The sequence below is a fragment of the Microbulbifer maximicatervae (SeqCode) genome (assembly GCF_052468295.1).
This window is the reverse complement of record NZ_CP174340.1, coordinates 3,478,871-3,536,541: the sequence shown is the minus strand read 5'-3', so window position 1 is coordinate 3,536,541 and position 57,671 is coordinate 3,478,871. Positions and strand designations below refer to the sequence as shown.

The 57,671-nt window shown below is 49.7% G+C and carries 49 protein-coding genes (1 of these 49 cut by a window edge); 34 read left to right on the top strand and 15 right to left on the bottom strand.

Going from position 1 to position 57,671, the window contains the following annotated elements; genetic code table 11:
• Window positions 1-943, bottom strand: partial view of a MocR-like pyridoxine biosynthesis transcription factor PdxR gene (pdxR, locus tag ACJJIQ_RS15780; RefSeq protein WP_445362395.1) — the 5' portion only. It extends 512 nt beyond the left edge of the window; the window shows 943 of its 1,455 coding nt (coding positions 1-943); its start codon is at window positions 941-943; its stop codon lies beyond the left edge, outside the window.
• Between the two features lie 103 nt (window positions 944-1,046).
• Here pdxR and ACJJIQ_RS15775 point away from each other — a divergent pair, with 103 nt between their 5' ends.
• Complete coding sequence (locus ACJJIQ_RS15775) at window positions 1,047-1,646, top strand: pyridoxamine 5'-phosphate oxidase family protein (protein ID WP_444907402.1); 600 nt, start codon at window positions 1,047-1,049, stop codon at window positions 1,644-1,646.
• Between the two features lie 28 nt (window positions 1,647-1,674).
• Here the strand turns inward: ACJJIQ_RS15775 and ACJJIQ_RS15770 are convergent, their stop codons facing one another.
• The gene (locus ACJJIQ_RS15770; RefSeq protein WP_445362394.1) at window positions 1,675-2,649 is read right to left on the bottom strand and encodes a S41 family peptidase; all 975 of its coding nucleotides are present in this window, start codon (window positions 2,647-2,649) and stop codon (window positions 1,675-1,677) included.
• Between the two features lie 2 nt (window positions 2,650-2,651).
• On the bottom strand, window positions 2,652-3,122 hold the full coding sequence (locus tag ACJJIQ_RS15765) for a MarR family winged helix-turn-helix transcriptional regulator (protein WP_445362393.1): 471 nt from the start codon (window positions 3,120-3,122) through the stop codon (window positions 2,652-2,654).
• A 264-nt stretch (window positions 3,123-3,386) separates the two neighbouring features.
• Between ACJJIQ_RS15765 and ACJJIQ_RS15760 the strand changes: the two genes are divergently transcribed.
• The 3 genes from ACJJIQ_RS15760 to ACJJIQ_RS15750 all read left to right on the top strand — a co-directional run bounded on the left by ACJJIQ_RS15760 (window position 3,387) and on the right by ACJJIQ_RS15750 (window position 7,457).
• Window positions 3,387-6,239 carry an ExeM/NucH family extracellular endonuclease gene (locus ACJJIQ_RS15760; protein ID WP_445362392.1) on the top strand — a complete coding sequence of 951 codons (2,853 nt, stop codon included), beginning with the start codon at window positions 3,387-3,389 and terminating at the stop codon, window positions 6,237-6,239.
• A gap of 456 nt (window positions 6,240-6,695) precedes the next feature.
• A complete protein-coding gene (locus ACJJIQ_RS15755) occupies window positions 6,696-7,064 on the top strand; it encodes a hypothetical protein (protein ID WP_413663153.1) in 369 nt (122 codons plus the stop codon).
• Window positions 7,065-7,094: 30 nt separating this feature from the next.
• Window positions 7,095-7,457, top strand: a complete 363-nt coding sequence (locus tag ACJJIQ_RS15750; RefSeq protein WP_445362391.1) for a VOC family protein — start codon at window positions 7,095-7,097, stop codon at window positions 7,455-7,457.
• Window positions 7,458-7,523: 66 nt separating this feature from the next.
• On the opposite strand, the gene ACJJIQ_RS15745 is transcribed toward ACJJIQ_RS15750, so the two are convergent.
• On the bottom strand, window positions 7,524-8,786 hold the full coding sequence (locus ACJJIQ_RS15745) for a 6-phosphofructokinase (protein WP_282931458.1): 1,263 nt from the start codon (window positions 8,784-8,786) through the stop codon (window positions 7,524-7,526).
• Between the two features lie 287 nt (window positions 8,787-9,073).
• Here ACJJIQ_RS15745 and mpl point away from each other — a divergent pair, with 287 nt between their 5' ends.
• From mpl to ACJJIQ_RS15725, 4 genes are all read left to right on the top strand, one after another.
• Window positions 9,074-10,456: a UDP-N-acetylmuramate:L-alanyl-gamma-D-glutamyl-meso-diaminopimelate ligase gene (mpl, locus tag ACJJIQ_RS15740; protein WP_445362390.1), complete on the top strand. Its 1,383-nt coding sequence runs from the start codon at window positions 9,074-9,076 to the stop codon at window positions 10,454-10,456.
• A gap of 31 nt (window positions 10,457-10,487) precedes the next feature.
• Window positions 10,488-11,150 carry a flavin prenyltransferase UbiX gene (locus tag ACJJIQ_RS15735; protein ID WP_445362389.1) on the top strand — a complete coding sequence of 221 codons (663 nt, stop codon included), beginning with the start codon at window positions 10,488-10,490 and terminating at the stop codon, window positions 11,148-11,150.
• Window positions 11,140-11,427, top strand: a complete 288-nt coding sequence (locus ACJJIQ_RS15730) for an Rdx family protein (RefSeq protein ID WP_282931461.1) — start codon at window positions 11,140-11,142, stop codon at window positions 11,425-11,427. The genes ACJJIQ_RS15735 and ACJJIQ_RS15730 overlap by 11 nt, the downstream gene beginning before the upstream one ends.
• A 118-nt stretch (window positions 11,428-11,545) precedes the next feature.
• Complete coding sequence (locus ACJJIQ_RS15725) at window positions 11,546-14,128, top strand: efflux RND transporter permease subunit (RefSeq protein ID WP_445362388.1); 2,583 nt, start codon at window positions 11,546-11,548, stop codon at window positions 14,126-14,128.
• 73 nt (window positions 14,129-14,201) lie between these two features.
• Here ACJJIQ_RS15725 and ACJJIQ_RS15720 read toward each other — a convergent pair whose 3' ends face one another.
• Complete coding sequence (locus ACJJIQ_RS15720; protein WP_282931463.1) at window positions 14,202-14,483, bottom strand: peptidylprolyl isomerase; 282 nt, start codon at window positions 14,481-14,483, stop codon at window positions 14,202-14,204.
• A gap of 194 nt (window positions 14,484-14,677) precedes the next feature.
• Between ACJJIQ_RS15720 and ACJJIQ_RS15715 the strand changes: the two genes are divergently transcribed.
• From ACJJIQ_RS15715 to ACJJIQ_RS15650, 14 genes are all read left to right on the top strand, one after another.
• Window positions 14,678-15,253 carry an LON peptidase substrate-binding domain-containing protein gene (locus ACJJIQ_RS15715; protein WP_445362387.1) on the top strand — a complete coding sequence of 192 codons (576 nt, stop codon included), beginning with the start codon at window positions 14,678-14,680 and terminating at the stop codon, window positions 15,251-15,253.
• A 150-nt stretch (window positions 15,254-15,403) separates the two neighbouring features.
• Window positions 15,404-16,633: a glutamate-5-semialdehyde dehydrogenase gene (locus tag ACJJIQ_RS15710; RefSeq protein ID WP_445364822.1), complete on the top strand. Its 1,230-nt coding sequence runs from the start codon at window positions 15,404-15,406 to the stop codon at window positions 16,631-16,633.
• A 48-nt stretch (window positions 16,634-16,681) separates the two neighbouring features.
• A complete protein-coding gene (gene nadD, locus ACJJIQ_RS15705; protein ID WP_445362386.1) occupies window positions 16,682-17,365 on the top strand; it encodes a nicotinate-nucleotide adenylyltransferase in 684 nt (227 codons plus the stop codon).
• Window positions 17,362-17,739, top strand: a complete 378-nt coding sequence (rsfS, locus tag ACJJIQ_RS15700; protein WP_413663146.1) for a ribosome silencing factor — start codon at window positions 17,362-17,364, stop codon at window positions 17,737-17,739. Before nadD ends, rsfS begins: the two co-directional genes overlap by 4 nt.
• Window positions 17,740-17,744: 5 nt before the next feature.
• Window positions 17,745-18,221, top strand: a complete 477-nt coding sequence (gene rlmH, locus ACJJIQ_RS15695; protein WP_444896240.1) for a 23S rRNA (pseudouridine(1915)-N(3))-methyltransferase RlmH — start codon at window positions 17,745-17,747, stop codon at window positions 18,219-18,221.
• Window positions 18,222-18,341: 120 nt separating this feature from the next.
• The gene (gene mrdA / locus ACJJIQ_RS15690) at window positions 18,342-20,237 is read left to right on the top strand and encodes a penicillin-binding protein 2 (protein ID WP_444918080.1); all 1,896 of its coding nucleotides are present in this window, start codon (window positions 18,342-18,344) and stop codon (window positions 20,235-20,237) included.
• Window positions 20,230-21,375 carry a rod shape-determining protein RodA gene (rodA, locus tag ACJJIQ_RS15685; RefSeq protein WP_444918079.1) on the top strand — a complete coding sequence of 382 codons (1,146 nt, stop codon included), beginning with the start codon at window positions 20,230-20,232 and terminating at the stop codon, window positions 21,373-21,375. Before mrdA ends, rodA begins: the two co-directional genes overlap by 8 nt.
• Window positions 21,376-21,417: 42 nt before the next feature.
• The gene (mltB, locus tag ACJJIQ_RS15680) at window positions 21,418-22,428 is read left to right on the top strand and encodes a lytic murein transglycosylase B (protein ID WP_413663142.1); all 1,011 of its coding nucleotides are present in this window, start codon (window positions 21,418-21,420) and stop codon (window positions 22,426-22,428) included.
• Between the two features lie 147 nt (window positions 22,429-22,575).
• Window positions 22,576-23,451, top strand: a complete 876-nt coding sequence (locus ACJJIQ_RS15675; protein ID WP_282931471.1) for a septal ring lytic transglycosylase RlpA family protein — start codon at window positions 22,576-22,578, stop codon at window positions 23,449-23,451.
• A 249-nt stretch (window positions 23,452-23,700) separates the two neighbouring features.
• Window positions 23,701-24,846, top strand: a complete 1,146-nt coding sequence (locus ACJJIQ_RS15670) for a D-alanyl-D-alanine carboxypeptidase family protein (protein ID WP_282931472.1) — start codon at window positions 23,701-23,703, stop codon at window positions 24,844-24,846.
• Between the two features lie 167 nt (window positions 24,847-25,013).
• Window positions 25,014-25,295, top strand: a complete 282-nt coding sequence (locus tag ACJJIQ_RS15665) for an HP0495 family protein (RefSeq protein WP_282931473.1) — start codon at window positions 25,014-25,016, stop codon at window positions 25,293-25,295.
• Entirely contained in the window at window positions 25,295-25,996 is a 702-nt protein-coding gene (gene lipB, locus ACJJIQ_RS15660; RefSeq protein ID WP_282931474.1) for a lipoyl(octanoyl) transferase LipB, read from the top strand. Before ACJJIQ_RS15665 ends, lipB begins: the two co-directional genes overlap by 1 nt.
• Window positions 25,989-26,972: a lipoyl synthase gene (gene lipA, locus ACJJIQ_RS15655; protein WP_282931475.1), complete on the top strand. Its 984-nt coding sequence runs from the start codon at window positions 25,989-25,991 to the stop codon at window positions 26,970-26,972. Before lipB ends, lipA begins: the two co-directional genes overlap by 8 nt.
• 889 nt (window positions 26,973-27,861) lie before the next feature.
• On the top strand, window positions 27,862-29,577 hold the full coding sequence (locus ACJJIQ_RS15650; RefSeq protein ID WP_445362385.1) for an AMP-binding protein: 1,716 nt from the start codon (window positions 27,862-27,864) through the stop codon (window positions 29,575-29,577).
• A 71-nt stretch (window positions 29,578-29,648) separates the two neighbouring features.
• Here the strand turns inward: ACJJIQ_RS15650 and ACJJIQ_RS15645 are convergent, their stop codons facing one another.
• From ACJJIQ_RS15645 to ACJJIQ_RS15635, 3 genes are all read right to left on the bottom strand, one after another.
• Window positions 29,649-29,939, bottom strand: a complete 291-nt coding sequence (locus ACJJIQ_RS15645; RefSeq protein ID WP_444896253.1) for a DUF1540 domain-containing protein — start codon at window positions 29,937-29,939, stop codon at window positions 29,649-29,651.
• A gap of 142 nt (window positions 29,940-30,081) precedes the next feature.
• A complete protein-coding gene (locus ACJJIQ_RS15640; RefSeq protein ID WP_444896254.1) occupies window positions 30,082-30,621 on the bottom strand; it encodes a GNAT family N-acetyltransferase in 540 nt (179 codons plus the stop codon).
• Window positions 30,622-30,730: 109 nt separating this feature from the next.
• On the bottom strand, window positions 30,731-33,109 hold the full coding sequence (locus ACJJIQ_RS15635) for an autotransporter domain-containing protein (protein ID WP_445362384.1): 2,379 nt from the start codon (window positions 33,107-33,109) through the stop codon (window positions 30,731-30,733).
• Window positions 33,110-33,583: 474 nt separating this feature from the next.
• Between ACJJIQ_RS15635 and arfB the strand changes: the two genes are divergently transcribed.
• On the top strand, window positions 33,584-33,955 hold the full coding sequence (gene arfB, locus ACJJIQ_RS15630) for an alternative ribosome rescue aminoacyl-tRNA hydrolase ArfB (RefSeq protein WP_445358890.1): 372 nt from the start codon (window positions 33,584-33,586) through the stop codon (window positions 33,953-33,955).
• A 280-nt stretch (window positions 33,956-34,235) separates the two neighbouring features.
• Here arfB and ACJJIQ_RS15625 read toward each other — a convergent pair whose 3' ends face one another.
• Window positions 34,236-34,796 (bottom strand): DUF2799 domain-containing protein, encoded by a 561-nt coding sequence (locus tag ACJJIQ_RS15625; protein WP_445362383.1) that lies wholly within the window; start codon window positions 34,794-34,796, stop codon window positions 34,236-34,238.
• Between the two features lie 246 nt (window positions 34,797-35,042).
• Between ACJJIQ_RS15625 and ACJJIQ_RS15620 the strand changes: the two genes are divergently transcribed.
• The 3 genes from ACJJIQ_RS15620 to ACJJIQ_RS15610 all read left to right on the top strand — a co-directional run bounded on the left by ACJJIQ_RS15620 (window position 35,043) and on the right by ACJJIQ_RS15610 (window position 41,487).
• Entirely contained in the window at window positions 35,043-36,464 is a 1,422-nt protein-coding gene (locus ACJJIQ_RS15620; RefSeq protein ID WP_445362382.1) for an amidase, read from the top strand.
• A 472-nt stretch (window positions 36,465-36,936) separates the two neighbouring features.
• Window positions 36,937-38,502, top strand: a complete 1,566-nt coding sequence (locus ACJJIQ_RS15615) for a M28 family peptidase (RefSeq protein ID WP_444915663.1) — start codon at window positions 36,937-36,939, stop codon at window positions 38,500-38,502.
• 357 nt (window positions 38,503-38,859) lie between these two features.
• A complete protein-coding gene (locus ACJJIQ_RS15610; protein WP_445362381.1) occupies window positions 38,860-41,487 on the top strand; it encodes a TonB-dependent receptor plug domain-containing protein in 2,628 nt (875 codons plus the stop codon).
• A 126-nt stretch (window positions 41,488-41,613) separates the two neighbouring features.
• Here the strand turns inward: ACJJIQ_RS15610 and ACJJIQ_RS15605 are convergent, their stop codons facing one another.
• From ACJJIQ_RS15605 to can, 4 genes are all read right to left on the bottom strand, one after another.
• Complete coding sequence (locus tag ACJJIQ_RS15605; RefSeq protein ID WP_445362380.1) at window positions 41,614-42,345, bottom strand: glycerophosphodiester phosphodiesterase; 732 nt, start codon at window positions 42,343-42,345, stop codon at window positions 41,614-41,616.
• A gap of 159 nt (window positions 42,346-42,504) precedes the next feature.
• Window positions 42,505-43,017, bottom strand: a complete 513-nt coding sequence (locus ACJJIQ_RS15600) for a flavin reductase family protein (RefSeq protein ID WP_413663130.1) — start codon at window positions 43,015-43,017, stop codon at window positions 42,505-42,507.
• A 103-nt stretch (window positions 43,018-43,120) separates the two neighbouring features.
• On the bottom strand, window positions 43,121-44,737 hold the full coding sequence (locus ACJJIQ_RS15595; protein ID WP_445362379.1) for an FAD-dependent oxidoreductase: 1,617 nt from the start codon (window positions 44,735-44,737) through the stop codon (window positions 43,121-43,123).
• 93 nt (window positions 44,738-44,830) lie between these two features.
• Window positions 44,831-45,487 (bottom strand): carbonate dehydratase, encoded by a 657-nt coding sequence (gene can, locus ACJJIQ_RS15590; RefSeq protein ID WP_444898283.1) that lies wholly within the window; start codon window positions 45,485-45,487, stop codon window positions 44,831-44,833.
• 137 nt (window positions 45,488-45,624) lie between these two features.
• On the opposite strand from can, the gene ACJJIQ_RS15585 reads away from it, so the two are divergent.
• Together ACJJIQ_RS15585 and ACJJIQ_RS15580 are read left to right on the top strand one after the other, a co-directional pair.
• Window positions 45,625-45,828: a hypothetical protein gene (locus ACJJIQ_RS15585; protein WP_444896263.1), complete on the top strand. Its 204-nt coding sequence runs from the start codon at window positions 45,625-45,627 to the stop codon at window positions 45,826-45,828.
• Window positions 45,829-45,953: 125 nt separating this feature from the next.
• Entirely contained in the window at window positions 45,954-46,463 is a 510-nt protein-coding gene (locus ACJJIQ_RS15580; RefSeq protein ID WP_444896264.1) for a GNAT family N-acetyltransferase, read from the top strand.
• An 84-nt stretch (window positions 46,464-46,547) separates the two neighbouring features.
• Here the strand turns inward: ACJJIQ_RS15580 and ACJJIQ_RS15575 are convergent, their stop codons facing one another.
• Window positions 46,548-47,744 carry an MFS transporter gene (locus tag ACJJIQ_RS15575; protein ID WP_445362378.1) on the bottom strand — a complete coding sequence of 399 codons (1,197 nt, stop codon included), beginning with the start codon at window positions 47,742-47,744 and terminating at the stop codon, window positions 46,548-46,550.
• A gap of 167 nt (window positions 47,745-47,911) precedes the next feature.
• Here ACJJIQ_RS15575 and ACJJIQ_RS15570 point away from each other — a divergent pair, with 167 nt between their 5' ends.
• The 4 genes from ACJJIQ_RS15570 to ACJJIQ_RS15555 are packed head-to-tail and all read left to right on the top strand — an operon-like array spanning window position 47,912 to window position 53,958.
• On the top strand, window positions 47,912-49,828 hold the full coding sequence (locus ACJJIQ_RS15570) for an IucA/IucC family protein (RefSeq protein WP_445362377.1): 1,917 nt from the start codon (window positions 47,912-47,914) through the stop codon (window positions 49,826-49,828).
• 10 nt (window positions 49,829-49,838) lie between these two features.
• Window positions 49,839-50,822: a GNAT family N-acetyltransferase gene (locus ACJJIQ_RS15565; RefSeq protein WP_445362376.1), complete on the top strand. Its 984-nt coding sequence runs from the start codon at window positions 49,839-49,841 to the stop codon at window positions 50,820-50,822.
• Window positions 50,819-52,639 carry an IucA/IucC family protein gene (locus ACJJIQ_RS15560; protein WP_445362375.1) on the top strand — a complete coding sequence of 607 codons (1,821 nt, stop codon included), beginning with the start codon at window positions 50,819-50,821 and terminating at the stop codon, window positions 52,637-52,639. The genes ACJJIQ_RS15565 and ACJJIQ_RS15560 overlap by 4 nt, the downstream gene beginning before the upstream one ends.
• Before the next feature lie 2 nt (window positions 52,640-52,641).
• Complete coding sequence (locus tag ACJJIQ_RS15555; RefSeq protein WP_445362374.1) at window positions 52,642-53,958, top strand: lysine N(6)-hydroxylase/L-ornithine N(5)-oxygenase family protein; 1,317 nt, start codon at window positions 52,642-52,644, stop codon at window positions 53,956-53,958.
• Window positions 53,959-54,041: 83 nt separating this feature from the next.
• On the opposite strand, the gene ACJJIQ_RS15550 is transcribed toward ACJJIQ_RS15555, so the two are convergent.
• Window positions 54,042-54,980, bottom strand: a complete 939-nt coding sequence (locus ACJJIQ_RS15550; protein ID WP_445362373.1) for a hypothetical protein — start codon at window positions 54,978-54,980, stop codon at window positions 54,042-54,044.
• A 563-nt stretch (window positions 54,981-55,543) separates the two neighbouring features.
• On the opposite strand from ACJJIQ_RS15550, the gene ACJJIQ_RS15545 reads away from it, so the two are divergent.
• On the top strand, window positions 55,544-56,266 hold the full coding sequence (locus ACJJIQ_RS15545) for a hypothetical protein (RefSeq protein WP_444896271.1): 723 nt from the start codon (window positions 55,544-55,546) through the stop codon (window positions 56,264-56,266).
• A 236-nt stretch (window positions 56,267-56,502) separates the two neighbouring features.
• The gene (locus ACJJIQ_RS15540; RefSeq protein WP_445355807.1) at window positions 56,503-57,615 is read left to right on the top strand and encodes a phospholipase A; all 1,113 of its coding nucleotides are present in this window, start codon (window positions 56,503-56,505) and stop codon (window positions 57,613-57,615) included.
• Window positions 57,616-57,671: the final 56 nt, after the last annotated feature.

Sequence of the window (57,671 nt, the reverse complement as noted above, 5' to 3'; positions counted from 1 at the left end):
CCTGGAGCGCCGCGACGGGTTTGTGTTGGAATGAAAATTCACTGTCGTAATCATCTTCAATTATCCAGCAGCTTGCCTGTGTCGCCCAATCCAATAATTTGATTCGTTCACCAGCAGGCATAACACCACCCATTGGGTACTGATGTGTTGGCGTGGTAAAAAGTAACTTGGCTTCGGTTGCACTACTGACCAGCTTATCCACATCCAAGTGCTTATCTTTCAGGTTCGCTGGTACGAGCTTTGCTCCAACAGCCTGGAAAGCTGCTCGAGCACGGCGATATCCCGGATTTTCTATATAAACCTTGTCTCCCTGGTTAATCGCGACCAGTGCACATAGATTCAGGGCCTCCTGAGTTCCATTGGTAATAATAATTTGTTCAGCGTTACAGCGAACTCCCCGGGAGTTGCGCAAGTATTCCGTAAGTGCCATACGCAAAGGTAAATAACCTTGGCTTTGCCCGTAACCTGCGAGAGCTAACCTGGATTGGTGACGGCGGTATAATTTGTTCCAAATAGTGAATGGAAATGTGTTTAGATCCGGTAGGCCGGGGGTGAAGGGAAGAGATTGATCTTCACTTTTCTTACCCCAAGATAAAGTCTGTGCAAAATCACCATAGTGAGAAAGTGATGGTAAGTACCTATTCCTCTGTGCTTGCCAACCTTGCCTGTGTGTTTTCTTTGTGTAGGCCGGCAATTCGGGAGATACAAATACGCCTTTCCCTGGATGGCTGGTAAGGAAGCCCTCCGCTTTCAGCTGGTCCAGAACTAATGTCACTGTATTACGGCTGATAGAGAGGGATTCTGCCAACCGGCGCGAGGAGGGGAGCTTGGTACCAGCAGCCAGCCGGCCGTTGCAGATCCAATCTACCAATTGTCGATACAACTGTTCCTGTAGTGGCTGGCCTGATTCGAGAGTTAGGTCTGTAAGCTCGGCGGCACTCAAAACTGGCACCATAAAATAGTTAAAACTGGCGCTTATCAGCGTACCAGAAAGATCCTACATTGGCGATATCTATTTCATACCAGAGTGAATTAAAGGAGGTTTTATGAATTTACATTCGCCAATCTCTGATGAATTGCCAACCTCAGCGAAAAGTCGTGTACGTCGTGCCCCCAAGCGTGCCAGTTATCGGCGAGAGGATGTTTATAAGCTTGTCGACGAGCTAAAAATGGGCCATGTCGGTTTTATTGAAGACGGCGAAGTCATCATTATTCCCTTAACCATTTGGCGCCTAGGGGAGTTTTTGTATTTTCACCTGGCTAACAAGAGCCGGCTACAAAAACTATTGGAGGCAGGAGAACAGGTCTGTATTTCATTTGCCCGTTATGATGAGTGGGTACTGGCCAAGTCAGCCTTTCATCACAGTGCTAATTATCGCTCTGCGGTATTGTTTTGCCGAGGTGAGAGGGTCAAAGAGCAGCGGGAATTTGATGCGGTTTTTAAAGCGATTATTGATGATATAGAGCCGGGGCGCTGGGATCAGGTGCGCCTCCCCAGCCTACAGGAGCGCAAGGGAACAGCTTTGATGCGCCTGACTATAGAGGAGGGGGCTTTCAAAAGCCGAACTGGCGCGCCATCCGATAATAAAGAGGATTCGGCTCTGCCTGTGTGGAGCGGGGTCAAGCCTGTGTGCCCGTTTCGCTAGTGCTCAATTTAGCAAAGTAAAGGGAGCCTTATAGGGCCTCTGCCACTACTTTTAATGCGATTTGAATGATCTCCTGCTGGCCGGCTTCAATATCGGGGATAACACCCTGTCCTTCCCAATTGGGGCGGCTGCCGGCAATCGTAGAAACCGGGCGTTTATCTGGGATACCGATTTCAAAGCCATAGGGGAGGGATTGGGGAGACTCCATGATATGTGCCCCACCGGCGCTGGCATTACCGACAATCGTGGCTCGGCCCAGCTGTTGTAGTGCGAAGGCGGTACTCTCGGATGCAGAGAAGGATCTTCCATCAATCAGAATGACCATTGGTCTGTCACTCCCATAGGTGGGCCAGGGTTGAGGTGAAATACGTTTCGGTATTTCTCTCCCCTTGCGGCTTTCAATAACAAAGGGAAAGGGAGAATGGGGGTCAATAAATGACTGCAGAACAGCATTGGCGGTTTCTTCGTCTCCGCCGCCATTACTGCGTAAATCGAGTATTAGGCCCTCGCTGTGGCGAAGCAGGGTGAAAGCCGCAGCGAGGGTTTGGTGGGCATTTTTATAGGTGTGGAAAGAAGAGAGGGAAAGGTAGCCAATGTTACCGGGAAGAATCTCAATTTTCTTAACGCCGTAGTTATTGCTGGGCGCTTCAGCCTGCCACTGTTCAATCCAATTGTGGGCTTCTTTTTGGTTATCTATATGCTCTATATAGAAATGCTTATCACCGGAAAGGGTGCGAATTTCTTTGGTAAGTGCGCTGGCTAATTGTTGGTAGTCACTACAAAGATGATTAAAGTGTTTGGATTCTGCCAGGCTATTGAGTTGAGTAGATAGCGCCTGTCCTTTTTCCTCCAATATATAGTGCTTCTGAATAGCTACTGCAGCAGCTTTAATAACCGGGCCTGTCTCAAACTGGCAGGAACTCATTGCGCCGGAACTTGCCGCGAGAGACATGGAAAAAAAACTGATTAATACCGCTAAACTCATCTTGAGTTGGCGTTTCATATTTATGTAGCCTCTATTGATAGATTTTCTTTTATCCGCTCTAAATAAGGACGTTTCTCTAAAGCTTGAATTGCTTGATTGAGCAGCTCTGAGAGTTCTGTCGGTAATTCGCTATTGAGGGACTGTTCAGCTTCACGAGTTGCTATCCACTGCTGTTTTAACTTGGGTATCAACGCGCTGCCTTTGCGGGTCAAGCGTATTTTGCGCTGGCGAGCATCTTCTCCAGAAGAGGTCTGTACCAGCCCTTGCTTAATCATGTCTTTTACAGTTTGACTCACTGCGGGCTGGGAAATGTGGGTGCTCGCTACCACCTCACTAATGGTGATATCTCTCTTGTGGATAAGTGCACGCATTATCGGGGTGTAGCGGGGTTTGTAATTCTCCAGGCCACAGGCCCTATAGCTCTCTGCTACATCGCCATCCAGTAATTCCAGAATGTGACGAAGCTGAGTCCCCAGTTGGCTGTATTTCATAAAAGCTGTTCCATAAGCACTTATATAAGTGACTATATAACTTTTGGCGAACTTTTCAAGCTTCTTTGCCGCTATTCATCACCCCGTACAAATTCTTTGGCGCTTTTTTTGCATTGTGTGGCGAGTTTGGCGGGTTCTGTGTGAAATGGATTTTTGAACAAAGAGCTGAAATTTAAATTTCATATTTCATTCATCGAACTTTAGGAATTAACCGCCAATCTTTGCGCCGCGTGATCTGTGTCAGGTACGAGTGAAGAGAACATTATGAAAGAGATTGGCTTGGCTGCCCTTGCAGCCCTGGGGTTACCATTTTTGGCTGAAGAGGTCCAAGCCAGCGACCTCATTATTTCTGAATATATCGAGGGCAGTAGCAACAATAAGGCCCTTGAAATTTACAATGGCACGGGTGCAGCGGTTGACCTCAGTAGCTACAGCATTGAACTTTACTTCAATGGCTCCTCTACGGCAGCTTCAACCATTGCCCTAAGTGGCAGCTTGGCAGGCGGCGATGTTTACGTATTCGCCCACGCCAGTGCTGACTCCTCAATCCTGTCAGTAGCCGATCAGATTTATACCAGCGGCCTGTTTAATGGGGATGATGCGGTTGCCCTGAGTGGCCCCAATGGATATGTGGATGTTATCGGCCAGATCGGTGTTGATCCCGGTAGCCAATGGGGCGATAGCAGCCTGGGTACCCAGAACCAAACCTTAACTCGCAACTGGAGTGTGAGTGAAGGTCGTGCCGACGGCAGTACGGATTTTGACCCAGCTTCAGAGTGGTCTAGCTTGGGTCAGGATGACTTTTCCAACCTCGGCTGGCACAGCGAAGACGGCACTGGTGGTGGAGATGACGGCGGTGATGACGATGTTGTTCTCGGCGATTGCGGAGATATTTCTACGTTAATCAGCCAGGTTCAGGGTGATGAGTTTGAAAGCACTCTGGAGAATGAGCGCCACGAAATTGAAGCGGTTGTTGTTGGTGACTTCCAAGATACCAGCACCGGCCTTTCCGGCTTCTTCCTGCAAGAGGAAGACAGTGATCAGGATGGCCAGATCAATACCTCTGAAGGACTGTTTGTACACGACAAAGGCTTCGGTGTAGCTGTGCAAGTTGGGGACTTGGTTCGCGTCGGTGGTGTGGTTACTGAATACTATGACTTTACCGAATTAGACGAGGTTGATGGCGTCACGGTTTGTGGTAGCGGCTACAGTGTGACTGCCGAGGAAGTTACACTGCCGTTTAGTTCTGCCGAAGAGCAGGAGCAATACGAGGGTATGTTGGTTGAGTTCCCGCAAGCCCTGACAGTGAATGATCACTATAACCTGGGGCGCTATGGTGAAGTCACCCTGGCCAATGGCCGCCTCTATATTCCCACCCACAACAATGAGCCTGGGGTTGCAGCCGTAGCACAGGAAAGTGCAAACGATCTGAACAGGATTGTGCTGGACGATGGTTCCAGTGTGCAGAACCCGGAAGCTGTGCCTTATCCCGTCTCCGGCCTCAGTGCCAGTAATACCTTACGCAATGGCGATACGGTAGAGGGATTGCGCGGTGTAATGGGATATAGCTACAGCGCCTACCGAGTACATCCCGTGGAGGCGCCAGAATTTGTTGCTGCCAACCTGCGTGAAAACGCTCCACAATTACCGGGTAAGGGCAGTTTAAAGATCGCCAGCTTTAATGTTTTGAATTATTTCAATGGCGATGGTTATGGCGGCGGTTTCCCTACTTCCCGTGGGGCTGATACTGAAGATGAATTCCTGCGCCAGAGACATAAAATTATCTCCGCTATTTTAGGCCTGGATGCCGATGTAGTTGGTTTAATGGAAATTGAGAACGATGGCTACGGTTCGGAAAGTGCTATTCAGGATTTAATTAATGGCCTTAACGCGGCTACTGGCAGTGAAAACTATCAATTTATTAATCCAGACCTGACACAACTGGGCACCGATGAAATTACTGTGGGGCTAATTTATCGCAGCGATCGGGTAATGCCTGTAGGCGCTGCTGCGACAACTTCTAGCTATCCCTTTGATGACGGTAACCGCCAACCTCTGCTACAAGCTTTTGCTGAACTATCAAGTGGTGAAGAGCTGGCCGTGGTGGTCAATCACTTTAAATCTAAGGGAAGCTGTCCCGAAGATGGCAGTTTGAACGATGATCTGGGTGATGGACAGGGCTGTTGGAACTCCCTGCGCACCGATGCCGCAGATGCTCTGGTTTCATGGATTGATACTGACCCGACAGGTAGCGGCACCGGTCGTGTTCTGGTGCTCGGCGACCTCAATAGCTACGCCCGCGAAAACCCAATTAGCACTCTAAAGGACGCTGGTTACTCTGATTTGTTGGAGGTTTTCGGTGAAGGAGAAGCCTACTCCTATGTCTACAGCGGTGAGTCCGGCTACTTGGATCACGCCCTCGCTAGTGAATCATTGGCTCCTTTAGTAACAGGTGCGGCCGATTGGCATATCAATGCCGACGAGCCTCGGGTGCTGGATTACAACACCGAGAATAAAACTGATGAGCAGGTGGAGAGTTTCTACTCGACTGATGCATTCCGCGCTTCAGATCACGATCCGCTTGTGGTTGAGCTGGATCTTGGGGCAGATAACCTGGAGCCGGTTGCTGGATTTGAGTGGGGTGTGGAAGGCTTCGAAGTGAACTACTTCGACAGCAGCGTCGATACCGATGGCACTATCGTTAGCTGGGCCTGGGATTTTGGTGATGGCACTACCAGTACTGAGCAAAACCCCAGTCATAGCTACGATGCAGCAGGCACTTATTCAGTAATCCTCCAGGTTGAGGACGATAGGGGCGCGATCTCCACTGTTGAGCAGCTTGTACCACTTGAAGAAGTTGTTGATTTCCGAGCTGATTTTAAAGTCCATAGCTTCCTGCGTTGGGTGTGGGTTGAAGAGCGCAGTAATTACGATGGCGACGGTAACCTGAGCTATGAGTGGGACTTTGGCGATGGCACTAGCCGCTCCGGTCCCATGGCACTGCATCGCTATGCCACCGGTGGTAGTTATGAAATTACCCTGACTTTGAAAGACGATTTCGGTAATGAAGATAAAGCCTACCGTGAAATTGAGATTCGCAAGCCGTTTTGGCACTGAGATGGATATCAACAACAATAAATAATTAACTCCACATATTGAACGGTCGGATATTAAGGCAAGAGATATTCGGCCGTTTTCTTTCCTCCCCGCGTTAATTACGTATTTTTCATCTTTACCTCCTTGGGCATATGCCCGAGTGTTTCACTTCCTCGTTTTCATATTGGTAGCCAGGCAAGACTCCATTGCGAGCCATTAAAATCTTTATTATATGGATTATTGGAGGGGAAAGTGTTTGTGGGTGCCCGATCCCTGAATTGGAAAAAGACTTGAGTAAAATGCCTAAGATGTCTTTCTGGAGTATTGAGGTATCATTGGGGCCTATCGGAGACGTATCAAAATAGATAAATATTTAATGCAAGGAGTGTCGTTTTCAGTCAGCGTGTGTTTTATTGCTTCAGGTAAATGAGTTACTAGTGATCGGCGAAGCTATTAAACCACTGGGGGAGACATAGTTTGCAGGCATTTAAGACATTGGAAGGTTTAAGCCTGGAATGGACCGGCACACACTATTCAAAACAAGGTGATTTCCCCGACCTTTCTACCCACACGGTAACCTATGAAACCGCGACACATTGTTACGTTACGGCGTCGGGAAAGTTAGTTGGGGAAGCTTCATATACCTATGAAGCCATGGACGATAGGATGGCGGCGTTGATTTATCGGCCTGATATATATCAGGGGCGAAAAGGTGTGGTGCTTTATGCGATGCTCGATTTTGTACAGATGATGGATCGCGCCATTATTCTCTATCAGGATCGGCCACTAGCGCTGGCAAATGGCAGTTTTCAGGTGGTGAATACCCCGGTGCGACCTACAGCCTGAAAATTGAAAAATAAGGAAAATGGTGAGCTTATGAGAGAGTGCGAGAAAATTAATTATATTGAGTTGCCCTCCAGGGATTTGGGTAAGACAAAAGCATTCTTTACCGAGGCTTTTAATTGGACTTTTACCGATTACGGTCCGGAGTACACCGCTTTTTCAAATGCTGGATTGGAAGGTGGCTTTTTCAAGGCAGAGCTGCAGAGCACTACTGAAAATGGATCTGCATTAGTGGTGTTATACAGCCGCGACCTGGAGGGTACCCTGGAGAAGGTCACGCGATGCGGAGCCGAAATAGCCAAGCCAATTTTCCCGTTTCCCGGTGGCAGGCGCTTCCATTTTAGGGAACCTTGCGGCAATGAATTTGCGGTTTGGTCTGATGTGGAGTCTACGTAGAGGCGTTTACAGAAAAAAGCCCCCGATTTTACTCGGAGGCTTTTGGGAGACTGGCAACCGTTTCTATTAAGCTTCGAAATCAGTACCCAGCTTCTTTTCCACCAGCTGCTTTTTCAGGGTGGCGTACTGAGGAATGCCATTTTTGTAGGGAGGGTAATCCTCGCCTTGAATTAATGGCAGCAGGTACTTGCGTCCCTCTTCAGTAATGCCAAAGCCATCTTCACTGATATATTCGCGCGGCATAAATTTTTCTACGTTGGCGACTTCAGACAGCGGCGCCTCTGCGATGGACCAGCTGTACTCTTCACCTTCTGCGCGAATAATGGCTGGCATAATGGCATTTTTGCCTGCTACAGCCATTTCCACTGCGGCGCGACCTACGGCGTAGGCTTGCTCAACGTCGGTAGCAGAAGCGATATGGCGGGCGGCGCGCTGGAGGTAATCTGCCAGGGCCCAGTGATACTTCAGGCCGAGTTCGCTTTTGACCATGTTGGCCAGGGTCGGTGCAACACCGCCCAGCTGCTTGTGACCAAAGGCGTCGGTGGTGCCGGCATCGGCAAGGAAGGTGCCGTCGCCGTACTGGGCGCCTTCGGAGGCGACGATAACGCAGTAGCCTTTCTCGTCTACGGTCTTTTGTACCTTGGCGAGAAACTTCTCTTTATCGAAAGCGATTTCCGGGAACAGGATAATATGGGGTGCATCGCCTTCCTGTTCTTGGGCCAGAGCGCCGGCAGCGGCAATCCAGCCCGCGTGACGGCCCATCACCTCGAGAATAAATACCTTGGTGGAAGTAGCGCACATGGAGGCCACGTCCATGGCCGCTTCCTTGGTGGAAACGGCAACATATTTGGCAACGGAGCCAAAGCCCGGGCAGTTGTCGGTCAGGGGCAGGTCGTTATCCACAGTTTTGGGAATATGGATGGCCTGGATTGGATAACCCATGGTCTCGGACAGTTGGGATACTTTCAGGCAGGTGTCTGCGGAGTCGCCGCCACCGTTGTAAAAGAAGTAGCCAATATTGTGCGCTTTGAAGACTTCGATCAGGCGCTCGTATTCTGCGCGGTTCTCTTCCAGGCTCTTCAGTTTATAGCGGCAGGAACCAAAGGCACCGGAGGGGGTGTGGCGCAGTGCAGCAATATCCTCTGCGCTCTCTTGGCTCACGTCGATCAGCTCCTCGCGCAGCGCGCCGAGAATACCGTTTAGCCCTGCGTATACATTGCCAATCTGGTCCGGGTTTTCACGCGCAGCTTCAATTACGCCGCAGGCGGATGCGTTGATCACGGCGGTAACGCCACCGGACTGCGCATAAAAGGCGTTCTTCTTCGACATGGTTATCCTGTGCTTATAGAGATATAGAGAAGTATCCCGATCCGGTAGTCCGCCTCGCATCTAGTTTTAAACAATTGTGCCAGTGGGGATAACCGGGAGCTCGTATCGGGTGTCGACCCTTTCGGGAAAATTCCTACCACCGTACCGGGGATGAGGCCGACCAATGCGGGGGCGGAGTCTAATGGAATAGCGAGTAAATTGCATGGTAACTGGGGTATTTGGCAATTACTGGCCCGATTTGCCGTGTTAAGCTTGCGCCGCAACCCGTAGGAGTACATTTTTCCGCTATGCATATTCATATTCTAGGTATTTGCGGCACATTTATGGGCAGTTTGGCCCAACTGGCGGTGGCGGAAGGGCACCGCGTAACCGGCAGTGACGCCAATGTTTATCCACCTATGAGCACCCAGTTGCAACAGGCGGGTATCCAAATTACCGAGGGCTATGATCCCGCACAGCTGGAGCCCGCCCCGGACCTGGTGATTATTGGCAATGCCATGTCCCGGGGAAATCCGGCAGTAGAGGCGGTGCTGGAAAAAGGGTTGGCTTACACCTCTGGCGCCCAGTGGTTGTGCGATCACTTCCTGGGTGGCCGCTGGGTATTGGCGGTTTCCGGAACCCACGGTAAAACCACCACCGCCAGTATGCTGGCCTGGATTCTGGAAGCGGCAGATATGCAGCCCGGCTTCCTGATCGGTGGGGTCCCGGCTAATTTTGGTGTCTCTGCTCGTTTGGGAGAGTCTCCCTTCTTTATTGTTGAGGCGGATGAGTATGACACTGCCTTTTTCGACAAGCGTTCCAAGTTTGTGCACTACCGCCCGCGCACGGTGATTATCAACAATCTCGAATTTGACCACGCAGATATCTTTGAGGACCTGGCGGCAATCCAGAAACAATTCCATCACCTGGTACGAACTGTGCCTGCTAGCGGCTTGATAGTGGCCTCTGCCGAAGAGAATGTAGAGCAGGTGCTTGATAAAGGCTGCTGGAGTGAAGTACAGCGGGTTGGCAGCGAGTCTGCCGATGGTGTGCGAGTGGGTGATTGGTGCGCAGTGGATATTGCCGCTGATGGCAGCAGCTTTACGGTTCAGTTTAAAGGCGAAGCTGTGGCGCGGGTCGAGTGGGACCTGACCGGGCAGCACAATGTGCAAAATGGCCTCGCGGCTATGGCTGCGGCGCGGCATGTGGGTGTCACCCCAGATTTGAGTGCGGCAGCTCTGGCACGCTTCCAGGGGGTTAAACGCCGTATGGAGTGCTTGGGAGAAGTGGCCGGCATCCGTGTTTACGATGATTTTGCCCATCACCCCACCGCGATTGAATCCACCCTCAATGGCCTGCGGGCGAAGGTTGGGGAGGATAAAATCATTGCCCTGATTGAACCGCGTTCCAATACCATGCGTATGGGAGTGCACCAGGGCAAGCTGGCCGACTCCTGCTCCGGGGCCGATATGGTGCTCTGGTATCAGCCTGAGGGAGTTAACTGGTCCCTGGAAGACGTCGCCCACCACTCATCGGTGCCGGCCAAAACTTTTGATTCGATTGAAGATGGTGTGGAATCTGTTTTGCAGCTAGCCGATTCCAGTAGCCATATCGTAGTGATGAGCAACGGCGGCTTTGGCGGTATCCACCAGCGCCTTATCGGTGCCCTGGAACAGAAATACGATCTCTAAGTCAGAAGACTAATGTTTCCTGCGCAGTCCTATGCTCGCAGGGCTTAATAAGGTATCGACTTTGCATCAATCTCCTTTCGAGAAGACCGTGACCCTGGCTATGACCGGGGCTTCCGGTGCCCAGTATGGTTTGCGCCTGCTTCAGTGCCTGCTGGCTTCGAATGTGCGCGTGTGGCTGCTGCTGTCCGAGGCGGCTCAGGTGGTCATCAACACCGAAACTGATATGCAGTTGCCGGAGGGCGATGAGCGCGAGTTGCAGAATTTCCTCGCTGATCGTTTTGCCGCGCAGGAAGGCCAGCTGACCCTTTTCAGCAAGCGCGATTGGTTTTCCCCGGTGGCTTCTGGAACCGGGGCGCCAGCCAGTATGGTGATCTGCCCGGCAAGTGGTGGCACCTTGTCTGCGGTGGCCTGTGGAGCATCGAACAACCTGATTGAGCGGGCTGCGGATGTAGCCTTGAAAGAGCGCCGCCAGCTCATTCTGGTTCCCCGCGAGGCACCTTACTCCGAGATTCACCTGGAAAATATGCTGAAACTCACCCGCATGGGGGCCATGATCCTGCCGGCCAGCCCTGGCTTTTACCAGAGGCCCAGTTCGGTGGAAGATATTGTGGACTTCGTGGTGGCGCGGTTGCTCGACCAGTTGGGCATCAAGCAGAAGCTGTTGCCCAGCTGGGGAGAGCAGGATGGGCAATGAGATAAAACCGAGTATTACGATTCACTACTGTGTGCAGTGCAACTGGATGTTGCGAGCCACCTGGATGGCCCAGGAATTGCTGCACACTTTCGCCGATGACCTCAATCAGGTTGCATTGCAACCGGGTACTGGGGGAGTATTCGAGATTCGGATTGGCGAAATTTTGATCTGGGAGCGCAAGCGTGACGGCGGCTTTCCCGGTGCTAAGGAGCTCAAACGTCGCGTCAGGGACACCCTGTTTCCCGAACGCGACCTGGGGCATATCGACAATCCCTGAAAAAAGTTCCAATAAAACGGTGCGGTGGCAAATTTTAGGTTTGCTAATTCATCGCATAGGCGAACAATATGCGCGCCGCAATGCGGCCAGTTTTTAGTTTGGAAAGAAGCGGAAATTTATGCTGTCAGCTTTACAGAAGTCTTATGAATACTTGGTGACCAAGCGGCCCGCTGCGGTGTTGGTGGTTATCGGCCTGTTAACCCTGCTGGCAGCCCTCGGATTGTCCCGCCTGAAGATCGACGCCTCTGCCGATTCCCTCACTCTGGAAGCTGATAAATCCCTGGATTATTTCCGCGAGATTTCCGAGCGCTATGCCAGTGGCGATTTCCTGGTCGTTACTTACCGCTCCAAGACTGGGGACCTGTTCAGTGATGAGTCCCTGGAAACCCTGGGCAAGTTGCGGGATGAATTGGCCAAGGTAGATGGTGTGTCCAGTGTGCAGAGCATTCTCGATGTCCCACTGCTGTACAGCCCCAAGCTGGTTCTCACTGATATCAGCGATGAGGTGCGCACTCTCGCCAGGCCCGATGTCGACCGGGATATGGCCCGGCAAGAGTTCCTCTCAAGCCCGATTTATCGGGAGTTGATCCTGAGCCCGGACGGGCAGACGACGGCCATACTGGCGAACCTGAAACTGGATAGCCGCGGCATCGAGATGGTGCGCGAGCGGGATGCTTTACGCAGCAAGCGCAATACAGAGGGACTGACTCCGGAAGAGGCCGTTCGCCTGGAGGAGATCAGCGCGATCTATCTGGCCCACCGTACTGAGCAAGAAAAAATTGCCCACCAGCGCGTCGATACCGTGCGCGCAATTCTGGCTGGCTACAACGGCGAAGCGGAGCTGTTCCTCGGTGGTGTCACCATGATTACCGCCGATATGATTTCGTTTATTAAAAGCGACCTGCTGGTATTCGGTGTGGGGATCCTCGCTTTTATCGTGATTACCCTGTTGCTGATTTTCCGCCAGCCGCGCTGGGTGCTGTTGCCGCTGATGACTTGTGTTACCACTGCGGTGGTGATGCTGGGGCTACTCGGCTGGCTGGACTGGCGACTGACAGTGATCTCGGCCAACTTTGTCGCACTGCTGTTAATTATTACCTTGGCAATTACCATCCACCTGGCGGTGCGCTACCGGGAATATATTGCCCAGAACCCGGATTGGGATCTTGAAAAGCTGGTATTGCAGACAGTGCGCTTTATGGCCAAGCCCTGCCTGTATACCGCACTGACCACCATCGTGGCTTTTGTGTCCCTGGTGGTGAGCGGTATTCGCCCGGTTATCGATTTTGGCTGGATGATGACGATGGGGGTGACCGTGGCTCTGCTGCTGTCGTTCCTGATTATTCCGAGTTTCCTGATGGTGCTGCCGAAGCGTGTGGGCAGTGTGAGTGCAGATAACTCCCACGCATTTACCCTGCAGTTTTCCCGCTTTGCTGAGCGCCACAAGTTTGTGGTGCTAGGTATTTCACTGCTGGCAGCCGTCGTGAGTGTGGTGGGTATATCCCAGCTGAAAGTGGAAAACCGCTTTATCGATTACTTCGATGATTCCACGGAAATTTATCAGGGCATGCTGGTGATTGACCGCCGCTTGGGTGGCACTGTGACCTTGGATATTATTCTGGATCAGCCCGAGGAGCAGGAGGCAGCTTTCGAGGGAGAAGAAGATCCCTTTGCGATGGAAGCAGAGGAAGATCCCTTCGCTGTAGAAGAGGACCCCTTTGCCTCCGATGATCCATTTGGCGGTGAAGAGGAGTCAGTGGAGCAGAGCTACTGGTTTACGGTTGCCGGTTTGGCAAAGCTGGAGCAGCTGCATGATTACCTGGAGGAGCAGCCGGAGATAGGCAAGGTTCAATCTCTGGCGACCCTGTATAAAGTTGCCGTGGATCTGAATGGCGGTCCCCTCAATGACTTTGAGCTGGCGGTGGCCAATACCAGCCTGCCGGCCGAAATTCGCTCTGTTCTGGTAGACCCCTATTTATCTGTGGAGAACAACCAGGCTCGTATCACCCTGAGAGTGATGGAGACAGACCCCACCCTGCGTCGCGATGAGCTGATCCAGCGCATCTACAACTACGCTCACAATGAGATGGGCATAGCTCCAGAGAATGTCCATCAGACCGGCCTGTTGGTGCTGTACAACAATATGTTACAGAGCCTGTTTAAATCCCAGATCCTGACCCTGGGTGCCGTTTTTGTCGGAATCCTGCTGATGTTCTTGGTGCTATTCCGCTCTCTATCCATCGCCCTGATTGCACTGGTGCCAAATATGCTGGCGGCCTGTGTGGTACTTGGTGGTATGGGGCTCGCGGGTATCCCGCTGGATATGATGACCATCACTATCGCCGCGATTACCGTGGGTATCGGGGTGGACCACGCGATTCACTACCTGTATCGCTTCCGCGCTGAGTTTGCCAAAGATGGCAATTACCTGGCGACCATGCATCGCAGCCATGCGACGATTGGCCGTGCCATGTTCTACACAGCGATCACGATTATTGTTGGTTTCTCAATTTTGGCGCTGTCGAAGTTTGTTCCGTCGATCTATTTCGGCCTCCTCACCGCACTGGCGATGTCCGCCGCCCTGTTGGGTTCCCTGACACTTCTGCCCTTGTTGCTGGTGATGTTCAAGCCGCTCGGCCGCCAGAGGCAAGCTGATAAAGTTGAGCCCGAGGCACCGATGCAGGAGGCGCCCAGCGCCTGAATCGAAGGAATTGGAAATATAAAAAAAGCCGGGATAACCCCGGCTTTTTTTATGGCTGCTTAACAGCGAGGGCTCAGTCCTGGCGGCTGGTAATTTCCAGCAAGTGGTAGCCAAACTGGGTTTTGACTGGGCCATGTACCTTGTGCAGCTCTTCGGAAAATACGACCTTGTCAAACTCGGGAACCATCATTCCCTTGCTGAAAGAGCCCAGGTCACCGCCGGAACGGCTAGAGGGGCACTGGGAGTACTGCTCGGCAATTTTACCGAAGTCAGCGCCGTTCTCGATTTGCTGTTTCAGGTCCTGGCACTGCTGTTCATTTTCAACCAGGATATGGCGAGCGGTTGCTGTAGGCATGAAAAATCTCCGTTTGGTCAATTTACCGCAGCAGCTTAAAGGCTGGGTGTTGGGCTTGCCAGCGACAATTACCGCAAAGTGGAAAAACTTGCTCCCAATCCAACCGGTTGGCGGTAAAAAGTCTCTTAACCTGCCGCAGAGTTCCCTAGGGCGATGTTATCTTTAGGGCACACAAAAAATAATGAGTGATGACTTTGCAACAGATACCCCTTTTTCCCCTGAGTGTCCCTCTATACCCCGGCGTGACTTTGCCCCTGCGGATTTTTGAGCAGCGCTATATTCACCTTGTCAGTGAGTCCATGAAAACCAATAGCGGCTTCGGCATTGTATTGATTCGCTCCGGGGGTGAAGTGGGGCGCGCTTCAGTATGGCCTCTCGGTGTTTATGTCGACATCGTGGATTGGGGGCAGGGTGAGGGAGGGCTGCTAAATGTGGAGGTGAAAGGTCGGCGTCGCTTTCGCATTGCCCACACCCGTCGCGCAGAAGATGACCTGCTTCTGGGGGACGTGGAATGGATACCAGATGAAGATGAAAAGCCGATTCCGGCGGATTGCGATGGTCTTCTGTCGGTATTGGAGGAGTTGAAGGAGCGGGCACAGACGCTATCACTTAAATTTGAGCCGGTGGAGTCTGCGGACTCACTTTCCTGGCAATTGGCTCAGCTTCTGCCATTGGAGGATAAGGTTCGCACCGATCTGCTGGCGGTAGAAGATCCTCTTATGCGACTTGCTACTATCGCCGAGAACCTGGACCGTTGGACGCGGGAATAGCTAGATACAAAGCTGTGCGGCCCGGTAATCGGCACTTTAAACCGGGTCTCGCTGGGTTATACTGCGCGGCCGACCGGATTTTGCACGGAGAGCCAAGTGACCGCCACAGACACCGCTGATCAGCAATCCACTCGCGCCAAGCTCGAACAAATGGGGCGCGCCGCCCGTACCGCCGCCAAACAGATAGCTGCCGCGGATACCTCCACCAAGAATAATGCTCTCAAAGCCATCGCTGCCCAACTGGAGACACAGCGGGTGTCTCTACTGAAGGCCAATGCATTGGATATGCAGGCGGGTCGCGAGCGCGGCTTGGATGCGGCTCTTCTGGATCGCCTGGAGCTTAACGATGCCCGCATCGATGGCATGATCGAGGGCTTGGTACAGGTGGCAGAGCTGCCCGACCCGGTGGGAGAAGTTGAAGATTTACGCTATCGCCCCAGCGGCATTCAAGTGGGCAAAATGCGTGTGCCCCTAGGGGTGGTGGGCATTATTTATGAGTCCAGGCCCAATGTGACCATTGATGCAGCGAGCCTGTGCTTAAAATCCGGCAATGCCACAATTTTGCGTGGAGGCAGTGAAGCGCTGCACTCGAACAAGGCAATTGCCACCTGTATTACCGCTGGCTTGCGAGAAGCGGGTTTGCCGGAAACGGCGGTGCAGGTTGTCGATACCACCGATCGAGCGGCGGTGGGTGCCCTGATCACCATGCCGGAGTATGTGGATGTGATTGTACCCAGGGGCGGAACCGGCCTGATTGAAAGGGTCAGTCGCGAAGCCCGGGTGCCGGTGATCAAACACCTGCACGGTGTTTGTCATGTGTATATCGATGATCGGGCTGACCTGGCCAAAGCTTTCGATATCGCCCTCAATGCCAAGACCCATCGCTATGGTGTTTGTAACGCCATGGAGACACTTTTAGTTGCCGAGATGGTTGCGGCGGATATACTGCCGCGCTTGGCTAGTGCCTACGAAGAAAAAGGGGTTGAATTGCGCGGTTGTGACCGGACCCGTGAAATCATTCCTCACTGTGTAGCGGCGACAGAGGATGACTGGAGTGAGGAATACCTTGCCCCGGTTCTCGCTGTGCGTGTTGTTGCGGATATGGAAGCGGCTATGGAGCATATTGCCTGTTATGGATCCGGCCACACTGAGGCAATTGTCACTCAGGATTACAGTCGCAGCCGCCGCTTTATGAGTGCTGTGGATGCCAGCTCAGTGATGATTAATGCCTCAACCCGTTTTGCTGACGGTTTCGAGTACGGCTTGGGGGCGGAAATTGGTATCAGTACTGATAAAATCCACGCCCGTGGCCCGGTTGGCCTGGAAGGGCTCACTTCGCAAAAATGGATTGTGTTCGGAGATGGCCATATCCGGCAATAAGCACTTTTCCCTTTGGGGCAGCGAGTGCGAGGGGTACGAGAAATAATTGTGGCGAGCAAAAGGCATAAGTTGGCCCTGTTTGGCGGAACCTTTGATCCGATTCATCTCGGTCATTTGCGCATGGCGCTGGAGCTGCGCCAGGTGCTCGAATTTGATGAAATGCGCCTGCTACCCAGCCACCAGCCTGCCCACCGGCAGACGCCAGGTGTATCGTCCCGCCAGCGTAGCGAAATGCTGGCTCTGGCGCTTGAGGGGTGTGATGAGCTCACCCTGGATGAGCGAGAACTCCATCGTGGCGGAGCTACTTATACGGTAGATACCCTGGAGGAGCTGCGCAGTGAACTGGGAGGTGAAACCTCCATCAGTTTCTGCATGGGATTGGACTCCCTATTGAGTCTGCACCGCTGGCACCGCTGGGAGCGCCTCTTGGAGCTGGCACATCTGGTGGTGGTAACAAGGCCGGGCTGGCACCTGCCAGATCGCGATAGCGAAGAGCATGGCCCTCTGGCAGAACTGCTGGAGAATCATCGGGGCACGGTTGCAGGCTTGCATACACGAGCATGTGGTTGCCTGCTGTTGCGGGAGCAGACCATGTTGCCAATTTCCGCGACGCAAATTCGCGAATTAATTAAAAGTGGCCAGTCGCCACGCTATTTACTGCCCGCAACTGTGTTGCAGTACATAGAAGATCATCGACTTTATACAGAGGTTGCTTCAGGCAACCCGCAATGAATCAAGGTGTTATGACAAATATTAAAGATATCGCTCTCAATGCGCTGGAAGATTTGAAAGGTAAGGATATTGTTTCCCTGGATGTTTCCGGGCTTTCAGATGTAATGGACAATCTGCTGATCTGTACTGGTACTTCCAGCCGCCAGGTTAAGTCCCTGGCAGAGAACGTTGTAGACGAGCTGAAAAAAGAAGGTATTCGCCCCATTGGTGTTGAAGGTGTTGACCAGGGCGAGTGGGTATTAGTCGACTACGGTGACTTGGTTGTTCACGTGATGCTCGCAGATGTTCGCGGTTTCTACGATCTGGAAAAACTCTGGTCTATGACTCCGAATACCCGTGACGATGCCGATGGCAGTGATCCGCACCAGGGTTAATTGCTGTGAAAATCCGCATTCTTGCCGCCGGTGGAAAAATGCCGGCTTGGGTGCAGGAGGGCTACGCCGAGTACGCTAAGCGCCTGCCCCGGGAAATTGCTCTGGAAATGGTGGAAATTCCACTCGGCCAACGAGGCCAAAAGAGCTCTGCAGCCCTGATTGAAAAAGCGCGAAAAAAAGAGGGCGAGGCGATGCTCGCCGCTTTGGGACCGCGGGACCACGTGGTAGCGCTCGATGTGAAAGGCAAGCCCTGGAGTACCGAGCAGTTGTCGGCGCAATTAAGTGATTGGCAAATGCTTGGGGAAAATATCAGCCTGTTAATTGGCGGGCCCGACGGTTTATCCGAAGACTGCCTCGCCCGTGCGCGCCAGCGCTGGTCTCTGTCCCCACTGACCTTGCCACACCCGCTGGTGAGGGTGGTTCTGGCTGAACAAATTTATCGCGCCTGGACATTATTGGCCGGCCATCCCTACCACAAATAAAATATTTGCGATAAGTCGCGGAGAGATTTGCCGACTCGGTTCTCTCTCCTGACTCGCCCTGTGTTAATGTAGGGAATTAGATTTTTTGCACGCCAGTCAAAAACCATCGAATAAATTCTGATGCCGCACGATTACCATCTCAAGGACCCCCATACCGAGCAGCGATTGTTTCGCAATCGTATGTTGGTGGCTCTTGTGGGGGTTATCTTTTTACTGGGTGTTCTCGTAGCGCGTTTCTACAACCTCCAGGTGGTTAATTACGAAGACTACCGCACTCAATCTGATGAGAACCGCATCCAGGTGCGCCCGGTCGCGCCGACCCGTGGATTGATCTACGACCGCAACGGCATTTTGCTAGCCGATAACCGCGCCAGTTATAACTTGTCGATTGTTCGCGAGCGCGTGCGCGATATGGATGCCACGCTAGAGCTGATCGGTAACCTGGTGCGACTCGATGAAAACGATGTCACCAAATTCCAGAAACGCCTCAAGCGCCGGCGCCCCTATGAGCCAGTGCCTCTCCGGTTTCGTTTGAACGAAGATGAAATCGCACGGATCAGTGTTAATCAATTCCGTATGCCTGGGGTGTCAGTGGAGGCGGAGTTGGTGCGTTACTACTCCCTCGGGGATCTATTTGCCCACAGTGTGGGCTATGTGGGGCGAATCAGTGACCGCGACCTGAGTAACTTTACCGAGGATGATGTGCGCCGCTATCGCGGTACCCGCAGCATCGGTAAGGTCGGGTTGGAACGCTCCTACGAGGATCTCCTGCTCGGAGAGGTCGGTTATGAAAATGTCGAAATTAATGCTCGTGGCCGGGTTTTACGAGTACTGGAGCGCCAGGACCCCAAACCGGGCTCGGATCTGGTGCTCAACCTGGATGCTCAGCTGCAACAAGTCGCCTCTGATGCCCTGGGAGATCGCCGCGGTGCAGTAGTTGCGATCGATGTAAATAGCGGTGGCGTGTTGGCGTTTGTCAGCAAGCCGTCCTTCGACCCCAACTTGTTTGTGACCGGCATCAGTTTTGCCGACTATCGCGCCCTCAGCGATTCCCTCGATGTGCCCCTGTTTAATCGGGCGGTGCAGGGTCAGTATCCACCGGGTTCCACTTTAAAGCCGTTGATGGGGCTGGGTGGACTCCAGGCGGGCATTATTACTCGAGAGAGTACAGTCAAGGACCCCGGCTTTTACAAGCTGCCCAACGATCCGCGCATCTACCGCGACCACGTGCGCTGGGGGCACGGTGAGAAAGTGGATCTGATACAGGCCATGGCGCAGAGCTGTGACGTCTACTTTTGGGATATGGCGCACCGCTGGGATATCGATGATATGCACAGCATCGCCTCCCATTTTGGCTTGGGCAGCAAGACCGGGATTGATCTGCCCATGGAGCGCTCTGGACTATTTCCTTCCCGGGACTGGAAGCGCGGTGCCCGCGGTATGCCCTGGTTCCCCGGTGACAGTTTGAATGCGGTGCTGGGACAGGGTTTTGTGTTGGCGACGCCACTGCAGCTTGCAGTAATGACCGCCACGATTGCCAATCGCGGTACCCACTACCGCCCGCAGATGGTCAAGTCGATCAACGGGATGGAGCAACCTCCCGAGATACTGCACAACCTCGAGGCCCGCCCTGATCACTGGGATTTGGTATTCGAGGGAATGGAAGCTGTAGTCAACCACCGTACCGGTACCGGGAAACGGGCTGGTAAAGATCTGGACTTCCGCGTGGCGGGTAAGTCCGGTACCGCTCAGGTGGTCGGCATTGCCCAGGGGGAGCGCTATGACTCAGAGGCCCTGCAAGAGCGCCACCGAGATCACGCCCTGTTTGTGGCTTTCGCGCCTGTGGATAACCCCCGTATCGCTGTTTCGGTATTAGTCGAAAATGGCGAGGGCGGCGGCAAGGTCGCTGCTCCGGTGGCAAGAGAGCTATTTGCGGAGTGGATGTCACGCCCGCATTTGGAACCGCAGAAGACGGCGGATACCACTTATTTGAGCGAGGGGGCTGGCAATGGCTAGTCGCGATTTCTCCCACCGTTTGTCAGATGCCCACGGCAGTCTGCGCAAGCCGGCCAGTCTCTCACGCCGCCTGCATATTGATATACCGCTACTGGTGCTGTTGTTGGTGTTGGCAGCCGTGGGACTTGGAGTGCTGTACAGCGCTTCTGGCGGTGATATGAACTATGTGCGGCGCCAGTCGATTTTTATGTGCGTGGCCTTCGTGGGCATGTTTATCGTTGCGCAAATTCCCCTGGATTTTTATCGGCGCTGGTCCCCCTGGGCCTATTTGGCTGGTTGTGCGCTATTGGTTGGGGTATTGTTTTTTGGCACCAAGGCGATGGGGGCACAGCGCTGGTTGGAGATAGGCGGATTTCGCTTCCAGCCATCGGAAGTGATGAAGCTCGGTGTCCCCATGGCAGTGGCAGCTTACCTGCATCAACGCCGCTTGCCGCCATCACTGACCACAGTGATTGGAGCTTTGGCAATTGTGGCGATTCCCGCAGCTCTTATCGTACGGCAACCGGATTTGGGGACCTCGATCCTGATTGCGGCGTCCGGTCTTTTTGCTCTGTATCTAGCTGGGTTGAGTTGGAAGATGATCAGTGCGGCGGCAATGGCGCTGTTGGTTGCTGCCTATCCAATTTGGCACTGGGGGCTGCACGATTACCAACGGCAGCGAATTTTGACCCTGCTCAACCCAGATGATGACCGTTTTGGTGCTGGTTGGAATATATTTAACTCCAAAGCGGCTATCGGCTCCGGTGGTGTTTACGGCAAAGGCTACCTGCAGGGAACCCAGTCACAGCTCGATTTCCTGCCGGAGAGCCATACCGATTTTATTATTGCGGTACTGTCGGAGGAGTGGGGCATGCGCGGCGCCCTGTTGCTGCTTTTGCTATATGTACTGATTATCGCCCGTGGCATTTACATTAGCTTTATGGCCCAGCACGTATTTGGCCGATTGTTGGCGGGGAGTATTACCCTCACTTTTTTTGTCTATGTATTTGTAAACATTGGTATGGTTACAGGATTGTTGCCGGTGGTGGGGGTGCCTTTGCCAGTGATTAGTTACGGCGGGACATCCTTGATTACATTGATGGCCGGATTTGGCTTGTTGATGGCTGTTGGCACTGAGCGGCGCAGAGTTCACTTTTGAGGAACACTGCATAGGGACAATAACCGGATTTAGAGACGCGAGATGAAGACAGGAGCGGTCGTTTTGAAGTGGACCTCGGGATTATTAATCGGGATGGGACTGGCCCTCGCCGCCTGTGCGCAGGAACCGGGTCACGGAAATAATAAACAAGCGCAAGAATTCGTTGATTATATGGTGGAAGAGCACGATTTTAATCGCGAAGAAATGCAGACTCTGATGCGTGAGGCCAAGCGCAAAGACTCCATCCTCAAGGCGATCAAACGGCCAGCCGAGAAAGCCAAGCCCTGGCACGAATATCGCAAAATGTTTCTCACCCCGCAGAGCATTGCCGGTGGGGTAGACTTTTGGGATCAAAATGCCGAGGCCTTGGCTGAGGCTGAAAAGAAATACGGTGTACCAGCAGAGATGATTGTTGCCATCATCGGCATTGAAACCCGATACGGCGGTAATATGGGCGGCTACCGGGTTTTGGATGCACTTTCCACGCTGGCATTTAACTACCCCCGTCGCTCTGCGTTTTTTACCAAAGAGTTAGAAAATTACCTTCTGCTGACTCGTGAGCAGGATATGGACCCCTTGGCTCTCAAGGGCTCTTATGCTGGGGCTATGGGCTACGGTCAATTCATGCCTTCAAGCTACCGTTCTTATGCGGTGGACTTCAGCGACGATGGCAAGGCGGATATATGGAATAACCCTACCGATGCGATCGGCAGTGTGGCTAACTATTTCGTTAAACATGGATGGAAGCCCGGTGAACCGGTCGCGGTACTGGCCAGCCCCCGCCCGAATGCGGACATGACAATCGTCAACGACACTCTGCAGCCGCAGTGGACCGTTGGAGAATTGGCGGACAAAGGCTTTAACGCTACTAGCCAGGTGGCTCCGGAAATGCCGGCCAACGTATTCTCCCTGCAAACTGAGCAGGGAAAACAGTATTGGCTCGGTTTGAATAATTTCGCGACTATCACCCGCTATAACCGCAGTCGTCTCTACGCTATGGCCGTCAATGACCTGGCCCAAGAGATCGTTAAAGCGAGAGGCGGCAAGTCTTAAGGCGGCTTCAGTCCCGCAGCTAAATTTAACCCAAATGGAGGGAACCATTTGGGTTTTTAGCGTTCATATTTTTCTATTTTATTTAGCAGTTCCAGATAATAGCGGCTTGGAGACGGCAGCAATAAGTTGTCGCGCGCCGGGGGGATTATGTTTCAGTGCAAAGCGCGTTGGGGAGTGGCCCTGGCGGTCCTGATATTAGCGGCCTGTAGTGGCCCGCAGCCAAAACCACAGAAAACCGAAAACACCAAGCAACCGGACTTTAATAGCATCAAGGATAGTGGCCCTGCTGCTCCGGTAAATATGCAAGCAGCCCCTGAGCCGATCCCTGTCCGAGAGCCGATCGGCGACGCCGGCAATAAATCCCCTTATAAGGTCAACGGTGTCACGTATCGTGTACGCAATGACGTCAAGGGCTATAAAGAGGTGGGGCAGGCTTCCTGGTATGGAACAAAATTCCACGGCCGACGCACTGCAAATGGCGAGGTCTACAATATGTATGCCATGTCTGCTGCCCATAAAACGCTACCACTGCCCAGCTATGCCAAGGTCACCAATCTCGACAATGGCCGCAGTATTATCGTGCGGGTAAACGATCGGGGGCCCTTTGTGCACGGGCGCATCATCGACCTCAGTTATACTGCTGCGCAAAAGCTCGGATACATTGATAAAGGCATTGCTCGGGTTGAGGTAGAGGCTCTGGACCCGGCCGCGTTGCCGGCGGCCAATGAAGTGCTGGCCAATAGTGATGGCACCGCTGGTTTGGCGGAAGATACGACTATCAAGTTGCCCGACAATACCTATCTGCAAGTTGGTGCTTATAGCAGTTCCGCGCAGGCCCAGGAAATTCGCACCCAATTGGCAGCGGCCATTGACTATCCTGTTGCTGTTAGTTCTGTTCAGAGTGGCGGCAAGACTTATTATCGAGTTCGAATTGGCCCACTCACCCAGCAGAGAGCTTTGGCAACAGCGCGGGAAACTGTTGAGCAAAAGCAATTTGGACAGCCACAAGTAGTTTACGAATAGTGTTGTGGGCTTTTGGGTATCAATAGGTAAGGGTGATATCTGCCTTAAATGATTGTGACTGATGCTATCGGCGGCAGTCATTTGAATACCCGTTCACAAAATAGTGCGCATTGACGCGTTTTTTCTTGTATTTTGTAATTTTGTAATGATAGGCGGCGTTTGGTGACAAGCTCTAGTGCCGCTGATTAACCTTGTAGATTTCGTTGCAGGTTAAGCCAACGAAAACGAGGAATGACGAGACATATACCTATGATCACACGGATTATCGCCTGTTCTTTCCTGTTGTTATGTGCGGGCCTGGCCCAGGCGCAATCTCTTATCCCTGCACCGCCTCAATTGGCGGCAAAGTCTTACCTGCTCTTAGATGCCAATACCGGTCAGGTCCTGGTTGAGCACGAGGCGGATACTCCGGTACCGCCGGCAAGCCTAACCAAGATGATGACGGCCTATATCGTTTCTGAGGAGATCCTTAAGGGGAGCATCAAAGAAAACGATATGGTTCGTATCTCTGAAAAGGCCTGGCGTAAGGGTGGCTCCAAGATGTTTGTCAAAGTGGGTGACCAGGTGCCGGTTATCGACTTGATGCGCGGTGTGATTATTCAGTCCGGTAACGATGCGAGTATCGCCCTGGCAGAACACGTCTCCGGTAGTGAGGAGGTCTTTGCCGAAGTTATGAACCAGCAGGCAGAGCTGCTGGGCATGGAAGATACTAACTTTGTCAACGCCACTGGCTGGCCTGCAGAGGGGCATGTAACGACTGCCCATGACCTGGGTGTACTGGCGCGCGCGCTGATAATGGACCACCCAGAGCATTACGATATTTATTCCGAGAAGTATTTCAGCTACTCCGGCATTAACCAGCCCAACCGCAACCGTTTGCTGTGGCGCGATTCCTCTGTAGATGGAATTAAGACCGGCCATACGGAAGAAGCAGGGTACTGCCTGGTAGCTTCTGCAATGAAGCGCGGCATGCGCCTGGTTGCTATTGTTGTCGGCACCGACAGTGATGAGAAGCGCGCCTCTGAAACCCAAAAACTGCTCGCCTACGGCTTCCGCTACTACCAAACCCACAAGGTCTATGGTCAGGGTGAAGAGTTGCAGACGGAGCGTGTCTGGGGTGGTAAAGAGCCCAGCGTGGGTATTGCCGTAGCTAAAGATGTATTCGTTACCATCCCCCGAGGCGGTGAGGAAGGCATTAAGGCCGACCTGATTGTGGATGGCGAGCTGGAAGCGCCTGTACAGAAGGGCCAGCCAGTAGGTAAAGTTGTTGTGACCCTGGATGGTGAGACTGTCGCCGATGTTAAAGCAGTTGCTGCCGAAGATGTGGAGCGTGCCGGTTTCTTCAAGCGCATGTGGGACTCCATCAAGCGCTTTGTAATGGGCTTTTTTAGCTAATTGCTGATTTAGGGATGGGAATGATTCCCATCCCTGTCCATCCCTCCCCACTCTCTGTCCACTTCCCCTTTTGCTCACTGTCCACTGCTGTTTAGCCGCTGTATAATCGCCGCCCGGCTGTGCCTAAGCTTTTCTCAATATCTAACAGCCCGGCCCCGGAGAGTGGTATGAGTCAAGATCCCAATCAAAAAGCCCCGAAAATTGAATTTCCCTGCGAAGACTACATGGTCAAGGTCGTGCGTGATGCCAATGATGAGGCGCACGAATTTGTACTGGATGTGATGCGTCGCCATGCCCCCGGCCTGGATGAAGAGCGCGTTACCTTGCGTGACAGTAGTACTGGTAAATTCACCTCAATGACTTTCTTTATCCTCGCCACTGGTGAGGAACAGCTCAAAGCATTATTTGAAGAACTGAAACAGCACCCCGCTGTGCATATGGTGCTCTGATGACCATTGTTCGCGATCTTGCGCGGCGAGATTACAAGAGTGTCTGGCAGGCCATGTCGCGCTATACCGATAGTCGCGATGGCGAAAGTGTCGACGAGATCTGGTGTGTAGAGCACGAGCCGGTTTTCACCCAGGGGCAGGCAGGCAAAGCCGAGCACCTGCTGAATACCGGTGATATACCCGTGGTTCAGGTGGATCGTGGGGGACAGGTGACTTATCACGGCCCCGGCCAGTTGGTGGTGTACCCATTGTTGGACCTGCGCAGAGCAAAAATCGGCGTGCGTGATCTGGTCACTGCCCTGGAGACTGCCACGGTGGCAATGCTGGAAACTTTTGGTGTTGCAGCGGCACCCAGGGCCGATGCGCCTGGGGTCTACCTCACTGAAGGCCCACGTGCGGGAAGTAAGATTGCCTCTATCGGATTGCGAGTTCGGCGGGGGTGCAGTTTCCACGGTATCGCCATCAATATCGATATGGATCTGGCTCCATTCCTGCGGATCAACCCCTGTGGCTATGCGGGGATGCAGATGGTGCAGATGGCAGAAATATTGGAACCAACCCCGAGTTGGAGCCAGGTCGCCGAGATTTTTGTACGCGAGCTGCTCCACACTCTTCAGTTGCCCGACGCCCAGTGGCAACCCATTGATGAAAAAGTATTTGCGCAGCTGAGCGCAGAACAGCAGGAATTAAGTAATGGCTGATAAACCCGACCTGGTGCCCGTTAAGCGTACTCGCCGCCTCCAGCAGGGGGAGAAACTTCGCGATGGCGATAAGGTAGAGCGTATCCCGGTGAAGGTGATTGCCAGCGATAACCTGCTGCGTAAGCCTGACTGGATTCGCGTAAAGGTTCCCGCTTCAAAAGAAGTGGATCGCATCAAAAATATTCTCCGCTCACAAAAACTGTCAACGGTTTGTGAAGAGGCGAGCTGCCCTAATTTGGGAGAGTGCTTTAGTGGCGGTACCGCGACATTTATGATCATGGGTGAAATCTGTACCCGTCGCTGTCCTTTCTGCGACGTAGGCCACGGTAAGCCCAATCCACTGGACCCGGAAGAGCCTAAGAACCTGGCGGATGCCATTGCTGCAATGAGTTTGCGCTATGTGGTAATCACCTCTGTTGACCGGGATGACTTGCGCGATGGTGGCGCCGAGCATTTTGCCAATTGTATTCGTGAATCGAGAGCGCAATCCCCGAACCTGCAAGTGGAAATTCTCACTCCGGATTTCCGCGGCCGTATGGATGTAGCGCTGGACATTCTGGAGAAAGAAGCTCCGGATGTGTTTAACCACAATTTGGAGACTGTGCCACGCCTGTATAAAGAGTCTCGTCCCGGTGCCAATTACAAGTGGTCTTTAAAGCTGCTGCAGGAATACAAAAAGCGTCGCCCTGACGTACTGACCAAGTCCGGGTTGATGGTTGGCCTGGGTGAGGAGAAAGAGGAAATTTTCCAGGTAATGGACGATATGCGCGAGCATGATATCGATATGCTTACGATCGGCCAGTATCTGCAACCGAGTAAAGAACACTTGCCGGTGCAGCGCTACGTCCACCCGGATGAGTTTGAAGAGTATCGCCGCTACGCCGAGCAAATCGGCTTTAAGCACGCGGCCTGTGGTCCCTTGGTACGCTCTTCTTACCATGCTGATAAGCAGGCTCACGGAGAAAAGGTAGGTTAATACAATTTGTAGGAGAGGGGGGTGTTTTTCACATCCCTCTCCCCATTTCTCCCTCCTCAATCTCGCTTTTAACGCCCAGTTAAACACATCTATTTTTAAACAAAACTTACAATGCTTTCGGTGTTGCGAGCTCTGAAAGTATATTCTTGAATGAGAAATTAAAGTTATTTTCTCTGAAGTATTGAGGCGGCTATTTTCAATATTTAAGAGCTGTTAATGTTCTTAATTAAATTAAGGTTATTGTATTAATTGCCTTAAATGGATTTTAAGTCTCCGCGGCTTTTGTCGTTTTTAGTTTTACCTGGGTGCTCGCACTTGCTAAAAGGAAGCTTTTGTAGTTTTCGGGCTTTTTAAGTTGGGTGTTGCTATTTGTTTTTGCTTGTTGTCTCAGGTTGTTTCTCTGTAACCCTGATATCAAACTAGAAATTGGTGCGGATTAAATTTTTAAGAAATCAAAAGTAATTTTGAATTACACTCATGTGAAACTGTGCACCACAATGCTCTAGTTTTTAGTCCTATTAGTAAGTAGCGCCCTGATAAAAGGGATACTTTTGTTAGACCTGATGTCCCAATTGAGCAGCAAAGAGCCTGCTCCTTTGTGACCAGTCATTCGCATTTTATTGTTGATAACAATAATTGCACTAATAGCTGATCTTCAGTAACTTAAGGTAAAACAATAACTGTCAGAGATTCTGCCTTTTTAGGTGTTTCATCTGCCATATTCATTCGGCGGATCTAGCCAAGCCGAGTAAAAGTCGTTATTTAATGGCTTTACTGCTTAGTTATCTTGGTAACTCCGCTCAGGGTGTGCTGCATATTGGTGCAATCTGCCCGGACAAATGATACTGCTCATAATTAAAAAAAACACAATAATCAGAGAGGACTAGCGATGACCCCGGAAGAAAAATACGAGAAGGTGAAGGGCCTGCAACCTTTAGAGCTTCTTTATCAGAGGGAGGCGCAGCAGGCTGATACGGTCTTTCTTCGCCAAATGCAGCAGCGGCAATGGAGAGACTATACCTGGGGTGAGGTAATGGATCGGGCTCGCAGGATTGCTGGCTACCTGCGCGCTCAGTACGAGCCCGGTGATCGCATCGCTATTCACGGCAAAAATTGTGCGGACTGGATTATTGTGGATGTGGGTATCATGCTGGCGGGAATGATCAGCGTGCCGCTTTACCCAGGTCAATCTGTCTCCTCAATGACTTATGTTTTACAGCACTCTGATTCGAAATTGCTTTTCTGTGGGGCCACCGACAATAATGCGGCTCTACAGGAAGTTGCTGATATGCTGCCCTCGGTCGCTATCCAGCGCTGTGAGATCCGTTGTGACCAGGATCTGGAAACCCTAATCAAAGAGAGTGAGCGCTTTGAGGAGAAGCCGACTTTTGATCTGGATGATATCTTTACGATCATGTACACCTCTGGAACTACAGGCAATCCAAAAGGGGTTATGCATAGCTGGTCTTCGGTGGTTTTTGTCTCCCCAAATATGATTCGCGGTTATGGAATGGATGAGAATGACCGTGTTCTTTCCTATTTGCCCTTAGCTCATGCTGCAGAGCGGATATTGGTTGAATTCCATTGTTTGTATTCTGGTACCCCAATTCATTTCCCCGAATCTCTAGATACTTTCCTGGAAGATTTAAAGCGCACGCGCCCGACGATGTTCTTCTCGGTTCCCCGGCTATGGACCAAGTTTAAAGAGGGCATTGATGAAAAAATCCCGCCGTCACTGCAAGAAGTGCTGTTGCGCATTCCTGGAATCAATACCTGGCTGAGAAAGAAAGTTCGAAATGGTCTGGGGTTGGATGATGCAGAAATATTGGTTAGCGGCGCGTCCCCTATTTCCATTGAACTACTGCGCTGGTACCACCGTATGGGAATGAAGGTGGCTGATGGTTATGGTATGACGGAGAACTTTATCTATGGCTGCTTTGCTCCACCGGGGGAAGATCCTGTACCGGGGACGGTTGGTAAGCCTTATCACGGCTGTGAAGTTAAGATTTCTGAGGAAGGGGAGATACTCTTTAAGAGCGGTTCCTTGATGAAGGGATACTATCTTGAACCGGAAAAAACCGCGGAGGTAATACGGGACGGTTATTACCACACGGGTGATTCTGGATTTATTGATAAGGACGGTCTGGTACATATTACTGGGCGTATTTCAGAAACCTTCAAGACCAGTAAAGGCAAGTTTATTCAGCCCAGCCGACTCGAAGGATTTTTTGGTAATGAGACAATGTTGGCCCAGCTCTGTGTTCTGGGACACGGTATGGATCAGCCAGTAATGCTGGTGACTATCTCCGAGTCCGCTGAAAAATTACCACGTGGGGAAGTTAATGAGCATTTGCAGAAGCTACTGACTTCAGTGAATGATAAGTTACCGCAACATGAGCGAATTAAGACTATCTTTATCACCAAGGAAGAGTGGACACCTCTTAATGAATTCCTCACGCCGACTTTGAAGATTAAGCGAAAGGTACTCGAAGCGCATTATCAACCTTTATTTAAACAGCACGTGGATACCAAGGGAGTTGTATGGGAGCCGCGAGCCTCTGTTGGCGAAAGCTCAAAAGAGGCCTCATTAGAGCCTGTGAATTAATTGCCTTTCAATTAATAAAAAAGCCCGGCAAATATTGAACCGGGCTTTTTTATTGGGTCTCTAGCGGACTACTAATGGGTGTAACTCTGGCAGTGTTGGGACTTGCCTATCAGTCCAATTTGAATGCTCTCTGCTGAACACTCGAAGTCATCATTAAATTTACAGTCTTCCATTTTACAGGCTCCAACACCGGCGGTACGGGAGCTGCTTGTATGACGGGAGTTGGTGAAGAAAGTATCACAGTCGGGGTCGGCGCCGTCACCAATGGTAATTGCCCTGGCGTGGCAAGCATCGTTGGCGTTGTAAGCACATTGGCTGGCGGCACATCGACTGACTTCTGGCATATCGGTTGCGATAATCATGGCAGTCCTCTCCTTAATAGTAAGTTGGAGACTAGACCAGCATGGTTGCATGTCAATGAAAAACCACAGGGTCTGTGTGGTATTTTTATTTTGTTAGAACAGGCAAAGCTGTTATCGCAAATAGTTTTTGGGTGGATAACCTTTATTCCGAATAGAAATTTTTCTCCATTACTTCTTGCTGCCAAGCCAGTAACAATACTGTTTTCGTTTCACCGGGCAGCACAATTTCTTTTTCAGCACTTAAGCCCAGCTTCTTTAATAACTTAATTGAGGGCGTGTTACTGGGTTGTGCAATGGCCAGAATGCGTCGTAGGCCCAATTCCTCTCTCGCGTATTGCATGACAGCTTGTGCCGATTCCAGAGCGAAGCCCCGGCCGCGAAAATCAGGTAAAAAGGCAAAACCGATATCGATACCATCCAGTCCTGCGCGTTTGACTAATCCGCAGATTCCTATAGCAGTGCTATCTTTCAAGGACACCTTGTACATACCAAAGCCGTGTTCCCGATACATGGCAACGGGGCCGTTCAGGATAAACTGGTAGGCATCTTCCTTAGTACGCACGCCACGATCGCCAATATTTTGTAGGAACGCAGAGTCGTTGAGCAGTGATAGAATTAGGGTACTGTCTTGTTCTGCATTTATCTCTTGGATAATAAGATTGTCAGTCTCCAGCTTAAACATATGAGAATCCCTGTTCTTCCAACGCCAAAGTGGAGTGGGAAAGTTTTGGTGTTTGCAGATCAATAAGGAGGGGGGAGACTGTGCCCCCTGAAAGGGGGCACAGTGTTGCTTAGAAGCGGTAAGTCAAATTGACAGAGGCAGATTCAGTCGTTGGGCGGGAAGCGACAGTTGCGCTAACAGCGATAGCGTCAGCTGCTTGCCAGCGAATACCGGCAATCATACCCATGCCACCGTTGAAGATGCCCTCATCGACACTGGCGTAGCTTGGCATGGCATTCATATTGCCTTCCATGGATTTCACGCCAACCTCAATGGTGTCTTCTTCTGTGCCGTTATTATCTTCGTACCAGATTTCGGCGTAAGCGTTAATGGTATCCCAGCTCTTATTAGCGAAGGCACCAAAACGCATATTTCTAATACGGCGTTCTTGGTCGCCGTAGTGCATGCCGAGAGGGTCGAGCTCATTACCGCTCAAGTCGGTATAAGTGAAGCCCTCGATAGCGTCTTCGGTGTAGCCGTCTACATCAGTAGTGACCTTGGTAAAGCTTACAAATGGACCGAACTGGAAGGTCTCACTACTGAGTAGGTTGGCACCGGCTGTAATTCCCAGGGACAAGCTCTCGCCAGACGTATTGCCAGTCAGGTTGCCGTTGTAAGTGTCACCCAGAGCGACAGCGCGGCTGACGTCATCGTAATCTACATCGGTCAGGGTCGCGTTACTTTCGACAAAGAAAATGTCGTAGTGCATACGGCCAAAGACGCTGTAGTTGGTTGAAGTGGAGTCAATGGCAAGCTGTGAATTATCCACATCAATATTGGAGCGGCTCACTGCAAAACCGATTTCCGCATTGTCGCGCACGGCGTAAGTCAGGCCGAGAATATTGGAATAGCCATCTCCCCTGACATTGGCGGTGTAATCGGTATCGTAGTCGACGTTACCCAGGGAGCTACCGGCGAAAACGCCAGTCTGAGCGGTGCGGTAACGAACACTGGCCAGGCTCTCGTCAAGGCTGTTGGTGTGGGTGCGAGTAGCCTGGATTGCGATATCTGGCAGCTGACCGGCAACCTGAGCAGCATTCACGATTGCGGTGTAGTAGTCACCGAGGATTTCCTGACCAATTTGAGTGGGGTGAACACTGTCGTTGAAGATCAGCTTGTCTGCATCGGGGTCGGTGCCGTTAATGCCATAAACGGAGTGCTCAATACAGTCGTTGCCACTGCCGTCGTAACAGAACAGTTGGTTCTCTGAGGAGGATAAACCAAAGATGGTCGGGTTATTAAGGGCGACTTTCAGGATACCTGCTTGGTCAACCATCAGAACGCCGTCGATATTCTTGGCCTTAGCTAACAGTGCTGAGTTGAAGGTTTCAGAAGTAGTACTTGCTTCGAAAAGTATCTCTTCGAAGGCGGTGGCCAGCTTGGCATCCGCATCTTCCTGGGTCATCAGTCCAGCATCAACCGCAGCTTGCAGAGCCTCTGCATTGTCGCTGGAGTAAACGGCTTCATATGCAGCAGCGTAAACGCCAGGAGTTTTGCTGACATCGGGTACATTGGATACGAGGATGTAATTGGCACCTGCATCGGACAGGGCGCCAGCTGCGCTTGCCAGCATAGTTGACGCAACGTCTAGGTCCGCAGTGACTTCTTCGATGGTTGAGGTGCCAGCGACGACATCTTCGAAACCGCTGAGCAAGTCGTTACCACCGCCGTTTACCCAATAAAGAGCGTTGTGATCAGCACTTCCCAGAGTGCTTTCCAGGTAGCCCATTCCCAGTGGGTGTGGGTTACCCGAGGTTCCAGATGTGGCGATAAGACCAGCAAAGGTGCCTTCGATGGCATCGCTCATAGCGGCGGCCTGGGTCATCAGCTCGGCATAAGTAGCCATATCTCCCTCAGCCTTAGCTGCTTCAGCTTCAGCTACTAGTTGGGCTGCTGTGGCCTGTTGTACTAGCAATTGGCCCAACAGTTGGGAGTCTGGATAGCTGGGCGTTAAGCCTTCGTCACCAGTGGTTGGCATCAGGGCGCTTAACAGGTTATGACGGCTCGGGTCAGCTTCCAGGCCATATGCCTGCAGGTAGGCCGCATAGTTATCGGGGCCGATGATATTCATCAGAACATCAGCAGCTTTATGTCCACCTACGGCCCAGCCTGTACCAGCATTGCTCAAGCCAGCAGCAATCTGAGCAGTAACGGAAGCTTCAAGATCCTCTGCACTCAGTGAGGGGTCTACGGTGGGTAGGCAAAAGGAAGATTGCATACCTGCACAAGACGGTGTAACTGCACCCAAGCCGAGATTCTGGGATAAAAGACTAATTGCTACTTCACGATCGTCGCCACCATTGGTGAACACATCGTAGTTGCCAACATCAGTCAGACTGTCACCAAAGGCGATAACTTGGGAAAAGGCGGTGTCTTTAGCAAAAGCTGCAGAGCTTGTCATTGTTGCGAGTGCAATGGCCGCTGCGAGGCTACGCTTGGCGTTGTGCATGGTTTTCTCCTTGTCGCGGTAATCTCACACCCGCGGAGACATCGGGAGCAGTCCAGAGGAAACTACAGGGCGCGAGTCTTTATTGTTCTTTGCTCCAGTACTTCGAGGAAGCTGGGCAATGTTAGCGGATTTGACTGAGACTTGAAAATAAGTCACAAATCATCCCGCGTATTCTGGTCGGCCCTCAGGCCGCTTCACTAGCTTTTATTTGGCTGGCGCAATATTACTTAATGAGGGTTTCCTGGTAAATGAGGTTTACCCCCTGATATCCTCACTTTATAGAAAGCATTTTTCGGTATATTGATTTCTGTCAATGGCGAATTGTATCTGTGTAGTGGGACTGGTTAATAGCTGCACTATTTGGGCAAAATAGTCATAGAGTTTTGTATTTTTAGTAAAACGATGTAGCTCAGGCTTTGGATATTTATGGTTTGTGGAAAAGGCAGGATATCGGTTTCTCAAGATGAGATTGAAATGAGTGCGATACGCGCTCAAGGCGCCGGTGGCCAAAATGTAAATAAAGTTTCCAGTGCAATTCACCTGCGCTTTGATATTCAGGCTTCTTCACTTCCTCAGCTAATTAAAGATGGCCTTTTGAAGCTCAAAGATCGGCGTATTTCTTCAGATGGAGTGGTGATTATCAAGGCCCAGAGGTTTAGGACCCAGGAAAAAAACCGCGCAGATGCCCTAGAGCGATTACAGGAGCTGGTGGATAAAGCCGCATTCAGGCCAAAGTTTCGTGTAGCTACCAAGCCCAGTCGAGGTGCCAAGGAGCGCCGTTTACAAGCAAAAAATCGTCGTTCTCAGGTGAAATCAATGAGGGGTAAGGTAAAAGATCAACACTAATACAGTTCCCTAGAAAAGGGAAAAATTTTCACAAAGCTTTACTACCACTTGGCTCCTTAGTACGGATGTTCTAGTTGGTGGGTAGGGCGATATCTCAGCCCTAGTGTGATCGAATCATTTGTAGAGCCGACCTATTTTTCTTTTCTCATATGAATTCCTTAGCTACTCACAGAGGGTGGCGTAAATCTGGGAAGGGTGTGTGCTGGTTGAAATAAGCTATACAGGTGTAAACCCCTGCGGACTAGAGTGACCGCAGAGGTATCCTCGATGGGGTAGAGACCTATAGGTAAGGAGAGCGGGCGAGGGCTTGCTGGTACTCTGCCTCCCGTTGCATTAGTTCGTATTGTAAGTCCGCTATTTCCATTCCTAGCTCAGAGTGCCTAACCTTTAGGCGAGCGACGTCAGCGATAAGTGTTACTCGTTCGGAATTGTCGATTGCTTCATCGACCAACAGTGCACCAATTTCTGTCATGTCATCGAGAATGTGTTCTCTCTCCAACTCCAGGTTGTGAATTGCCGACAGAATTTCCTCAACGGCGGACTTGGCAAGAAAAATATCCTGGCCTGAATTGTACCCCCGCAGGAATAACCCTTCGAGGTCCGCGGGGCAGACACCGTTATAGTGGTTACCGGAGCGCCCTTGGTCAAATCCGCGCAGCTCGGTACAAAAAAGCTCCAGCCCTTCACCTCGCCCATCCCGGTAAGCATTAGTATTGACCGTTACGCCATATTTTGCACAGGATTCGCGGCGTCTCCCCAGGTAGGATAAGTCCCTGCCCGCTGCGCCATCCTCATACCCAATTGCCTGCCAATCTGCGACATAACATTCATCTTCACTCATGGTGGCACACCCTGAGATCGAGGTTGCTAAAAATAAGAGGAGGGCAATTGTAGGAGTAGACTTCACGGTGGTTTTCCATCTCATTAGTTTTGCTGCAGCCTACTCAAGTGATCCTGACTGGCAGCTGAAGCGCTAGTTTCATATGGCCATTATGTTAACAAATTGCTACCAACAGTGGCGCCGATAATTTTCCGCTGACGACTAATCTGGTGGTGTTAGGGGGCCGGTAATTGTGAGCTTGGGTCAATGAGCGATTTCGTTGGGATGACTGCTCTCGAGTTGTTACGCGGATACAGGGCGAAGTGTTTTTCGCCGGTTGAGGTTGTCGAGGGGCTACTCAATCAAATTGAGAAGCTAAATAGGCATGTCAGTGCTTTTTGTCTGATAGACAGGAAGACCAGCATTGCCTACGCACGGGACTCTGAGTGCCGCTATATGTCTGGTACTGTCAAAGGGTTGCTTGACGGAGTGCCGGTGGCACTAAAAGACGTTTTTTACACGCCGATGTGGCCGACAGTTTTCGGCTCCCAAATTATTGACCCAGAGACAACATTGGGTTGTGCGGCCCCTTGCATTGCGGCTTTGCAACGCCATGGGTACATACCAATAGGGAAAACCACGACACCGGAGTTTGGTTGGAAGGCGGTGACGGATAATGCCATAGACGGTATTACGAGAAACCCCTGGGATAGGGATAAGACATCGGGTGGTTCGAGTGGCGGGGCCGCTGTTGCAGTATCACTGGGATTGAGCCCTCTGGCTGTGGGGGCTGATGGTGGTGGATCTATCCGGATTCCTGCTAGCTTTTGCGGCACAGTTGGGTTCAAACCGAGTTTTGGGCAGGTTCCCCATTGGCCATTAGGTACCTTCTCCTCCCTAGTGCATGTGGGGCCCTTAGCATCGACGGTGGAAGACTGTGCACTGATGATGAATGTAATCAGTGAACCGGATCATCGGGATATCCGCGCAATACCACGTCGGAACATTGATTTCCTTGCAGCTATAGAGGGAAGGTTGATTGAAAGAACAGGAAAGTTGCGTATTGCTTACAGCCCCAGTCTTGGTTACGTAGAACCTGATCCCATGGTGGTGAGCAACGTTTCTGCTAGTGTAATGCACTTCCAGGAATTGGGTGCTGAAGTTGTAGAGGTTGACCCAGGTATTGATGATGCTAGTGCAGCTTTTGGCTGTCTATTTTGCGCGGGAATAGCGAGTATCTTTAGGGCGATGGATAGTACCAGGCGCCAACTGGTGGAGCCCCAATTGTTAGAGGTCGCAGAACAAGCGGACAAATTATCCTTACCTGATTATCTCGACGCGCTGAAGTGGCGAGATAACTTTGTCGAGCGATTACAGGAATTTTTTCTGAAATATGATCTGTTAGTGACCCCAACTTTACCTATTACCGCATTTAGTGCAGGGGTCAATGTGCCGGATAATAATCCAGGCTCTCTATGGTATTCCTGGACACCTTATACCTACCCCTTCAATTTATCAGGCCATCCGGCAATATCAATCAATTGCGGTTTTTCAGCGAGTGGTCTGCCTGTAGGCTTGCAAATAGTAGGCAGAAAATATGCTGATGAGACCGTTTTATGTGCAGCCGCTGCTTTACAAAACCAGCAGGGATTAAAAAAGAGGCTTCCTGGTTGGGTGGATTCCTTGTGAATTGTAATCTTCAAATTATTCTTGTAGATCTAATTAAAATAAAGGGCTGAAAAACCCTTTAGTTCAGAAATTATTCCTAGTTCTATTTGCTATTAATAGTGTTTTTATATTCTATGTTTTTTGTGTATTTGTGATCCACTTAAAGTTTATTGCGGCTCTTACGTTGAAAGATGCCAAATTGTTTTAGTATTTATTTGAATGTGCTAGCTTTTCCTTGCCGGATTGGTCAATCCGGTTTTGTTTGTTCTCTCTGCGCTTTTCGAAATTCGAATAATAAAAATATTTCTGGATTGTCCGCGATTGTTTATAGGTATGGCCTGTAGTTCCATCCTCATTGGTTTTTTTATTATTTGAATATTATTGGGATTCAAAACTGCTGTTTGTGCAGGCTTCTTGCATGTGTGTTTATTGCCTGCCTGTGTTTTTGAAATATTAGGAATTCGCAGGGGGCTAACTTAATGTGGAGAAGATAATGAAAAAAATTATTAGTAGGTCTTTAGTTGGGGTTCTTGCACTCCCCGGCGCTGTTGTGGCAGAAGAGCTGTGGATAACTATAGGTAGTGATGGTTATAAAACCTTAAAGCAAAACAGTAGCCTGGTTGCCAAGCAACCACTCTCGATTCAAGGTGAGGAACGTAACGGAGTCACTATTCTAAAAGTTAATGAAAAGAATCTTTCCGAAATATCGACTCTGATGCATATCAACCATAACCGTTGTGGCGGCTTTATGGTGCATGACTCATTGGAGGAAGCAGAAGCTGCCCAGATTTCATCGCTGACGACAACAGTGAATAACGTGATCGCTTACTCTATTGATAATGCAGATGTGGTTAACGCCCTGCAGGCAGAGATCTCAGAGTCTAATATACGGTCAACTATTCAAAGTTTGTCGAATTTTACTAATCGCTATTACACCACTTCAACCGGCGTGGATGGTGCTGAGTGGATAAGGGATGAGTGGCAGGCATTAACGAATTCACGAAGTGATGCCTCTGTCGAACTTTATAGCCATAGTTGGGCGCAACCCTCTGTAATTTTGACGATTCAGGGGCAAACTGACCCGGATGAAATTATCGTGCTGGGGGCGCACCTGGATTCTACGGTCGGTTTTGGCACTGGTGAAGGTACGAGAGCGCCGGGGGCTGACGATGATGCGTCTGGCATAGCAACATTGACTGATGTCATTAATGCAATTGTCGCTACAGACTATAAGCCGGATAAAACGCTGGCTTTTATGGGGTACGCTGCTGAGGAAGTGGGGCTGCGGGGGTCAGATGATATTGCTAGCGATTACAAATCACAGAATAAAAATGTGATAGGTGCCTTGCAGTTGGATATGACTAATTACTATGGCTCAAATAGTGATATCTATATTATTGGAGATTACACCAATAGTGCCCAGAATAGCTTTCTTGAGGATCTGGCCCAGACCTACCTGAGCGGCCTCACTGTTGGAACAACTTATTGTGGTTATGCGTGTTCTGATCACGCATCTTGGTATAACCAGGGTTATCCGGTTTCCTTTCCTTTTGAGGCGACTTTTAATGGCTCAAACCCTTATATCCACACTTCAAGTGATACCCTCGCTAATAGTGGTGGAGATGCCAGTCATGCGGTGAAGTTTGGAAAGCTTGCTGCTGCCTATGTCGCTGAATTGGCCAAGGGTTATATAGGGGATGATCCGGGCCCAGACCCCGATCCGGACCCCGATCCCGATCCAGACCCCGGTGAGGAACAAACAGAAACCTTTAGTGGTGATGTGGGTCGAGGTTCGGAGGATCACTATGGACCTCTCAGTGTAACGCCCGGTACAGATTTTATCGCGGATATGACCGGTACTAATGATGCCGATCTATATGTCCGTTTTGGTGCGGCACCTACTTGGCGCTATTACGATTGCCGTCCCTATGAGGGAGATAGCTCTGAGAACTGTTCCTTAACCGTGCCAAGTGGTGAGAGTGAAGCCTATTTTATGGTGCGGGGCTACAGTCGCCTGGGATCGGATTATGAGGTCGACGTTACTTATACACCTCAATAGACGGTGCTGATTTCACCTATTTATTTTTTTAAGTGAACTCATTGCTGTCACTTTTGCTTCAGCCTTTCTAAAAGTCACGTTTGGCAGTTTTTGGCATTTGCTAAACGTGTACCCCCTCCTTTTAAAATAAATATCGCGACATTAATTTTTTGATTTGTTGGAAGTTGACATTTAATCGCGTAAAAGATCTACCCCAGGCGTGCACTAATTTCTGGCATGGATGCAATTAGACGGAACGTCAGTATGCCGCTTTTTTTGTTTAACCCCTGCACGGATCTAATTTGATGTGCATTGCTTTGATGAATTATCCGGTGATGTTCTGTTTGATGTTAATAATGAGAAGAGAGGGTGGTGAATATGAAGCGTTACTTGTTGAGACCTTTGTCATTGGCGGTGGCAGTTGCGATTTTTAACTCTGGTGGATATGCGATTGCTGAGGAAAAGGAAGAGGGTGCCTCTAATACTGCTGATCGGGCAATGGAGGAAGTGATAACCACAGGTACACGCAAAGAGGGTGTATCTCCCACCGAGACTCTTTCTCCGGTAGATGTGGTTGGCGGAGAGGACATTGCGGATCAAGCGAGCTTTGATCTTACTGAGTCCCTGGCAAAAATTGCCCCTTCATTTAATACGCAGAGATTTCCAATTGCTGATGGTACCGCTTTTATCCGCCCGGTAACTTTACGTAATTTATCTCCAGATCAAACTTTGGTACTGGTCAATGGAACTCGCCGCCATCGCTCTGCGCTGGTTAATTTGCAGCTTGCCCCTCTGGGCACAGTTAACCAGGGTGCCCAAGCCGTCGACTTTTCGGCGCTACCCTCTATGGCTATAGAGCGAGTTGAGGTTTTACGTGATGGCGCTTCAGCACAATATGGCTCCGATGCGATTGCCGGTGTCGTTAACATTATCCTGAAGGATGATGCAGAGGGATTTAGCTTATCAGCTCAGACAGGGGAGTATTTTGAAGGGGATGGAACCCGGATGAGTATTGCCGCAAATACGGGATTTGCGCTGGGTAATACAGGATTTATTAATGGCACCGTTGAATTTTCCCGCGCAGATAAAACCTGGCGCAGCGAAGCGCGGCCGGATGCGCTGCAGGTAGGATCAGTTGTGGGAAATAATTTAGTACCACTGGATGGCTTGGGTCAGAGATGGGGTGATCCCGATGTTGAGTCCCTGAAGTTTTTTATTAACAGCGGCTTGGAGATCTCTGATTCGGTAGAGCTCTATGGAAACTTCGGTTATTCACAAAATGAAACAATTTCTGACTTTTTCTATCGTGGACCGGTGCTCGACCCAGAACACCAGTTTACTGCGAGAGGTACCCTGCAAGTAGACAGCCCCAATGACCCCCTTGATCCGAATAGTATCGACTACATGCCCGACCCAGCTCCCCAGTCTTTAGTGGATTCTATTTTGGCGCAGGGCCTAAACCCCTCGGATTACCTGGTAGCAGATACTTCCAGCGACAGTGGGTACGTGTTGCGAAACCCAATTTATACTCAGTTCCCTGGCGGCTACAACCCTGAATTTGGTGCAGATATTTATGATATCGCTGCTGTATTCGGGGCGCGTGGAGAGCTTGCCAATGGTCTCTCCTGGGATCTACGCGGAAGTTTGGCTGAAAATGAAGTGGACTATGTCTTGAAAAATTCAATCAATCCAAGTTTGGGTATTTTGTCTCCTACTTCCTTCAAGCCGGGAACCCTCACGCAGGAAGAGTCCAGCCTTAATGCGGATTTTGTCTACCCCATTGATGTCATGGCTTTTGCTTCGCCATTGAACCTTGCATTCGGCGCTGAGTGGCGTGAAGAGACTTACTCAATTGGTAGGGGGGATGCAGCGTCCACTGAGGTAGGTCCAACTGCTGCGTATTTTGGTGTGGGTTCAGATGGTTTTCAGGGGTTCCCGATTGAAGCGCTGGGCAGTTTCAGTAGTGAGAGTATTGCAGCTTATATTGACCTTGAAGCCGATCTGACTGAGGCTCTGACTTTGGGAGCGGCTTTACGGTTAGAGGAATATGATGAGTTTGGCTCGACATCGGATTGGAAATTGTCAGCACGGTATGATGTGAATGAACAACTGGCATTTCGAGCGACGGTAAATACTGGTTTCAGGGCGCCAACACCCGGACAGGTGAATACCTTAAATGTTACTACTACGACAGACTCTAGTGGCAACCTGATACCCAATGGAACCTACCCTGTGGCTCATCCGGTGGCATCAGCGCTCGGAGCCGTTGAGCTGGAACCGGAGGAATCCACCAGTTTCACCTTGGGTGCGGTTTTTGCCCCACTGGACAATACCAGTGTGACAATAGATTACTACAACATCGACATCGAGGATCGCCTGGCTCTGCGCAACAATGCCATCGGAGATGACGAAGTGATTCTGTTGCAAAATGCCGGTATAGAAAATGCAGCACTACTCAACGGCAGCAATGCAAACTATTTCGTCAATGCTTATGACTCGGAAGTGTCTGGTATAGATCTGGCAGTTACCAGTGATTTCGAGATTTTTGAAAGTTTATTAGTGGTGGATTTACGCCACAATCACAATCGCCAGGAAGTTACCAGTGTTACGCCAAATACCATCAATGCCTCACGGGTATTTGACCTGGAAAACCAAGTTCCCAGTGATCGAACGACTTTAACTTTTGATCTCGATACGGGTGATTTATTTGCAGGGTACCTGCGTTTTAATCGCTATGGCAGTTGGGAATCAACAGGCGGGTTGTTTGGTGCTGGGGATGCCAGTGATACCTATAGTTATGGCAGTGAAATTCTCGTTGACGTCGAAGCGACGTTTACGCTGTATGAAAATTATAAATTGTCGTTGGGGGGCGAGAATATCTTTGACGTAATGCCTGATGATGAGCAGGAGCCCACATTGCGATATCTCGGGGTACGCCATGCCCTCACATCACCATTTGGCTTTAATGGTGGTTATTGGTATTTACGTGCTAGCGCAGAGTTTTAAGCTGTATAAATAGGGGAGACTATTTAGCCTCGAGTCTTTTCCTGCTTTAACTCAGAGCAGTAGCCCGGTAATTGTCCCGGGTTACTGTCTGTTCTCTTAATTGGTGAAGGGGATCTTCTCCAACGTCTAAGTGCCAGTTTTTGTGAATTCAACACGGGCATTAAAATCGGATACGATTTGAGGTTCATCAGTGAAAACCCCATCAATACCTTGAGCTGCCAACAGTATCAAATCGTTGGGGTCGTTGACGGTAAATACGAAGTTCTTAAGCCCGCGCTGTTTTGCATCGGCTATTAAATCTGCATTTATAAAATCTACGTTCGTATGTAATGAATAGGCCTTTAATGGAGCAGAGCAGGCTGCAAGATCGAGGGGAACACCGGAAACCAGAACTCCCCGCCGAACCTCAGGAGCTAATTGCAGGCACTGGTACAACTGGCGGTGATCAAAAGAGGAGACGATGTATTGCTCGTAGCTTGCACCAGTATCCTGCGTAAAGGTGTGGATTTCATCCGCGAAAAGGGCTGCACAGTTAGGCCCTTTCAGCTCGATATTGAGTTGGGCACTATTTCCCACAAGTTCCAGGACCTCCCTTAATGTAGGGACCTTATTCCCGCAAGGGAGAGGTCTCTCTTTCAGGGCATCGGGATGCATTTCAGTGATGAGTTCAGAGCCCGCGATTAGGCGTCCGAGTCGCCGGTCATGCTTGACCAGAAGCTGCCCACCAATATTCCACACATCAATTTCGATACCCCCGACGTTGAGTTCCAACGCATGCCCGATTGCTTGGAGAGTGTTTTCACTGGCTCGCTGTTGATAGCCCCGGTGGGCGAAACAGAAGAGCGTAGTTGAAGTCATGGCTTATCAGTCCATTTTCATGGTTTGCTTCAGACTGCCCTTAAATTATTACGAGGTCACTAATGCAACACCAAAGTTTCTGCCAAATACTGGTTAATTGGCATTAAAAAATTATTTTTATAGCCTTTGGGTAGTGATTAGGCTCCAAAAAGTGAGCTGCTACTCTCCAGCCAATGCACGATAACAGCCTTGATGAAAGACCAGGGGTTCACCACCAAAAGCGGCAAATTCCAGCACCTCTCCAAGCAATATTGTGTGATCTCCACCATCAATGCACTGCGCGCGGCGGCAATGGAAATAGGCTGCACACTCCTCTAGGCGAGGTATACCATTGGGGCCTTCATACCAGTTGACCTGTCCAAACTTGTCTGCCCCTCGACCAGCAAATAGGTTTGAGACATGTTGTTGGTCTGCTCGCAGGATATGCACGGCAAAGTGCTCCCGGGTGGTAAATGCTTTATAGCCCATGGACTGCTTATCGATACTCCATAGAACCAGGGCGGGGTCCAGGGAAACGGAATTAAAGCTGTTAGCCGTCATGCCGGCAGGTTGGCCATTGGTATCCTGAGTGGTAATGACAGTTACACCGGTAGCAAAGTGGCCGAGGGTGTCCCGCAGTAGCCGGCTTTGCTCGGGTGACGGGGAAATCGTACGGCTTTTCTCTGTCGTCATACTAAGGCTACTTGTACCAAAACTTTGAAGGGCCGCCATTTTAAGGCAAAAGTTAACGGTTTGCGCGCTTTACCTCGAATAGCTATTAAAATAAGTATGATTATCAGTCATTTTTTGACTGATCGTTCATAATTGGCTGGCACTCTTGACTGAGCCTTTCCCGGAGGGCGATCGCACCACCGGTAAGGGCAAAACCTATTAAATTGCCCTTTTCGTCGCGAAATTCGGCGCAAACCCCTGAATCTTCTTTGTTGATTTGCCAAGTCCCCTTGGTATCAGGGCTTGGCGGGCAAACGGTAGTTGGGTGCAGGGTTGTCTTTACGGCCACAGGAATAACGCCAAAGCAAACGGGAGTCAGATTTCCTGACAGAGTATGTGCCAGACTCTTCGCACAGCTGATTAGGGGGGCGACAAAGAGTAACTGATGGCCGTCTATTTCTGCGCAATCCCCCAGGGCGTAGATATCGGGATCGCTTGTTTGCAGATATCGATCTACAGCAATACCTCTTTGCACGGCTATACCGGCCATGGAGGCTAAGCCGGTGTTAGCCTCAAGTCCGAGTGCGGCGAGAACGACATCCGCTTCTATTTGCTCTCCATTACTCAGCTGGGCCCGGAAACCGGTGCTCAATTTCTCGATACGCTTTAATGATGAGCCCCCATGGAAGCGAACGCCATAGTCTTCCAGGGCTCTCTGCAGATCGCGTCCGGCGACTTCCGGCAGCAGTGTCGCCAGTGGCCATTGCTCCATGTCAACCAGATCCACTGCGAAGCCGGTCTGTACCAGATCGTTGGCAAATTCACAGCCAATCAAACCAGCGCCCAGGAGTAGTATGCGTTTGCGCCCCACCACGGCAGTGCGAAAACGGTGGTAGTCTCTGAGATTATTTATGCGAAAGATATGTGATTGGGCATCCCCCTCATAGTGGGGAAGTTTGCGGCACTTGGCCCCGGTTGCCAGAACTAGCTTTCCATAGGAAATCTTGGATACATGCTCTGCACCATCCTGCTGAATCGTCAGAGTTCTGTTTTGGCGATCTATATGTATTACCCGCGTGTGAACCAGAATCTGTGCATTGAGTTCGCGAGCCATATCTTCGGCACTGGAAGTGCTGAGTTGCTGTGCAGTCTTGCCGTGAGAGAAAGAGGCTGACAGCAAAGGCTTGGAGTAAAAAGCTCCATCATCGGCAGTGATTAACAGGAGAGGAGACTGGGGGGTAAGCTTGCGAAACTCTCGCGCCAGATTATACCCGGCCAGCCCTGTGCCAATAATAACTAAAGGTGCTGAGGTTGTAGTGGTTGTTTTTTGGTTGGCTGAAGGGGACGGGGCGGTGGGGGCTTGGCCTACAAGAACCATATCAAATTCTTGTTTACTAACGCCGCATTGAGGGCAATTCCATTCGTCGGGAATATCCTCCCAACGAGTACCGGGAGCAATGCCATCTTGTGGACATCCCTCGGCCTCATTGTATGTCCAGCCACATACCATACACTCCCAGATTCGAAAGCCATCATTGCTAGCTAAGCGGGCTTGAGTGGTATCGGCGCCAATCTCCAGCATGGAGAAATCTTGTTTGGCTGCACCACACTCCGGGCAGTACCAGTCTTCAGGTATATCTTCCCAGCGAGTACCGGGAAGAATTCCATCCTCGGGCCAACCTTTGGACTCATCGTATATCCAGCCGCAGTTCTGGCACTGCCACTTTTTGTATGCCGACATGTTTTTTCACCAAACAGAGCTGAGCTCGGTAGCTAAAACTACCGGGTTAACCCCATTTATAGTGGTAAAAACGAAGGCAGTCGGGCAATAGTATTATTCAGTGCTGCGCTGAGAGATTTTACTAAGGGCACCTTGATAAATATCAGCAATTTCCCCCGGGTGCTTAATTGAAATACCCAAATCATGTACCAGGCCATCTTTTAGGCCGTAAACCCAACCGTTGACGGTGAGTTCTTGACCCGCACGCCAGGCATCGCGAACGATCGTTGTCTGACACACGTGTATCACCTGTTCCAGGACATTTAATTCACACAACAGATCTGTACGCTGCTGTTGTTGAAAAATATCGATCAAAGTGTGGTGTTTATCCCTAACGTCTTGGATATGTCGCAGCCAGTTATCAATTAAGCCCAGCTGATCATTGTTGAGGGCTGCCTGGACGCCGCCACAACCGTAATGACCACAGACAATAATATGTTTTACTTTCAGGATCTCCACAGCATATTGGAGTACTGATAGGCAATTCAGGTCTGAGTGAACGACTACATTGGCAACATTTCTGTGAACAAAAAGCTCGCCGGGTAAAAGGCCGACGATCTCATTGGCGGGAACGCGGCTATCTGCGCAGCCAATCCACAGGTATTCAGGGCTTTGCTGTTCAGATAATTGAAGGAAAAAGTCTGGCTCTTCTTGACGGGTAGCCTCGGACCAATGTTGGTTATTTTGTAATAAGTGGTTAAGCGGGTGCAATGCGATTGTATCCTGAAGTGACCATTTGGACATGTAGACAGCAGAATAGCGGCTTTGCTCGTGTGCGCCAAGTAAACTTGGTCTAGTCTTAAATGTGACTAACGGCTCAAACTTGGTCTAATAAGGATTTCAGGATCATGGGAAGAAAAAAAAGCTCAGTCCCCGGCAGGCGGCAAAGAGTTACTCGACACTCTAAGACGGCAGGTCGACATCGCCTCAGGGTGCGCCAGTTATTGGCGAGACGAACCCGGTTACGCAGTTACTTACAGTACTTTGTGAGTGATGACAAAGTTGATTTTAAAGAGACTTTAGAAACAGCGAATGCAGAGCTTACCGATTGAGTTTACTATTTTTCCCTGGGATCGCTACAGGTCATTATTTTGGTATGCTCTCCAACAGCTCTTACTTATCAGGCGCCTGTAAAGGCATTTTTTCGCTGTAATTGCGGAGGTAGGAAAAAATATTTATGGTTTTATCAGATTGTGAAGCTGGTACCGCATTAAAGATTGATTTGGCGAATTACGACGACTCGCAACATGCAAGTGATATCTTGGCTTTGATGGATGAATATGCCCGAGATCCATTTGGCGGTGGTGAGTCTCTAAGTGATCACTGCCGCTCTAGTTTATTGCCGGCATTAAGAGATTTTCCTGGGGCTTTTAGTGTTCTTGCTTATCGAGGGGAGCGTGCGGTAGGGCTCATTAATTGCTTTACTGGCTTTTCTACTTTTTTATGTAAGCCGCTGGTTAATATCCACGATGTTATTGTCAGTGAAACTGCTCGAAGTCTGGGGGTGTGCACTGCCATGCTCGACTTTCTGGCGAAAGAGGCAAAAAAGAGGGGCTGTTGCAAACTTACCCTGGAAGTTCTGCAAAAAAATTATACTGCTCAGGCGGCTTATCTTAAGACCGGCTTTAAGCCATACACATTGGATGAAGAACAGGGGCAAGCTGAGTTTTGGCAGCGCTACCTTTAACTTTGTAGGGTGAGCACTCGGATCCCCCACTCAGACAGCAATTACCCGTTTAGTCAGGTAATTGCTGAGCTACCTTCCCAGGAGTTAGGTTGCGCTCACTTTAGGCGCTTTTTTCCAAGAAATGGCCAGGCTGATTAATGTGAGAACTGCAATTAGGCTAACACTAAGTAGCATCCCTGCCAGAGGTTGCGAAGGGCTTTTTTCGTAGAGCCATCCGCCCATTGCAAAGCCAACTGTGTAGCCTCCGGTATGCATCAGTGACAAAAGGCCAAACAAGCGGCCGTTGCGCTGTTGCCCTTGACTTAATAGGGCACTGTAGCCAGGGACTAAGAAGGCGATACCAATAACAAATAGAATCAAGCCTAGCACCGCAAGGGAGCTGCCTAGAGCGAGTGATAGTGATGTAGTGCCCAGGCATATACACAGAACCCCAATTACAAAGCTGATTAGTGGGCGCGCTATTTTTCTAACTAACAGCATCTGGACAAAGAATCCGCAAATGGCGACAGCAGCAAGAAGAATGGCGGTTGTCGATGATGCCTCCAATGCACTTAATCCGTATAAGTCTTGTAGTACTGGCCCCATAACAACTTGTAGCTGCCCGATGCTTACTGTGCCCAGCAGTGCTATCGCGAAAAGCCCAATAGTTGTAGTGGGAAAGTGAGTTTTTTCGACTTTCTTTTCAGCTATTGTGCAGCCCGGAACTCGAGGTAAAAAAAGCGTTAAGGTTAGGGCGGAAAAGGGCAGGAGGACCAGCCAAAGTAAGGGCCAAAGACTACCCACTAGAAGGGTCGGTAAGGCAAGTAAGGGGCCTAATCCTCGCCCTAAATTTGCAGCAGCGCTGATCCCTGAGAGAATTGACAGTTGTTGGTTTTTCTCTCCCAGCTCTAGGGCCCAAGCTTGGCAGCAAGGAAAAATTGCGGCGGCGTTTAATCCATAAAGGATTCTGCTGGCAACCAGGGCCACAAGCGCTGTATCTGTTTCCAAGTACCCTTGAGCCAGGGCGACGAGCAGGGCAACGAACAGGATCTGGGATAGTAGTGCCCCACTGAGCCCAGCTAGCAGAATTGGCTTCCGTCCAATTTTATCGCCTAGCTCTCCCCAGATTGGGCCCGCAATCATCAGGCAAAAAGTACTGACTGCAACTAGTGCGCCGAGAGTGGCTAAATCCAGCCCGCAATACTCGATGATTAATGGAATCTGGGTCAGCAATATGACCTGGGCCGCACCCTGGCTCGCAACAATCCAGTTTATTTTTTGGAAGTGAAGGGATTTCCGCATTCGGGCTCCAGAGGGATAAAACTAGGGACAATTGTCAAATTTGTCCTAAACAATGGTTCTCAGCCGAATAATTTCCCTATTAAAAAGCTTGATGTGTACCAAATTTCACGACATGATAATAAAAATACAAATCATTCGCATTACAATTCTGTAAAAGAACCTTACTCATGAATAATCCAGATCTCGACGGGACTTTGCCGGGCGTCTCCGCAGGAGCTTCTGATGCTCAAGGATTGAGCCTGACCACCTCTGAACAGTTGGTCAATATGACTGTAGAAGATCAAAAGGTCAAATGTGCCGGCGAAAGGTTGTCGGCTAATTGCTTTTTTAATGCGCTATTGCGTGAGACCGAATGTGGTCAATGGTACGAGCAGAGCGGTGTGTCACTCCCCCAAGGCATAAGGGTTCCCGCAGTTTGTGTGCCATTACCGAGCACTGGCGCTGAGCTTTGGCTCAATCTAATCTACCGAAGCGAGTGTGGCAGGCATCAATTTGAGCTGCCAATGGTTTGGCGGCAGACCTCCGGGAAAAGCCAAGAAGTATCAATGGCTGAGTGTGCCCGTTTGATCGCCGACGAGTCAGCTTTTTTCCCCGGCGCTGGAGAAGAATCACGACAGGTATTTGTGGAGCGTGTGCAATCTAGCGTTCGCAATATGACCCAAGCCCTACAGACGCGCAACAAAGATATGGAGCGTTTGTTTGGTGATGTGTTGTCTTTTGGTGAGTCAGAACAAGCTCTACTCTGTGGTCACTCTATTCACCCTACCCCAAAGAGTAGGGAACCCTTTACCGATCAAGATGCTGAGTGCTTTGCGCCGGAATTTGGCAACAGCTTTTCTCTGATGTGGTTAGGGGTAGATCCCAAGTTTTTATCTGGTGCTAGCGGAGCGCGAATCTCAGAAGATCAGCTAGCGGGTTTGGTGCGAGTAACTGATGGTGCTCCCCTGCCGCCGGAGGGCTTTGTAGCTGTACCCGCTCACCCTTGGCAGTGGCGTCAATTACAGAGTGACCAAAGAATTGCCAAATTACTTTCAACTGGCAGTGTTGTTGAGCTGGGTGTTGGCTCAGGCGCTTGGCGGGCGACGTCATCTTTGCGTGCAGTGTACAGCGCTGAGAGCCCCTATATGTTGAAGTTTTCTCTCAGCTTGCGCCTGACTAACTCGGTGCGCACCCTGCAGCCGAAGGAGATGGTGAGGGGACTGGAGGTCTTGAAAGTACGAGACACGCCAATTGGGCAAGACTTTGCACGCCGTTACCCAAATTTCCAGGTTTTAGCTGAACCCGCCTACTTGATGTTAGCGGATGAGTCAGGAAACCCGGTGATCGAGAGTTTGGTGATGTTCCGTGAGAACCCATTCATCGGTGAGGCAGCACAAAACACCTGTTTGTTGGCAACTTTAACTCAAGACCATCCAGACGCTGATTTCTGTCGCGCAGCTCAACTTATCTCTCAGTTGGCAATGGAACAAAACCTATCTTCTGCCATTGCTGCAAAACGATGGTTTAATGCTTTTCTCGATGCGGTGATAGAGCCACTGTTAATTGCTCAAGCTGATTTTGGAATTTTATTTGGGGCTCATCAACAAAACTTAATTTTGCGTTTTGATGGTTCCATGCCTATCGCTGGTTATTTCCGCGACTGTCAAGGTAGCGGTTATAGTCATCTCGGTGAAGAGCTATTGAAGCCCTATTTACCAAATCTTGCTCAAAATAGTGAAAATGTTATTAATGAGGAAATGGCTAATCGTCTATTCGCCTATTACCTTATTGTGAATAGTTGTTTTGGACTAATTTCCGCCATCGCTGCTGCCGGACTTGTAAGCGAAAGTGCTTTGTTAAGTGAACTTCGTGAACGCTTGCAGCTTCTTTATGACGGTCAGCGACGAGATCGTAGCTGTTTAGAATATTTACTCCAATCTGCTCAGATCTGGTCAAAGGGTAACTTTCAATGTGCAGTTATTGGTATGAACGAAACAACGAGTGAAGACCCCTTATCAATTTACCACTCAATGGATAACCCACTGAAGATAGCTGACAAGCTTTTTGCCGCAGAGCCTGGTAGCTCGGCCCTTGTAGAGCAATAAGGATCGAATGATGAATAACGCAGAGATTGTTTCTGAAAAACAAGGCATCAAAAAAGGTGCATTACCTGATGGACGGCTGTGGACACTTGATATTGAGGGTTACCAGTGTCAGTTGGAGTTAGATAATTTTTTTAAAGTGCGGCACAGAATAACTAGTGATTTTGCACAGGTACATATTTCTAGTCATGAGGCTGAATCAACCGGATTAAATAATTGGTTGGATTGGGTGTTTGGCACTCACGGAGATATTAAGCTTGTTGAAATAATTAGTTTAGGTGGAAAAAAGATAAATGAAATACTCAAATCTGATTTCTATCAGCGTAAGGACCTTTGGTATCGAGGCAATAATGGTGGGAATTTTCCCCTAAAATGGGTGGAAAATGAGCAAGGCGTAAAGCATCCACTTCGAGCAAAACCTGTGGAGGGGGAAGTATATCGTCGTCACTTTTATTCCCTGGAAATGGACCTTAGTCTTCGTCACTTGGATCCAGATAGCGATCTTGAGCTTTTTACAAGCTGGATGAACATGGGGCGTGTAGCGAAGTTTTGGGAAGAGGAAGGGGGAATGGATAAACAACGGAAATTTATCCAAGATGTTATTCAAGACCCTCATAAATACCCACTAATCGCCTGCTTCGATGATGTGCCCTTTGCTTATTTTGAGGTTTACTGGGCACTTGAGGATCGTATAGCCCCTTACTACAACTGCCAACCCTTTGATCGTGGAGCCCATATGCTGGTGGGCAACAGTCGTTTTTTGGGTAGACGCTATGCTCAAGCTTGGTTTAATGCAGTATCTCATTTTATGTTTCTAGATGACTGTCGAACTCAGACTTTGGTTGGAGAGCCAAGAGCTGATAACGGGCCACTATTAAAGTACATCGATGGAACTTTTGGTTGGAAAAAAATAAAAGAATTTGATTTTCCGCATAAACGAGCTGCGTTGGTTACCTGCGACAGAGATGAATTCTTTGAGAGTATGGGGGAGATATGAGCCAAAGTTATTATTGGGAGCAGGCTAATCGGAAAATACTTGCCAAGTCTTTATCTGAACTCTGCTATGAGCAAGCTTTGAGCGCCCGTCAAGAGCTAGATAAATCTTACGTTGTTAAGCTCAAGTCTGGGGTGAGTTATGAATTTACTGCGCGTTTGACTATCTGGGATTGGCTTCAAATTGATGAGGATACAATTCAAAGAAATCAAGGTGATGAAGAATTAGTTGCTGACGATGCAGCTCAGTTCTTTATTGATGCTGCTGAAGATCTGAAAATAACTGCCAGCACACTGGGTAATTTATTGCATGAATTGGCGAATACCATCGCTAGCGATGTGGCCATACTTGAAAAACGTGAAGATCAAGCAGCGGAAACTATGGCCAAGTTTACCGATGAGCAATTACAGTGCTATTTAGATGGGCATCCGAAAGCGATTGTCAATAAGGGGCGTATTGGCTGGGGCGCGCAAGAGTTCAAGGCCTATGGCACTGAATCGGGTGAATATGTGCGCTTCTTATGGTTGGCAGTTCGGCGTGATCTGACTGTCAATGGACATAGTGAGGATTGGAATTGGCAGCAGTTACTTGAGGAAAGCCTCTCCACTAATCAAATGCAGTCATTGGAAGCTATCTGCCGGGATAAAAAGATAAACTGGCAGGAGTTTATTCCGCTGCCAGTTCATCCATGGCAGTGGCAGCACCATATTCGTCAGCATTATGCGCAGCTACTAAGTCGCGGGGATATCATTTTATTGGGTGAGTTCGGTGATGAGTACTTGCCACAAGTCTCGTTGCGTACTTTCTCTAATAGGTCTCGCCCACAAGCCTTGCATGTTAAATTACCTTTAACAGTGTTAAATACTTCGTGCTACCGTGGAATTCCCGGAAAATACATGCAATGTGGGCCGTCTTTATCACAGTGGATGCAGGAGCTCTGTGATAGAGATGAAAATTTATCGGCTCGCGGTACGGGTATTCTTCAGGAAGTTGCTGGATTACATGTTCCTCATTTCCATCACGAACAGGTAAAAGGGACACCTTACCGATACCGAGAGATGCTAGGGGCGACTTGGCGCCAAAGTCCTGCAAGTCATTGTTCAGAGGGTGAGCGCCACCTTTTAATGGCTGCGCTATTGCAGAAAGATTCCAGTGGGAAATCCATTGCAGCCGCATTAATTGATAGCTCGGGACTTTCGATTGAAAAGTGGTTGGAATATCTTTTTGATTCAACAGTTGTGCCCTTGTACCACCTGCTTAGCCGCTACGGAATTGGTTTAGTTGCACATTCTCAAAACTTAACTTTGGTACTAAAGGAAGACCGAGTAACTCGTGTTCTGTTAAAGGATTTTCAGGGTGATTTACGTCTCGCGAAAGGAGATTTTCCTGAACGGAGTGATATTCCATCCTCGGCTTTGGCTGTGTTGGATCAGTTGCCTCCAAATTACATTATTCATGATCTTTTTACTGGACATTTTGTGACGGTCTTGCGTTATCTTTCATCCCAGTTGATGTTGGAGCTTAATTTTTCTGAGACTAAATTTTACAGTGTATTGGCTCAAGTTTTACGTTCTTATCAGAAAAAAGTTATGAAAGAAAACGCGAAAATGGCTGAGCGTTTTCAGTGTTTTGATGTTTTTCGAGCCCATATAGAGAGAGTTTGTATTAACCGGGTGCGGTTATCTCAAGGTTATGATGATAGTGCTGAAAGGCCGGTGCCTATAGTTGGAGGTGATCTGGAGAACCCCCTTTGGTTATCAGAACAGAAGCCAACTAAAGACGAATCAAAAAATCATACAATTTCCCCCGTCGAGGTATAATGATGAGTAATATATTAGATCTAGCTGGTATTGGCGCCGGTCCGTTTAACCTAGCTGTTGCCTCCCTGATGTGGGATAAGTCTCTAACCCACCGTTTTTTTGAAGCAAAAGCGGAATTTTCATGGCATCCGGGATTGATGTTGCCCGGAGCCATGATGCAAACCTCTTATTTAAAAGACCTGGTAACACCGGTCGATCCAACTAATCCATATAGTTTCCTGGCATATCTTGTCGAGAAAAAGCGTTTCTACGATTTTTTACATGCCGAGCAACGCACGGTTACCCGCAGAGAATTTGCTGATTATTTGGCGTGGGCTGCAAAGCGTTTAAGTTCAGTAGAAATGGGGAGCCGAGTGCAAAGTGTCTTAGATAAGGGAAGCTATTTTGAACTGGATGTCCACGGTTCTCAAGGTCAAGAAATAGTCAAAGCGAAAAATATCTGTGTTGCAGGTGGTAAGAAACCCAATATTCCAGAGTTTTGTCGTTCTCAACTATCTGAATCCTGTTTCCACGCCTTGGAAATTGTTTTGCGCAATCCTGATGTCCATGGTAAACGGGTTGCTGTAATAGGAGGTGGCCAGACTGGAGCTGAGGTGGTTATCAACCTACTTAATAAAGAGTGGGGAAAACCGGAACAAATCACCTGGGTTTCCCGTCGGAGTAATTATCTCCCCTTGGATGAAACCCCATTTACTAATGACTGGTTTACACCTGAATATGTAGATGTGTTCCGTCAGCTATCCCAGCACCGTAGGGAAGAAGTCGTGGCGGAGCAGAAGCTAGCCTCGGATGGGATTTCACCGGATACTTTAAAAGAGCTGTACCAGCTTTTTTATCGATTGGTACACCTTGATGGTGACACGAATCGTGTGGTGCTAATGCCCAATCGTGAAATGGTGGATATGTCTAGTTGTGGCAGCTATCGAATTCAACTGCAAAATCATCTAGTTGGTGGAGCAAATGGGCAAGAGTGGTTAGACGCGGATATTGTCATTCTGTGCACAGGGCTATGTGAAGCACTGCCTCCTTGTATTGCGCCCCTACAGGATCGTATAGCCAGAGATGGGGAGGGACGTATACTTCTGGATGACGCTTTTGCAACCCAATTAAATGGTGATGAAAGTGATCGTCGGCTCTATTTTTTGGGGACTGGACGCTTTAGCCATGGTATTGCAGAGCCACAGCTAAGCCTCTCTGCCTGGAGGGCTGCACAGGTTGTTAATGATTTGCACAGTGATCTGGTATACAACAACCAGCAGTCAAGCAACTATATGAATTGGATTACTCCCAAGAAGGTTCAAGAGGCTGCTGTAGCCTAATTCTTTAGCTAATCAGTGGTTGAGTACTTTAATTCAACCACTGATTGTTTAATTCCCCATATCCAAGTCGTAAAAAGCCTTGCTTACTTGGTGACACTTATAAAGATTCCCATATGGTCAGTTACCGCTGCTGACATGCTCGCATCGTTCACTGCAACTGGGGTACTCTGTGAGAGATAACCTACTTGATTAACACGAATTGTACTTGTGTTGTAAATCGCCACATCATACTTCTTACTCGCGGTGCTGTTTGTGCCCGAAAAACTGCGTTCATAAGAATCTGAAGGCCGTATGCTAGCGCTACTATGTGCGTCAGAAAAGGTCGACCCAGTGGCCCTGCTAAGAACATCTTCGGTGAAGCTATCAGTCCCTTGATTGGTATCGCCCATCACAAGATCAATGGTGCCATAACCTCCGTGTATCACCTGGTTGTTGATAAAGCGATAGAAGGAGATTGCATCACTTTGTTTTTTGGCAATACTATTGGGAACGTGTACAAAAACGACATTGATATTGCCTGATCTCACTGCAGTCCAACCCATGCCTGAACCGAGGATTGTGTGCTGGGTGGTATTGGCCGCATGAATACTAAAACTGTTACAGGCTTTTCCTGTTGTGTTTGAGCCGACTAGATTTCCTGCATGCTGTTGCATAGAACTCCATTCACTATTGCTACCATCCATTTCTCCGTACACCAATAAATCACAGGTTTGACCCAGCGAGCGATACAGATGTTGATGTGTCTGGCGGGCCTTCCCTTCTATCATGTTCAAAAACTGGGCATCGCTATGCTGATTTTTACCCATAAACCCTTGTGGCGCCTGTGCCACTAGTTGGGCCGGGCCATGGATTGGAATTTGTGGCCTTAATCCATCTGCAGTTGGCATAACCAGGTGCCAGCGGTCCTGGTTAGATGCCTGATGATTATGCGTCATACGGGTGAAATATTGGCTATTGGACGCACCAATTCCGCAATTGGTGCTAGCGTTCGAATTTATTGATTGGTAAGCGAAAGTTGGCATAGAGGATCATCATCCTTGATTCGGGTATTGAATGTCATTTCTTTTAAAACTAAATTCCATGAGTTTTACAGCGGGTAAGCCGCGATCTTATGTAGAACTCAATGTGAATAGCGCTGCTTTGAAATGATCTCACTAAAGACAGTGAGTTTAAATTTTGATGAACAAGAATAAAAGAGGAATATGTAAGCACTTTTACAGACATCGAATTACCCGATAGTTAAATATAGGCCACATTCTCAGGGTTAACTAGGGTATTTTTGTTGTTGTGATTTTACTTTGTAGGGTGTTGAAATTGTTTTGGGCATGCAGGTTAGCGAGGGATATACATTATTAGTGTTCTGGCCTAGAAAATTTCCCGTTGCCCCAATTAGATAGCTCATATTAAAAGTACAGGGGAAATTTTATCGTATCGAGCTATTTATAAGTTCTGAGGTCAAATATTGCGATTTTAAAATTTAAATTAAAGGAGGCGCGAAAAACGAGGTCAGACTCATTCCGTGTGCAATACTTTTTGGGTACTGGACCACCGGTCTAGTGCACGGTGAGCAAGGAGGGAACCTGCGATGCGATTGAATTCAACTTTGGCTCAGGGGCGCTATCACTATAGTTGTGATGGCAGGGAAATGCCTGTGCAAGATAGTTGGCAGTTAGGGAATGATGAGCAGGGGCGACGCTCGCTTGTCAGTCGGCGCTTAGTCGGGGACCAGGGGTTTGGGATCGAAGTATTTGCTCTTTTGGAAGGGGGGCTAGTGAGTGAGTGTGTTGTGCATTGGCGAGATGAAGTTGATGAGGTGAGCGCCCACTACAAGTTAATTCCAGAGGAGGGAAAAAGTCCTGCGATAGGTGATGACATTCAAGCCAGCTGGACAGGTCCCAATGGCCCTCAGCAACTCAATATAGAAGGGGACGAGCGGCTTTTGTTTCCACTGATGCGGGTTTTTATGGGGCCTGTCTTGTCGAGGTTGGTACAACATGAAAATGGCCTGGAAGTTGTGTCCCCTGATATCGTCGATCCATCTCAGCGAGGTAAGTTGCTCTCTCCTAGGGTGAGCCATCGCACGGCAAGATCAATGGCGGGGGATGTTTCGAGCCAGAAGGCTCAGGAACTGGGTTCCGATATTATTGCTTACATTTACCAGGGCGATGAAGCTGAAAGAGATGCCCATTGCTATGTTGATAGTCGGAGCCTGTTAGTGGGGTACGATTGGCCATCTAGTACTGGCCGCCTGTGGCAGGTTCGGCTGAGGGACTTGGAGTGGTCGTCGAGCTTAAAAGGACTACTTTAGTCCAGCTTGAGGAAACTTTATAACCACTATTGGTCACACAAATAGGCTTAAATGGAGATTCCTGTTTCTATTCCTGTCACTATTTAGTTTTCTGTTCTATCTAAGCTGAAATTAGAGCTTCGCTAGCCTGATTGGCTATCTTGTCACGATAATCGCAAAATTATGTAGTGGGACTTGTAATCCTCTCCAGTGTAAGCTTGCATCACGATTGCAATAAATGACTGGGGGAAAGCGTTTTGTCCTACTATCGAAGAAGGGTTTTTGCCGGGCTCACATTACTTTCTTCTGTTGGGTTAGTTGCACAGTTGCCAACAGCTTTAGCTGAAGAGGCGCCAGAATCAACTTTTTCTATGGATGCGGGAGAAAACCTGCAGACCCACCATAAGCGCTGCTTGAACGAGCAAATACTTGTTTCGGATGCCGATGTCACGATAAGGGAAATTCGACGTATCTGCGCTGAAAGAGTTAGAGCTGAACTGACCCTTGAAGAAGATCCGGTGATAGCAGACTTTATTGTCGACGAGTATGAGGAAGACCTTCCGACAGATGAAGTATTGTTAGGGGGCAGAGCTCAGGCTATCAGGGATGCCGCCAATAACCCCTTTACTTTAGCTTCCCATAAAACTAACTACGTGCTGCCAATGGTCTACAACCCAGCCCCTGAAGAGGGAGGGGTGGCAGATATTGAAGGACCAGATAAAGCTGAGGATTTGGATAACGTCGAAGTACAGTTCCAGCTCTCTGTGCAAGTGCCTATTTGGCGGGGTTTTTTGGGGCAGGCTTCTGTACTGAGTGTCGCCTATACAAATCGTAGCTTTTGGCAGGCATACAACTCTGATAACTCCTCTCCCTTTCGTGAAACAAATCACGAGCCGGAATTGATTCTGAGTTGGCTCAATGATTGGAGCCTATTTGGCTGGAATAATGTAGCTAATCAGGTGGCGATTAACCACCAGTCAAATGGGCGCAGTGAACCCTATTCCCGCAGCTGGAATAGAATTTACGCCAATTTTGTTTTTGAGCGGGATAATTATTCAATCAGCCTAAAGCCCTGGTACAGGGTCCCTGAAGATAAGGATGATGATGATAATCCGGATATTGAGCACTACCTGGGGCATTTTGAACTAGGTGGGCGATACCGCGATGGGGATCACACGGTTTCACTGATGTTACGTAACAATTTGCGCTCAGATAATCGTGGTGCAGTGGAGCTGACCTGGGGCTTCCCTCTCGGGAAACGCGTCGATGGATATATCCGCTATTTCAATGGTTACGGCGAGAGCCTCCTTGATTATGATGAATCAGTGCAAACTTTAGGATTTGGATTTGTATTAGCCCAGGGGTTTTAACCTTAACGACGAGGGCGTACTCGCAATGAATAGGCTCTCGTTTTTCCCTTCTTAAC

Excerpts from the sequence above, each read along its gene's own strand:
- ACJJIQ_RS15775 (WP_444907402.1), top strand. The coding sequence starts at position 1,047 with ATGAATTTACATTCGCCAATCTCTGATGAATTGCCAACCTCAGCGAAA.
- ACJJIQ_RS15770 (WP_445362394.1), bottom strand. The coding sequence starts at position 2,649 with ATGAAACGCCAACTCAAGATGAGTTTAGCGGTATTAATCAGTTTTTTT.
- ACJJIQ_RS15765 (WP_445362393.1), bottom strand. The coding sequence starts at position 3,122 with ATGAAATACAGCCAACTGGGGACTCAGCTTCGTCACATTCTGGAATTA.
- ACJJIQ_RS15760 (WP_445362392.1), top strand. The coding sequence starts at position 3,387 with ATGAAAGAGATTGGCTTGGCTGCCCTTGCAGCCCTGGGGTTACCATTT.
- ACJJIQ_RS15750 (WP_445362391.1), top strand. The coding sequence starts at position 7,095 with ATGAGAGAGTGCGAGAAAATTAATTATATTGAGTTGCCCTCCAGGGAT.
- ACJJIQ_RS15745 (WP_282931458.1), bottom strand. The coding sequence starts at position 8,786 with ATGTCGAAGAAGAACGCCTTTTATGCGCAGTCCGGTGGCGTTACCGCC.
- mpl (WP_445362390.1), top strand. The coding sequence starts at position 9,074 with ATGCATATTCATATTCTAGGTATTTGCGGCACATTTATGGGCAGTTTG.
- ACJJIQ_RS15735 (WP_445362389.1), top strand. The coding sequence starts at position 10,488 with ATGCTCGCAGGGCTTAATAAGGTATCGACTTTGCATCAATCTCCTTTC.
- ACJJIQ_RS15730 (WP_282931461.1), top strand. The coding sequence starts at position 11,140 with ATGGGCAATGAGATAAAACCGAGTATTACGATTCACTACTGTGTGCAG.
- ACJJIQ_RS15725 (WP_445362388.1), top strand. The coding sequence starts at position 11,546 with ATGCTGTCAGCTTTACAGAAGTCTTATGAATACTTGGTGACCAAGCGG.
- ACJJIQ_RS15720 (WP_282931463.1), bottom strand. The coding sequence starts at position 14,483 with ATGCCTACAGCAACCGCTCGCCATATCCTGGTTGAAAATGAACAGCAG.
- ACJJIQ_RS15710 (WP_445364822.1), top strand. The coding sequence starts at position 15,404 with ATGGGGCGCGCCGCCCGTACCGCCGCCAAACAGATAGCTGCCGCGGAT.
- rsfS (WP_413663146.1), top strand. The coding sequence starts at position 17,362 with ATGAATCAAGGTGTTATGACAAATATTAAAGATATCGCTCTCAATGCG.
- mrdA (WP_444918080.1), top strand. The coding sequence starts at position 18,342 with ATGCCGCACGATTACCATCTCAAGGACCCCCATACCGAGCAGCGATTG.
- rodA (WP_444918079.1), top strand. The coding sequence starts at position 20,230 with ATGGCTAGTCGCGATTTCTCCCACCGTTTGTCAGATGCCCACGGCAGT.
- mltB (WP_413663142.1), top strand. The coding sequence starts at position 21,418 with ATGAAGACAGGAGCGGTCGTTTTGAAGTGGACCTCGGGATTATTAATC.
- ACJJIQ_RS15675 (WP_282931471.1), top strand. The coding sequence starts at position 22,576 with ATGTTTCAGTGCAAAGCGCGTTGGGGAGTGGCCCTGGCGGTCCTGATA.
- ACJJIQ_RS15670 (WP_282931472.1), top strand. The coding sequence starts at position 23,701 with ATGATCACACGGATTATCGCCTGTTCTTTCCTGTTGTTATGTGCGGGC.
- ACJJIQ_RS15665 (WP_282931473.1), top strand. The coding sequence starts at position 25,014 with ATGAGTCAAGATCCCAATCAAAAAGCCCCGAAAATTGAATTTCCCTGC.
- lipB (WP_282931474.1), top strand. The coding sequence starts at position 25,295 with ATGACCATTGTTCGCGATCTTGCGCGGCGAGATTACAAGAGTGTCTGG.
- lipA (WP_282931475.1), top strand. The coding sequence starts at position 25,989 with ATGGCTGATAAACCCGACCTGGTGCCCGTTAAGCGTACTCGCCGCCTC.
- ACJJIQ_RS15650 (WP_445362385.1), top strand. The coding sequence starts at position 27,862 with ATGACCCCGGAAGAAAAATACGAGAAGGTGAAGGGCCTGCAACCTTTA.
- ACJJIQ_RS15645 (WP_444896253.1), bottom strand. The coding sequence starts at position 29,939 with ATGATTATCGCAACCGATATGCCAGAAGTCAGTCGATGTGCCGCCAGC.
- ACJJIQ_RS15640 (WP_444896254.1), bottom strand. The coding sequence starts at position 30,621 with ATGTTTAAGCTGGAGACTGACAATCTTATTATCCAAGAGATAAATGCA.
- ACJJIQ_RS15635 (WP_445362384.1), bottom strand. The coding sequence starts at position 33,109 with ATGCACAACGCCAAGCGTAGCCTCGCAGCGGCCATTGCACTCGCAACA.
- arfB (WP_445358890.1), top strand. The coding sequence starts at position 33,584 with ATGAGTGCGATACGCGCTCAAGGCGCCGGTGGCCAAAATGTAAATAAA.
- ACJJIQ_RS15625 (WP_445362383.1), bottom strand. The coding sequence starts at position 34,796 with ATGAGTGAAGATGAATGTTATGTCGCAGATTGGCAGGCAATTGGGTAT.
- ACJJIQ_RS15620 (WP_445362382.1), top strand. The coding sequence starts at position 35,043 with ATGAGCGATTTCGTTGGGATGACTGCTCTCGAGTTGTTACGCGGATAC.
- ACJJIQ_RS15615 (WP_444915663.1), top strand. The coding sequence starts at position 36,937 with ATGAAAAAAATTATTAGTAGGTCTTTAGTTGGGGTTCTTGCACTCCCC.
- ACJJIQ_RS15610 (WP_445362381.1), top strand. The coding sequence starts at position 38,860 with ATGAAGCGTTACTTGTTGAGACCTTTGTCATTGGCGGTGGCAGTTGCG.
- ACJJIQ_RS15605 (WP_445362380.1), bottom strand. The coding sequence starts at position 42,345 with ATGACTTCAACTACGCTCTTCTGTTTCGCCCACCGGGGCTATCAACAG.
- ACJJIQ_RS15600 (WP_413663130.1), bottom strand. The coding sequence starts at position 43,017 with ATGACGACAGAGAAAAGCCGTACGATTTCCCCGTCACCCGAGCAAAGC.
- ACJJIQ_RS15595 (WP_445362379.1), bottom strand. The coding sequence starts at position 44,737 with ATGTCGGCATACAAAAAGTGGCAGTGCCAGAACTGCGGCTGGATATAC.
- ACJJIQ_RS15585 (WP_444896263.1), top strand. The coding sequence starts at position 45,625 with ATGGGAAGAAAAAAAAGCTCAGTCCCCGGCAGGCGGCAAAGAGTTACT.
- ACJJIQ_RS15580 (WP_444896264.1), top strand. The coding sequence starts at position 45,954 with ATGGTTTTATCAGATTGTGAAGCTGGTACCGCATTAAAGATTGATTTG.
- ACJJIQ_RS15575 (WP_445362378.1), bottom strand. The coding sequence starts at position 47,744 with ATGCGGAAATCCCTTCACTTCCAAAAAATAAACTGGATTGTTGCGAGC.
- ACJJIQ_RS15570 (WP_445362377.1), top strand. The coding sequence starts at position 47,912 with ATGAATAATCCAGATCTCGACGGGACTTTGCCGGGCGTCTCCGCAGGA.
- ACJJIQ_RS15565 (WP_445362376.1), top strand. The coding sequence starts at position 49,839 with ATGAATAACGCAGAGATTGTTTCTGAAAAACAAGGCATCAAAAAAGGT.
- ACJJIQ_RS15560 (WP_445362375.1), top strand. The coding sequence starts at position 50,819 with ATGAGCCAAAGTTATTATTGGGAGCAGGCTAATCGGAAAATACTTGCC.
- ACJJIQ_RS15555 (WP_445362374.1), top strand. The coding sequence starts at position 52,642 with ATGAGTAATATATTAGATCTAGCTGGTATTGGCGCCGGTCCGTTTAAC.
- ACJJIQ_RS15550 (WP_445362373.1), bottom strand. The coding sequence starts at position 54,980 with ATGCCAACTTTCGCTTACCAATCAATAAATTCGAACGCTAGCACCAAT.
- ACJJIQ_RS15545 (WP_444896271.1), top strand. The coding sequence starts at position 55,544 with ATGCGATTGAATTCAACTTTGGCTCAGGGGCGCTATCACTATAGTTGT.